Origin of the sequence: Rugamonas apoptosis, assembly GCF_014042355.1 — a bacterium.
Taxonomy (GTDB): Bacteria; Pseudomonadota; Gammaproteobacteria; order Burkholderiales; family Burkholderiaceae_D; genus Rugamonas; species Rugamonas apoptosis.
Map to the genome: position 1 here is coordinate 172,552 of NZ_JACEZU010000013.1, position 44,055 is coordinate 216,606.

A 44,055-nucleotide genomic window follows, 5' to 3' on the forward strand; every position below is an offset into this window, starting at 1 on the left:
GCAGTGCGGAATATCAGTTCATGTATTCCAGCCAGTTACGCTTTAATGAAGCCGTGACTTCGCTGTGCTTCGATCGCGCCCACCTCGGTCTGCCGGTGATTCAGAATGAGCGTACCGCCAGGGAATTTGTGCGCAATGCGCCGGCCAACATCGTGCTCAAGTATAAGAATGTCAACAGCCTGGCGGCACAGATCCGCAGGCAACTGCGATCGGCGCCCAGCTTCGAATGGCCGGAATTCGAGGCAGTCGCCAAATCGCTCGGCAAAACCCCTTCCACATTGCGCCGCCGCCTGGAACAGGAAGGGCAATCATTTCAGACCATCAAGGATCAATTGCGCAGGGACATGGCGATCGACTACCTATGCCATACCACCAGAAGCGTAGCGGACATAGCGGCCGAACTGGGCTTCGCCGAATCCAGCGCCTTTCATCGCGCTTTCAAAAGGTGGGCTGGGGCATCGCCTGGGGAATACCGATTGCTCGCGCATAAGAGCTGATGCTTCGAAAGGCCGGGCAAATTACTGTCCAAACAAAGCTGAGCTGGTCTGCAATCTGTACCGCCCCCCTGATGCCCTGCTGACGGTCGCCTTTTGCCTGGCCGTTAAGCCGTCGTCCGAAGCCGTCGAAAAAAATAACCTGAGCTGGTCCGGCGTCCACTGTACCACGTGGCGGTCACTCTTCGTGCCGGCGCAGATTTGAAAAAGAATTGACCTGTCTGGGCAATCTGGTTGTCCGCGGCAATTCAACGGATGCGCGCCGGCCCTGCCGTATTTCAGCAGGACTTAGTCAAAAATATGCTGCTTAATCAAAAGGTGCAATCATATGGACATCATTTCTGATTTTTTCAGTCGCCAGTGGTTCTTTTCCAGACTATCCGAAAACGAACGGGACATCTTGTTAAAGTCCTCATTTACCAAGGTAGTTGAAGCGGGAAGTTATATCTGCCAATTTGGAAGTAGAGCCGACATGTGGTACGGAGTGGTTTCCGGATTCGTAAAAGTCTCAGTTACTTCAAAAAGTGGCAAAGTGACTTCATATGTCGCCGTTGCTGCGGACGATTGGATCGGAGAGGGTTCCGTGCTAAAAGGCGGCGTTCGTCCCTATGATATCATTGCATTACGCGATTCAAAAATAGTATGTGTTCCACGCTCAGTTTTTGTCGATTTATATAATACCAATATTGATTTTTGTCACTTTCTAATCGAACGCATGAACCGACGCCTAGCGCATTTCATCGTTTCAATGCAAATTGATCGGCTGATTAACCCCGACGTAAAAGTTGCCCGCATCCTTGGCATGCTGACCCAAGATCTCGCCACGGACGGGCCTCAGAATTTAAGCCTGAATCAAACAGAACTAGCTCTACTTTGCGGTCTTTCACGGCCATTTACAAACCGCGTGGTAACGAAACTCACGAAGTTGGGCCTGATCACCCATGAGTATGGAAAAATTACCATACTGGACCGTGCAGGCCTGGAAGCTTTTGATGAGCCGGATTAATTATTAAGTTCGACGTCTGCCTGTACCGTATTGCCTCCGCGGCCAATCGTCTGCCTGATGGCGCTGGCGCCCCGGCATCGCCACTGGGCGTCCCCTCCCCCATGACACATCGTTGACAAGGTCCTGCACCAAGGCCGGCTCAGCTATCCCCGCAAAGTCTCGACATACGAATGCCGATCCCGATTCACAAGAGCGCCGCCGGACCTTGATGGAGGAATAACACGTTCGCGGTATCCGTTGGGCGGCGCGGCCACCGCGGGCCAAGCCATCCATGTTGGGCCGCAACATCGAAAGTTTTGGAAGACTGTTATTGGGAGCACAAAGTCGTCCATACCTTTCATCTATACTAAATTTCTGAAGGCCTTCAAACATCGCCAAGACTTAATAAGATCAGTCCAGTCATGGATCGCACAAGCGGCCATGACAAGTCCTGGCCGTCACTCTTAAAATCGCTAACTTTTTGAAAGATAACAGATGAGCATTGAAGAAAAAAATCACCATGAATTTTTTTGTGAAATTCACACTGACTGATATTGATAAAGCGCTGGACGTGCTGGGCGGCGATGTCGTCTGGACGCTGGTGGGAGAAGCCCGGCGGTTCCGCTACGCGGGCGCCAAGGATAAGATTGGTTTTACGGAACTGATAAATTACTTTCTCGGTGAGCTATCGGAATTTCTCTGGATTCCAAATATGATGACAGCGGAAGACGATCGCGTGGCGGTAGAGGCGGAGACCTTCGGCCAAATGGATGATGGAAAGAAATAGGATAATTTCTGCCATATTAGTTTCTTGGTATGAGACCGAGAAATTTAGAACGTACGGGAATTTATGGATCCCCTGGAAGTACTTGAATTTACCGGGGAAATTAAATTCCTAAACTGATGCGCGCGGTTTCATGCGCACATTCAGAACGGAAGCACGAAAGACACGACTAGGCTGGCGCCAACAAAATAGGCCGGAGCCCGTATCAATTCGCTTATAAATACAGCCGGCATGTCCTCGGTCCGGCATAAAAATTACATTAGGAGACGACAATGTACACTCTCACTACCCATCCCCACGCGGCTGCCGCGCTCGCCACGTTTACCGCTCTCGTGCTAGCTGGCTGCGGCGGCCGCGACCACTCCGCGACACAATCGTCGGCCCTTGCACAGACGCCTACCGTGACGGCCCAGCAAGCGTGCGAGACGCTCAAAGGGAAAACGATAGGCGGAGCATCGGTCGACGCTGCAACGATGGTTGATGCTACCGCTGCCAGTCCGACGTACTGCAAGGTGAGCGCCACCATTGCACCTGCACTTGTTCTGGAACTGGACATTCCCAACAACTGGAACGGAAAACTCTTGTACTCTGGTGGAGGTGGGTACGACGGGGTTATTTCGGGCTTCGTATTTAGCCCCGGTGTTCTTGCAGGAGGGTATGCGGTCGTACAGAGCAACGGCGGACACATCGGCTCGCCTTTCGATGCCTCGTTCGCTTTGGATCCGAATCTCGCATATTTGTTCGGGCCGGGTTCCGTACCAACGGTGACGGCCACGGCGAAGCAGATACTGCAGGCCACGTTTGGCAAAATCCCGGAACGATCGTATTTCGAAGGCTGTTCGAATGGCGGCCGAGAGGCATTAATGGCCGCACAACGTGAGCCGTCCCTTTTCGACGGGATCATCGCGCGGGCACCGGCATACGACTGGCCGGGATTTATGGGGGCATTCAACCGCAATGCCAAGGCCATCGCCGCCCCGGGCGCTGCCTTCACAAGTGCGAAGGTCGCGCTGCTCGCCAAGGCGGTACGCGACGCATGCGACGCGAAGGATGGCATCGCGGATGGGCTTGTGTCGAATCAGTCGGCCTGCAATTTCGATCCGAGTGTGTTGCGCTGCGCGGCCGGACAGGATACTGGCGACACCTGCCTGTCGGATGCTCAATTGGCAGTCGTCAATACCTGGACCACACCCGTGAGTTTCGGCAACGGCGCATACCAATACCAAGGATGGGCGCTGAGCGGAAATGAGGATGAACAGGTGGGGCCGCTCGGAGGAGCCTGGAACACTTGGCTCACGGGCAGCACCGGGAACGGCAGCGATTCAACGCAGTTCCTGCTCCAGGACACCACCGTCAAATACTATCTGGCGCGGGGCGCCAACGCAAATTCACTTGCCTACGATTGGGACTCGAACCAGCAAGGGTTGTTCACACTGGCGGCACTCAATAGTGCGACAAGTGCCGACCTGCGACCGTTCATGAGCAACGGCGGAAAATTGATCCTCTGGCATGGGACAAACGACATGGCTCTGAGCCACCGGGCAACGACGGCGTATTACGAAGGCGTGAAGACGGCAGTGGGTGGGCAGTCGGCGCTCGACAAATTTGTGCGCTACTACCAGGCACCCGGTGTCAATCATTGCACTGGCGGCCCAGGAGCCGACTCGGTGAACCTGGTCGCTGCGCTGGACAAATGGGTTACGCAAGGAACTGATCCTGGCCAACCGACAGCCTCCAAAATCGGTGTCGACGGCAGTGCCGCTTTCACGCGGCCATTGTGCCAGTATCCCCAATTCCCTCGCTATACGGGACCGGCAAACGACGTAACCGCGGCTAAGCTGGCAAGCAATTACACTTGCACTACGCCCTCGTGAAAGAAAGGGGCGAAGATGCACGCCGTTTGGCGTTGGGCTTGACCTCCAAAGAACGGCGTTGAGCTTCGACGGGTGACGCGTTGGGGAGGTCTTGCTAGGCTGCTGGAGTGCAAATTTTGTAGCAAACGCGACCTGATCTGACGGTTGCCCCGGTCTGTAGACTGCAATTGTCAGATTGAGTTGTTCAATGCGGTAGCTGTATTTGAAACGGCACACGCGTCGTATTTGGCTTGCGAGAGCAGCACCGCATCCATGTGCTGTTCAGCCCAATGCGCGAAGGTGTTGACCGTCTGAACCAAAGATTGACCGAGATCTGTCAGCACGTACTCCACGGTGACGGGGACGGTTGCATAGACACTGCGCGACAACAGACCATCGCGCTCAAGCTTCTTCAAGGTCTGTGACAAGACTTTCTGTGAGATTCCCTTGATGTCCCGGCGCAACTGGTTGAAGCGCACTGGCTCATTCTGGATCCGGGCAAGGATAAGCAGCGCCCACTTGTCAGCCAAGCGATCCAGCACTTGCCGGGCGGGGCATCGATCTTCATAGACGTTGTAGGAGGGGGGCATATTCAGGGCGTAAGCCTCAAGGGTGGTTACCGCAACGAAACTTGATAAGGAAATAGTGCCTTCTTGTGCCTGATTTTATCACTGATTACAATTACATACTAAGTTTCATTTAGTTACCACCAAAGGAGCTCTTCCAATGTCCAAAAAAATTCTCGTTCTCGGCGCCACCGGAAACGTCGGCCGCCCCCTCGTGCAAGCCTTGCTGCGCAAAGGCGAGCAGGTCAAGGCAACCGTGCAGGAAAGGCGGCGCTCTGACCTGATATCCCGCACTATCCAGACCGTGTAGAAATCCAGCCCGGTGAACGCCGCCAGCGACAGCTGGAATAGTGATCAGCCGGGCTTACCGTAGCCTCGCGACAAGTCGCTTGACCTCAACGTAAGACATTTGGAGGAATAATAATGAGCAAAGTATTTAATGAAGAACTGGCCGCGATTAAAGCGAATGCGGTCGCCTACTTGACCGCGTTCAATCGCGCCGACGTTGCCGCCGTGTTAGCAACATACGCTGATGACGGTGTGCTGATGGCGCCCGGGATGCCCGCGGCAGTGGGCAAGGACGAGCTCGCCATGGTTTATCCTGGCGTCTTCGCAACAGTTGGCTTCGATATGACCTATGAAATAAAGGAGGTTGTGCAAATCAGCGCCGACTGGGCCTTCGTCCGGAGCGCCACCGAGGGCACTGAAACCAACAAGGCGACCAGCGTCGTCATGCCAGCGGCCTACCAGGAGCTGTTCCTGCTACGTAAGTCAACTGCCGGAGCGTGGCAGACTGCACGATACTGCACGTCCAAAATTGGTCCTACGGTCTAAGTGGCATCCCGACGGGAACACCTTAACTAAAGGATTGTAAGCGTCCCTCCAACCTTCCGATTACCCACAATTCGCTTGTATACTTTCGGCAGTTCTGTTAACTTTTCCGAATGAGGAATTTGATCACGATCAGATGACAAGCCGGGGGACGCCCTGCGTTTCCTGCACCCGTCATCTGCCGGTTTTGGAAGATGGGCAGACATGGATGGACAAAGAGAATTCTGCCTGCGTTTTTCGCGACGAGCGGCTCAAAAAACGGTTCCGGCTGTTGCTTGAACCGCTCCTGCCCAGATGCCAAGCCAGAATTAGCGCTGACGGTTGCGGAAATAGCGATGCTTAACCGTATGATCAAGGACACCAAGAGATCGCGATCAGCGCTGCCGTTGTCGCGTTATCTGGAGAAGATCGCGCAGCTCGGGGCCTACCTCGCGCGCTCCAGCGACCCAGCTCCCGGCAATACCATCATGTGGCGGGGCATGCGCCGGCTGGCCGATATGCAGCCTGGATTCAATCTAGTTTCAGAAAGATATGGGTAATCGGAAGGTTGAGCAGACGCTTACAGAGCAAACGAACAGTGATCCGAATCATCGCCAAAGATGAATCAGTACCCACCGAAACGCCTCCCCACCACTGAACAATATCAACGCAGAAACGAAAAATCGCCGGCTAAGCGGCGATTTTTCTTGATACGATTTGCCGATTACGGCAGCAAACCCTTGATGTTCTGGAGGCGAGGATCGGAATCGAACCGACCTAGACGGCTTTGCAGGCCGCTTATGCCATTTAAAATCAAGCACTTACAAAATAACCGCCCAAATCACCGCTTGAACCAGTCAACCTGGCTCCGTTCCGCCAGTATTTCCAGCGTCATGGTCAGCATCCTGACGTAGAGCTGGCAGTAACGTTAACAAAGCAGGAAGTGCCATCTGCACGGTATCCCAAACCACCTCGAGATTGATGTCAAAATAGCCATGGGCAATACGGTTACGCATTCCTCGCATGCCACGCCACTGCACTTCTGGATGTGCCTTTGAAAATTCAGCGTAGCCATCCATCACCTTCGTGGCAGCTTCGCCGAGGATGATGACACTCATGATGACAGCTTGTTGGGTGCGCTTATCCTTTAAGAAGACGTCTTTTTCCATCCCCTCCACAAAGCTGCACGCATCGGCCGCGGCCTGCTGCATATGTTCGAGGTAATCGGGAAGCCGGCTCTCATTCATACCGGCAAGGCCTCAGCGAGCACGCTGGCCCGCAACCTCGGTGGCAGATCCGCTGGTGTGAGCAAATCAACAGGGATGCCAAGCAAGGCTTCCAGCTCGTCCTGCAGGCCGCCAAGATCGAACAACGTCACACCTGGCAGAGCATCCACCAGCAAGTCCAGGTCGCTGCCGTCCCTGTCCGTGCCTTGGAGCACCGACCCGAAAATACGGGGATTCTCGGTGCGGAAGCGACTTGCAGCTTCGCGCACGGCAAGCCGGTGCAGTTCTAGTGCAGTGGACGGTCGCATGGGTGTCGTCTCTTCAGAGTGCGTAGCGGTGGGTTTCGTAGCGCCTATTTTAGCGCAAGCTCTACGACGAGTCTGAAGCTATATGCGCCGCGCGGCCTACCATTGACCGCTAAATGCGCCAGCGAGGCGCACAGAATGGTCTGGCAGACGCTGGCAGTCTGTTCGGCGCCAGGAACCAGACGTGGGCGCCGGTGGCGAACGATGCGCCATCGCCAGGCGCCTGCCCGTCTTGCCGGCTCAGGTTGTCCCCATTCGCTATACTGCGCGGCTTTACATACCACGCCGATCGTGACGATATGCCTGATTTTGCTGCTGCTCGCCTTGCGGACGCTACTCCTTCCTCGTCCTCGCCGGCGTGCAGGCCGGCGGATCATCGCTCGCCCGGTCGCCGGGCGGAGCCGCCGCAAGCCGGCATGGGTCAGGCGGGAAATCATTCGACTGAAGGCACTGACTGGCTTCAGTTGCCATAAGCTCGCCCACACGTTCAATCGCATGTATGCCGTTGAACGCGAGGTCACGGTGGGCAAGACATGGGTGGCGCAAGTCGTGTGCGCCCATCGCTATGAGATCGCCGACTTACGGCGGCGTTACAAGCGCAGGGTGCCGCCGCCAGTTCGGAGCAACGCGACCTGGGGTCTCGACTACACAGGAAAGACCGATACGACGAATACGGTTTATCCCGTTATTGGCATCATCGACCATGGCAGCCGGCTGGCGCTGGCGCTACGTCCGTTGCGCCAGCGTACGGCGGTGGCGACATTGAAAGCGTTGTTGCTGACGGTGGAAACCTTCGGCACACCGGGCACCATCCGCACCGATAATGACGCCGTGTTCACTTCCCGGCTATTTCGATTTGGACTACGCTGGCTGGGCATCCGGCACCAGCCGTCCCAGCCAGGTTGTCCGTGGCAGAACGGCCGGGTAGAACGCCTGTTCGGCACGCTGAAGGAGAAACTCGATCAATTCGCCGTGCCCGATTTCCACGCGCTGGAGCGGGCGCTGGCGGAATTCCGCTTCTGGTACAACGCCGTGCGGCCCCATCAGCATCTGAACGGGTGGACGCCAAAGGAAGCCTGGCATGGCCGGGATCCATACGTGCGTGCGCCCAAGTCGGTGCGGCGGTTTCATGCCTGGGATGGCTTGCTGGAGGGGGTGCATTTACGCTGGTAATTGCTGGCCAGCGACGCCGTGCCCATTGCGACGGACTAATGTCCGGGAAAACGCACGTCCCAGTTGGGGAGTCGGTGCAAACTTGGACGAATTCAGACGGAAAATAGCAACTCAGCACAAGAAAAATCCCGCTGGATTGATTGCAAATCAATCCAGCGGGGCATTTTGAAATAAAAATCTAGTCGCCAACGGCTTAAAGATCGCTTGCGGACAAACGGACGGGGCACCTACGACTGAAGCCGAGTTGTGTATAAAGGCATGCCTAATGCGAGCTTTGGCCTATCGCGGCCGATGTCCGGGGCAGTATATTAGGCGTTATCACTACCGACTGCCCCAAGAGCTAATTTCTTTCTGAAGATCTGGGTCTTTCGCCAACTCATCAATTAAAAGTCGCACTACCGGATTTCTGTTTTTACGTTTCTTTAATGCAGATAACAGAAGTACGCGACTTTCGCCGTGTATGCGATCCTTTGCGAGAGCAACTAGTTCAGGCAATGTTTCGTCAGTGACTGTGACCGCAAGTGCACATGCCAAGCCATCCTTTGCTGCCAAGCGGAACTCTTTGGCGTCTCCAAAAACTTTCATACCCATCCCCGTTGGAGCCTTACGGTACTCGCCCAGTAAGATCGGCCATGCCTCTTGCACTGCCTGCTCAGGCACCGCCAAAGACCGTGCAATGCCCTCTTTTATAAGATCAGAGTATGGCAATTGCAGGTGGTGTAACAAAATAGGAATCGCTTCGGGGTAAGGTTCAGAAGTATTTACCAAATCCCAAACAGATTTGAGGTCCCAGCCGATACCTCGTAATTCTTTTAAAATAGGCTCTTCCTCGATCCGCATGCGAGCCAATCGATCCGTGCGCTCTTGCTCCTGAATTTGCTTTCGCTCTGCAAATACAGGGGATGCTTGCAATCTTGCCGCCAACTCAGCGGCCGTCATTGAAGGTTGTCGTTTCATAATTATTTCGGAATAACAGGTATCAAGTTAATTCGTCCGTCCATAATGAGCTGCTGCAACGGACCAGAAAGCTTAGTATCCGGCCGAGTATATAAATCAAAGCGCAGGCCATTAGATTCAGCATATTGCAAGTAATCGCGTAGCTGTGAAGTCGCGCTTAGGCTCTGCACGTTTTTCACTTCACTTAGTGCCTCTTGTGTCAGGCCATCTGGAATTCGCGTACGCCCATTGATGAGAATTGCCTCCTTCTCACCGATGTTATACAAGGCTCGAACAGCCGCTTCGCCCTCTCGCCCCAACTGTCCAGCAGTTTTCCTAGCAACACTTGTAAATGCCTGCTTCGGATTCCCGATCATATTTACGCCGAGACCGATCCAAAATGCTTGCCGTTCGCTAGCTCCCAATCCCCTAGCGCCACGCTCAGCGAGGTTGAGATTAACGAAGTCACCCATCGCCTGATCAGCGTAATTCGTAACCTTATGAGCATTCGACGTTACTATCGGGGTACCAAAAACTGGATCGGTCGTCTGCGTAGTGGTGAACGTATACTTCGTATCATTGTTTGCCGACCAATTCGCCCCGCCCTGCTTGGATTGCTGACCACGACTTGGGTTCCCGACCGTAGACTCGTCAACATCAAAAGTAGAAGTCGTTCCACCGCCAGTAGAAGTGGCGTTAGCGATACTATAGACCGTTACAAAGCCATCTGCCGCTCTTATCTGCGCGGCTAGCACATCCCTCGGTGTCTGCCGCTCAAAGCCTGTCGGATCGGTCAGGTTAGTCGGATTATTGACCACATAACTATAGCGATTGAAGTCTTGCCCGTTAACAGGATCTTTCACTATTGGATCGCCCGACAGGAACCGTGCCGTGGCCGGATCATACACCCGCCCATTCATGTGCACCAGATCGAGCTGGTCGAGCATCTCGTGGCCCGTGTAGCCCTTGTTGTCGAGCACCCCGTCCACGTTGTCGTCGCTGGAGCCGCCATCAGGCGTGCGGCGCTTGCCCCAGGAGTCGTAGGCCAGCATTTCCTTGAGCTCGCCACTAGGCCCCGTGATCGCCACCACGCTGCCCAGACGGTCGGCGTGGGTCCAGTCCAACTCCGTGGCCGCGCCCGTACGGTCGATCTCCACGCCCACGCCGAGCGGCCAGTAGGTCTTCACCGCCAGCATGCCGTCCGCCGCCTGTTCCGCTTCCTGCGCGCCGGCGTACGTCACCGTGCTCTGGCCCCTCGCGTCGCGCCGGACCTGGCGCGTGCGCTGGTGCTCCGGCCCGTAGGTGAAGGCGCTGCTGAACGCGCCCTTGGTGATGGTGTCGGGCATGTCGAAGCTGGTCCAGCTGATGCCCCGGCCACCACCCTGCTTCAGGTTGCCGTTGTCGTCGTACGCGAACGGCTGCCCACCCAGGCTGTGCAGCGCGTGCGGACGCACCGCGCCCTCGCCCTGGGGGCCGTAATCGTAGGCGCCCACGCCGGGCTTGCCGGTTAGGTTGCCCGCGTCGTCGTAGCCATAGATCTGCTCGGCCTGTCCCTTGCTCACCAACTGGCTGCTGTGCAGGCGGTTCAGGTCGTCGTACTTGAAGTTCTCCTCGAAACGAACGCTGTTCCATGCCTGCGTGCGGGTCGACACGTTGCCCAGCGCATCGTACTGGTAGCCTTCCACCAGCCGTGGCAGCAGCGCCGCCGTCTTGAGCAAGCTGTTGCGCAGCCAGCCCGTGTAGGGCGAATAGTCGCGCATCTGCACCAGGCCGTTACCCAGCGTGGCCTGCGTGATGCGCCCCGCCGCGTCTTGCGCGTCGGCCTGCCACAGCACCAGCGCGCCCCGTTCCAGCCGGGCCAGGTAGCCATAGCCGTTGTAGCGCAAGCCGTAACGCTTGAGGCTGGCCGGGTCGGTGCCGCGCTGGTCGCCGCGACTCACCAGACGGCCCCACGCATCGTAAGCCAGCGTACTGACGTAGTCGGCGTCGCTACGTTTCTCGCGCGTGGCCTGCGCGCGGCCCAGCTCGTCGTATTCGTGCAGGCGCTGGTAGCGCTTGTCCTGCGCCGTGCCGGCATACGCTTCGGCCAGGCGGCCCACACCGTGTGCGGCCGTGTCGTAGATCCAGTGGCTGCTCAAGCTCGGTTCCAGCCGCGCCGTCATGCGGCCCAGTGCGTCGTACTCGAAAGTCACCACCTGGCCTACCTTGCGCTGCTCGGGGCTGCTCTGACGCCACGTCTGGCCCAACGGGTCGACGTCGTAACGGATCTGCCCCAGGTCCGGATCGTTCAGTTCGGTCTTGCGGCCCAGCAGGTCGTAGCGCATGCGCACGACGTTGTGGTTCGGATCACTCGCACTGACCAGGTTGCCGAACGGGTCGTAGCTGAAACCGCTCGTATGCTGCAGCGCGTCCAGCACCCGCTCGGTGCGGCCCAGCACATCGCGCAGCTCCGTGCGCTGCTGACGCCGGGCGTTGCTGCGCACCGTCCTCAGGCCATGGTATTCAGTCAGGTCGCTCACCGTGGCGCCGCCCTCGTCCGGGCGCTCGGCTTTGGTCACCCGGCCCAGCGCGTCGTAGCCCAGCCGCTGCGCCAGGTAGGCCGTGTCGGTCGCGTAGTGCGACTGATCGGCCTCCCACAATCGTCCCAACCCATCGTAACGCCGGTCGGCCACGATGGCGCGGCCATCGAAACCGTAGCTCTTCGTGCGCAGCACGTGGCCGGCGCTGTCGCTGTAGCTGATGGTGGGCACCGCCGCGCGCTGGGCGCCGTTGTAGTGCTCGCTCACGCTGGTCGTCACGGTGCCGGCCGGGCCGCCGCAGGCGCAGGCGTTGCGGTACAGGCGCGTCTGGTTCTGGTCGGGGCGCGTCTCGGTCAGCACGCGGCCGTAGCCGTCCACCGTCCAGCGCGTCCACAACTGGTTCACGTCGGCCTGCCCCGTCTGCGCGCCGCTGCCGGCGTCATAGCTGCGCTGCTCCTGCTGGTTCAGCGCGTTATTCAGGCTTGCCGGGTAGCGGCCCTTGGGCTCGTAGTCGGTCCGCTCGGTCCGGCTCATGGTTGTATTCGACGCCGGGTCCATCCAGCTGATCACCCGGCTCTTGACCAGGCCAAAGCCATTGCGTTCGAAGCGGGTGGTGACGGCAAGCTTGGGGTCGTCCGGCTCCACCACTTCCGATAGCAAATAGCCCTTCTCCGGATCGTGGGTATAACTCTTGGTGCGGCTGAGCGCGCCGCCGGCCACGCTTTGGTCGGCCGCCACCACGCTGCGCTGCAACTGGCCGACCAGCCAGCGCGAAGTGTCGGCCGGGTAGTAGCTGTTGACGATCTGGTTCACGAAGGAAGCGCCGGGGTTGACCAGCGAACCGACCGAAGTCGTCTTGCTGTTCAACAGGTTGCCCCAGTCGTCGTACTGGATGTCGGTGCCAGTCGCGCCCGCTGTCGTCACGCTGCCCAGGTCACTGCCGTCGAGATCCTTGCGCACCACGGTGCTGCCCAGTATCGAGGGGAAGTCCGTGCTGACGCCGTTGGCCTGGCTGATGCGCTTGCTGCCCAGGCGGTTCTGCGTGTCCGACAACCCCCCCCCTTCGCCACTGACCACCGTGCTCGACGACAGCATGCCGCTGTATGGCCAATCCAGTCTGTAATGATCGGTGGTGACGATGCCCGTTTGTTCGTCAGTGGATTCAATCTGGGCGTAGCCGTGCGTGCCTCGGCCGGACAGGTCCGCGACCGCGTCAAGGTAACGGTAGCGTACGGTGCGCTCGGAGCTGACGCCATTACCGGCCCGCAGCCGGCTGACGACCTTGCCCGTGCTCCCGACTGCGTGCAGCGGATAGCTGAAACCGGCATGACCGCTCTGGCTAACGACACCGCTTGGCAAACCGTCGACGTACTCGACCGCCGAGGTCGAACCAAGGCCATTGGTCACGCTGACGATACGGTCCAGCGCCTGCTTGTCATAGGCGACATCGATAGGCGCGAACACTTCCCAACGACCATCTTCCTGCCAGGTTCCGCCGACGAATTTACCCGCATGGTAATAGACCAATTGCGGCCGTCCGGTGCCCAACAGATCCATGAAATACTCGTTATCGAGCGTGCCGGGCGCGGCCATGGTCGGCAGCGTCACGCCGCTCCAGTCAACACAGTTCATGTTGGCGTCGTTCGTGCCCTGGCCCTGGGTCGTATCATCCCCCATGATGCTGCACATCCTGGCCCTTCCGTTCCCCGTGGGCGAGAATATCGGCGATTGGATAACCAGGGACTCCACCAGTACCGTGGCTTGCCCATCGCCAACGAAGTTACCCACCGCGTGCGGCCTGACATACTGGCTGCCGCTGTATTTCTTGCGCACCGCGCAGTCCAGTGCCCGGCCCGTCGACAGGCACAGCGTCAGATCTGTCGGATTGATGCCGGCGGCAGTGGTCCAGTGGGGATCGCGACTGGTGTCAAAATAACCGAAGATCAAGCCGCTGTAACCGGAACCATTGAAGTCGGCCGAATTGCCGCCGCTGGATGGTAAATCGAAGGAATACTGGGCCAGACTTTGGCCGTTACCTGGCAACTGGGCAAACGCGGGATAGCGGTAATTCTGGAAGTCCTTGGGGCTACGTGCCGTTCCCGGCTTCGGGAAGCCGGTGACGGTCAGGGTAGGTACCAGATTGTCCCAAATATGGACCGGGTTTCCCTCCTCCTTGTCCGTGTATTTCGGGCTAGTCGCGCGCACATCGTAGGTCTTGCCCATGCCGGCAAAATCGACCATGGTCGTGAAAGCTGCATAGTTATAGGCGAAGCGCCAATTCATGTACTCCTCGCGCGCGCCCATGAGCGTGGGCGGTGGATTCGTATCGGTCACGCACCCGGAGGCGCTGCATAACAATGCCGAGCCTCCTGGCAGAATCGGGCCGTAGTGCGCCGAGCGGCCGTCGCCGTTGACATCGACAACGAACGGGGTTTTCTTAGTCTCGTTGGCGCCTGTGGCCGTCCAGCTTTGGCAAACGAAGGTAATGACGCTGCCGGGCGCACCGAGCGCTCCACTCCTGCCCAGGGGCGAAAGGCACATTTTCGCGGCGCCGCCTGTTTCGACCAGCAAGTCGGGCGCGCCGTCGCCATCGAAATCGCCGACGTCCAGCACGACGAAGTTTTCGCCCGTGTTGAGCTGATAGGTGTAATGACTAAAACCGCTACCCGTGTTGTGATAGTAGTTGTACGTCGAGCGCATCGTACCGGGTGGCAGTCCTGTCTGATTATTCGATTGTGGATCCGTCGGCGGCGCATCGGCGGCAGGCCGCTCGGGCGCAACACGTTTTTCCAATACATCGGTATAGCCGTGATTTTCAAAATCGGCAAACGTGAAATAATCCGCATAATTCCCGACCGAGGAATCATGCTTGGTCAGGAGCGGGGCACCAGCCCAGATGCCCTTGCTCTCGAAACCAGCGTGCTTACTCGGATCGGGTTTGCCCCAAGCAAACGTCGTGGCCGGCAACGGCTCCATCACGTTGCTCTGCGGATTGCGCGCGCTCACCTGCACGGCGTTCAGCAGGCTGCGTCCACTCGTTGGACTCTTTTCGTACGAGAGCGCGTAGTGTCGAACAACGGTCCCGCTCGCTGCCGCATTCGCGTCCAAGTTGTCGCCCACGTAGGTGTAGATGTCGCTCAGGCGGTGACGCAGGTCATTGCGCGCCTCATCGACATAGCGCGTCCACGCATCGTCCCTGCCTGTGAAAGTGAATACCACCGCCGCATGCGCCGGCAAGCCCGCGCCGCCATAGGTGATGGACTTGGGCAGATGCTCGCCAGTGACTTCGTCTTGGGCATAGCTATAGTTAACGAAATTGCCGAACCGGTCGACGACGCGGTCCAGCGCCCAGGACAGCGCGCCATTTTTCGCGGACGGCTGCGCGGCGACCGTGCCGCTGTTGACATGACCGACGATCGCCTTGACATAACTGGACGAGGTGCTGCCGAAGGTCAGCACGCGCCCATCCTTCGCTTCCAGAGTGAAGCTGCGCTTGCCATTGGTCCCGACCTGCGTCGTGATGCGGCTGAAACTATCGATTTCGGTGCGATATTCTGCGGATGGAGACCAGTAGTTATCGTCGTTGACGGGCAAGTTCACCAGAACCAGGCGCTGGCCGTCAAGGCACAGGCGGTCGGCATTATCAAATGCGATGCGATCGTTGACGCCATCCTGCGCCATGGTCTTACCGCAGCGATGGATGCTGGAGAACCCTTCCAGACTCCAACCCAGACCCAGCGGTCCGTTCACCGCATCACCGTTATAGTTCAGCGCCAACTTGGGTTGTATACCCGCCGTTCCTGGAGGAACGACCAGCTCAATGCTGTAGGTGGCGGCACCGGTGGCACTGACGCCTAAACTACCAGGCAAGGTGCCGGCCGTGTTGCCCAAGGGCGGCTGATCTCCTTGCAACACCACGGCGATAGGTGTGTCCGAGGAACCTGTCGAACCCGTACTGACGCTGACCGTGACATTACCAGACTGCGCCAACTGTACGCCGCTGCCGTCGTACGCCCTGGCAAGCACGACGTAGGAACCGGCCTGCACGTTGCGCCAGACGGCGGTCCAACTGTTGCCGTTGGCAACGCCATCGCCTATTAACTGGCCGTTAGCATAGAACTTTACGCTGGCCAGTTTGGCCACGTCGCCGCCCGCGGTGGCCGACAGGTTGACTTGGCCGCCGACCGACACGGTCGTGCCATCGGCCGGACTGCTCAGTGATATGGTTGTGGGAGAGGCCGCGAGGACGGTAACCAGGTTGGGCGGGGAATACAATGTCACATTTCCCTGGCGTACCCTTGCCTGCACCACGTACGGGGCCGCGCGGGCGAGCAATCCGGACTTGCTGGTGGAGTAGGCATTAACGGCACCGTCCGGATTACCATTGGTCCAGGCGTCATCCACGCCAAAAGCCACCTCATCGAACGGTCCAGAGCCGCCCGACACTTGCGCCCGCATGAACAAGGTGGAGCTGCTGATCTGGACGCCATTGGTCGGGGTTGTCATGGCAATGCGCAAACTCCCCGGCATGGTGCAGGTATTGTCGCCGCATGGCAACGTCGCCTTGGTGGTGCCGTTCGGTGCCGTGGCCATCACAAACAGCGTGCGGCCGCTGTACTGTGCCGTGTATGCGCTCAGGTCGACATTGAAGTGGTGCGCGCTGCCGGGCGTGCCGCACTGCGCCTGCACAGCGGCATTGTCGGGTTCAGTTGCCAATCCCGCCGTGCCAGAAATCAGCAACACGCCGCCGGTGCCCGGCGTCGGGCCGTCCAATAGAACCTGGTACGACAGCGCCTGGCTGACACCACTCTGACACCCCCATCCCACCAGTTGCGGCTTGTTGTTAGCATCGATGCGCACACCGCTGACCGCACCCAACAGCGTGCCGTCCGTCACGTTGACGACCACGGGCGCCGAGTCGGTCGCAATACCCTGGTCATCGATAGCGCGCAAGCGGTACCAATAAACGCCGGGCGGGCGCGCCAGCGTGTAATGGAAATCGACGCTGCTACCAGAGCCGGGCTGGGTCGTCAGCGGAACGGGCGAAAAATCGCCAGTGGTGTCGTTATCCTCGAACAGTTGCAGTTGCGTGATAGTGCGGCCGATTTCGGCGCCGTTGCCACTAAACGTCAGTTGGGCCGGCGCCGCAATGCTGGCACGCACGTTCGACGGCGTGACCGAGAGTTTTGCCCCCGGGCCCGCCCCGGTCATGACCTGTATAGTCTGAGGTGGCGTCACCAGATCGCCAAACCAATGCAGCCGCTCGACCACCATTTGCCACTGCAAAGTGTAGGCGCCCGCTTTGAGCGGTGCAGAGACGGGGAATGTGAAGGTGGCCTGCTGGCCGGGCGCGACCGGTCCCGCAAGATTCACGCGGCCCAGGTTGCGGAAGTTACGGTTGTCCTGCGGCCCTTGCGCACCCAGCCGGTATGGGTTGGCGCCGCCGGGCGTCCAGGTCGTGGTGCCATTGTTCAACATCACCACCGTCACCGTGTACGGCTGCCCTGCCCGCATCACGGAAGGCGCGGTCTGCGAAATGAATTTCGCGCCATCGCCCATTGCGCCCGGCACGACCTCGACGCGAACCTCGTTACTGCGCTTGGTCTGGCCGCCAGCGGTCGCCACCAACGCAAGCTTATGCACACCTGCCGACAGCGACCTGGTCTGGCTGTATGTGCCCCCATTCACGCTGTCGATCACACCATCGTTGTCGAGCAAATCGATACGGCTGATAACAACGCCGCCAACCGACGTCGCGCTACCGGCCACCGCCACCTGGGCCGTAGTGCCGGTGGAGACGACCGTAACGTTGGTGGCGGGCGTCGTCAAAGTCACCCCTGGCGGGGGAACATCGATGCTCACCTTGACCGCCGGCGAACTAGTCGCACTACTACCGTTGCTGTCGGTCACGCGCAACTGCAGCGAGTGCTGGCCGGGCGCCAGTTGCACCATGCCGCTGGCGCCATTGAAGGTCGCGGGAATTGGTGTGCCGCCGTCCAACACTTCCTGCGTACGTATGGTCGCGCCGCCGTTACCGGCCACCTGGACTGTGATCGGCAGTGCGTAGGAGTTGCCGGAACTGAGCAAAAACCGCGCATCATTCGCCGGCGAGACGATGGTCACAGTGGGCGGGGGAAGTACGGGGGTGTTGACCGTGATTGACGTGGGTGCGGGGGACTTATCGCCAAACCATGCAATCAATTCCTGCACCATCTGCCATTGATACTTGTAAGTGCCCGCCTGAGCCGGCGCCGTGATGGCGAATTTGAAAGTATATTCCTGTCCGGGGGCGACCGTATTACTGCCGAGTCCAACGCGGGTTATGCGCCAAGCGCCATTCTCATCAACCGAACCGAGCGAATAGGGGTTGCTCCCCTGCGCCGTCCAAGTGGTGGTGCCGGTATTTCTCATCGTGACCGCAACGTTGTAGGATTGCCCGGTCGCCATAGTTGTCGGCGGCGCGGACTGACGCACAAATTGCGCGCCATTGACTGGCACGGGTGCGCTGACGTCGACCGACGTCGGCGCGGTGCTCATATCGCCAAACCATGCTTCGCCATCCTGCACCATTTGCCAACGATAGTTATAGGTTCCCGCCCGCGCCGGCGCCGTGATGGTGAAACTGAAGGTATATTCCTGTCCAGGCGCGACCGTATTACCGCCCAGGCCAACCCGGCCCATGCCCCAAGCGCCATTGTCACCAACCGAACCGAGCGAATACGGTTTGCTCCCCTGCGCCGTCCAGGTGGTACCGCCCGTATTCTTCATGGTCACCGAGACGGTGTAGCTCTGTCCCGCCGTCATATTCGCGGGCGGCGACGACTGGCGTACCAATTGCGCTCCGTTGCCAGGTCCGGTCACAACAACAATATAGTGGGGTGAGTCGCCGCTACCGCCATCCGCGTCGATCGCCCTGATATAGAGTTCATGCCGGCCGATCGACAGATTGGCGGCCATGGTCGGGTTGCGAACTGCATTAACGGGATTTTCGTGATACTGGTCCCATTGAATCGTAAAATCTCGGGAGCTCAACGGCGTGGCAACGCCCTGCTCCATCAGGCTGACCGTCTTCACGGCTTCCCCCTCGCGATTCGCCTTGACTTGTACCGGAAATTCCACAGCCAACGTGCCGCCCGCCGGCGCCATCCCGCCCGCGGGCGGTGTCAGCGATATAAAATCCATGGCCCCATAAATGGTCGCGAGCGCAGGATATGCCGCGCCACCGAGCAAGAAGGTCAAAGCCAGGCGCCACAACAGTGTCATCCAACCGGCGGCGAATATGGTTCGGGGAGAGTCCTTGCGGATATGGTTCGTGGTCATGGGCAGGAAGGTCATATTTTGTGATATTTTCTACTTTTCCAAGCAGAAAGATTCATAAAATGATAACACTTAATTGCCAAATTGAAAATATTACTTGAATAAAATTGAACGTTTCTTCGATTTATGGCGCCTTGCCATGTACGGATGGGCTCAACATAGCCTTTGCCTCGAATGCGATAGTCACCAACTCACCCCGCTTTTTGGCCTTTCTATGCGTCAAATGGGCGCGAACAAACATACTCTGCGCCGACATCGCTTCCAAAAAGTCAGTCAACGCCTCTTCATTCCTTGCCTCGCCCCGCAACAGCACCTGCCCGCTTACCTTATCGGGGTGCAGCTCCAACAGTTCAATATCCGGATTGCCGATACTTTCCAAAGCAAGAAACAACGGCGTCCAGGAAAGCGCGCGCTCGGTCTGCAATGCCGCCCAGCGCTTCTGCTCTTCTTGCTCGGCGCGGGTGGGCGCTGCCGCCACCGGCGTAGCCGCTGCCAAGAGACGCAACCGCTGCGCTCGCTCGTCGGTTGCCGCCGCCTCGATGTACAGTCCATGGGCCTGCCAGGCCAACCACAGACTCGTCCCAAGCGTCACCACGCTCATGCCCATCATCGAACGCGCATGGCGATTGCGAGGCTTTAAATATGCAGACAGTTGATCCATGCGTCAGCACCATTCCTTCTCATCGAGCGCGAGCACATTGACATTTGGCAGGCACTGCTCAAACACGGCCGGGACGAACTCCATGTCCGCCGAGCGGGCAGACCACCACTCGGCACGGCCGATGACGTCGTGGCTGGCGCTAACGCGGCGCAACAGGCGCGCCATACTGCTCTTGGCGTCGCCGGTGACCGGCTGCACATCGTTCGTCAGCAGTTGCCCACGGTCATAAATCAGCGCCGTGATGCGCTGCATTTCCAACAATAGCAGCACAGTTGGCACGCGTGGATCAGCCCGACGCCGACGCCAGTATGCGGCCGCCGACATCGGCAGGATGCCGTCCAGCCGTACGCTGCGCAGTGCGGCAATCTCCAGCAACTGCTCCATCCACGGCCGCGGCAATGCATAGGCCAGACCAGCACCACGAAAGCGCCGGAATGTCGCCTGCATGATCCACCCCTCGTCAAGAGGCTGCCCTTGATGCTCAAAACAAGCCAGCGCGTATGCATTCAACTCGGCCGTTGACGACAATTGTTCCTGCCACGGCAACGCCGCCAGCGCAGCCACGCTGTCTGACACCAGTATCCGTAGTCTGGCATGCTTGCCGGCGCTCTTGGCGAAATCGCCCAGCATCGCATCGAGCGCGCGCAACAGATCATCCGCACCGGTCCACGACCGGCCGTCGGCGGGAAAATCCACGCGATGGCGGCCATGCTGCAACCAGCAAGCGCCTGGAAACAGCCCGGCGACGATCGTTTCAGGCCACAAACGTAACACGGTTCACCTCTTGCAAAGTCGTATGTCCCTCACGCACCAGTTCCAGCGCGACATCGCGCAGGAAGCGCGTTCCCTCTTTCCTTGCCTGTTCTTTCAATGCCCGGATCGAGGCGCGCGCGATGATCATTTCCCGAATTTCATCCGTCAGCCGCAACACTTCCGCCACCGCGCGCCGGCCTTTGTAGCCTGTATTGCGACATTGAGCGCAACCGCGTCCGGCGTGAAAGCGATAGCCTGCCGGATCGTGAATACCAGACTCCTCCAGCAGCCGGGCATCGACTTCGACCGGCTCATTGCAATGCGGGCAGTTTTGCCGCAGCAACCGCTGCGCCACCACGCCGGTCAGCGACGAAACGAAGTTGTACGGATCGACCCCCATGTGCATGAAGCGGCCGATCACATCAAAGGTGTTGTTGGCGTGGACGGAGGTAAATACCATATGCCCCGTCAATGCCGATTGCACAGCGATCTGCGCCGTCTCGGCATCGCGAATCTCACCCACCAGGATTTTATCGGGGTCATGCCGCAGGATGGAGCGCAGTCCCACAGCAAACGTCAAGCCCTTCTTCTCATTGACGGGAATCTGCAGCACCCCCGGCAGCTGGTACTCGACCGGGTCCTCAATGGTGATGAACTTGTCCTCGCCATGATTGATCTCCGTGAGCGCCGCGTACAAAGTGGTGGTCTTGCCGCTGCCAGTGGGGCCGGTGACGAGCATCATGCCATACGGTTCGGACGCCAGACGGCGCAACAGCTGGATGGTTCGACTGTCGAAACCGAGTGAATCGAGCGTCAGTCGCTGCACGCTATCTGTCAGCGTCTTCTTGTCGAGCACGCGCAACACCGCGTCTTCGCCATAGATGCTGGGCATGATCGAGACGCGGATATCGATGTCCCGCCCCTTGGCCGAGACGCGAAAACGTCCGTCCTGGGGAATGCGTTTCTCGCCGATATCGAGCTCGGCCAGCACCTTGATGCGGGCAATCGCCTGCTCCGCCAGCGCTAGGTTGCTAACGGAAGCGATCCGATTCAACACACCGTCAATGCGGAACTTGATCACCAGGCCTTGCGGCAAGGACTCCAGGTGGATGTCGCTCGCCTCGAAGCGCAGCGCGTCAAACACGGTGGAGTTGATCAGCCGCACCGCAGGGCTCGCCTCACCCTGGATCGAGCTCAATGTCAGATCAGCGCTGGCATCACGCGCCAGTTCGCTGACGGGTTCCACCCCAACGGCATCGGCCACGGCGCTGAACGTGGCTTCGTGGGCATCGAGGGTGGCTTGTATCTGCAACGGGTCGCCCAAATAGATCTCATGCGGCGCAAACTGGGCCAGCCAGGCACCGACTTGCGCATCCAGCGGCAAACCTACGATTGCGACCAAGCGCCCTACATCGTCCGTGCCAACGATGAGCAGGCGGGCCACCATGGCACCATAGCTGACGCGTTCAAACGCTGGCGCCATGTTCCGCGCGCCCTGCTCATCGAGCATCGGCATGGCCAGCGATTCCGCCACCGCGGCCAGCACGATGGTGCGGGGCTGCGCCTGCCTCTCGGCCAGCGCGCATAGCCAGGTCATGGGCGGTGACGCCGTACCCATGACCTCATTGATCATCTTTAAGTTCAACATAAATCGCCGTTCAAACAATATTTGCCAGGTCAAAGATCGGGCTGTAGAGCATCAGCACGATGGCCCCCACGATCACCCCTATCCCAAGCATCAGCGCGGGTTCGATGAAGCGACCGGCCGTGTCGATCCACGTCGCCGTTTCCTCGTCGTAAAAATCGGCGATGCGCTCCATCATCTCCTCCAAGTTGCCGGAGGACTCCCCCGCCACCAGCAACCGTTGCGCCACCTCGGTACTCAAATTACATTCGCTCATCACCAGCGACATCGCCTTGCCTTCGCTCACGGCCAATGCGGCGGCGGTCAAGTCGGCATGCATGGCTGCCGGCATGGACGCTTGCGTCATACGCATGGCGTTCAGCACGGTTACCCCGCTGCGCAGCAACATGCCCATGGTGCGATACAAACGCGCCAACTGAAGGATTTGCATCCGCTCGCCGAGCAGGGGAATGGTGAGCGCCTTGCGGTAAATGACGGCCCGCAGTGCCGGATGGCCGACCATTAGCGCCACTGCACCTGCCACCAGCAACAACACCGACCATGCCAGCGTGGCGTTGTTGCGCACAAAACCTCCCCACGCCTGGACAAAGCCGGCCGTGCCGTTACGGGTCTGCCCCGCGTCGTCATACACGGCGCTAAAACGCGGCAGCACGTACATCAACAGAAAGCTAATCACGAGGAAGCCAACACCAAGCAAGATGGCCGGGTACGTGGCCGCCGCCTTGAGCTTGCCGCGAATCTCGTCCACTTGCCGCTGATACAGCATGAAGCGGCGGATCGCCGCACGCACCGTGCCGGTGGTTTCGCTCGCCCTGACCATGGCGACATAAAGGGGCGGAAACACGGAGGGCAGCGCCGCCATGGCCGCCGACAACTGATACCCATGTTCCAGGCTCTGCAACAAAGTGTCATAGATGGCGCGATGCCGGCCGCGTCTGTCATTGCGACCCAATATGGCGATGGCATCGACCACGGTCTGCCCCGCCTCCAGCAGCGAATGCAACTGCTGGTTAAACACGGTCAGATTGAACGCCTTCTGGCCCGCCGGCCGTTTGAGCCCGGTACGTACCGCACGAAGGTCAAGCACGCGCACGCCCGAGGACGAGACAAAGCGGCGCGCCTCTTGCTCGCTCCCCGCCTCGACCTCGACAAAGTCGACGGCCATCGCCTTGGTGAGCACCTTCGCCCGATATTGCATTGCTAGTTATCCTTATTGCCAGTTGAACACATCAGCGTCTTCACCCGTACCACCGGGCAGACCATCGCGTCCAAATGAGTAGATTTCAAATTCGCGCTCATCGGCGCCAGAGGTTCTGTACCCATAAGCGTTTCCCCACGGGTCCAGCGGTATCGCCCGGTTCAAATACGGACCATGCCATAAACCCTCGTTGACCGGCGGCGCCACCAACGCCACCAACCCTTGTTCGGACGACGGGTAGTGCCCGACGTCGATACGGAACTGCACGACCGCCTTGTCGAACAAGTCGATTTGCTCGCGCGCGATCTGGCCTTTCGACTTGCCGAGTTGGACGAAATACTGGGCCCCCACAAATGCCGCCAACAAGCCGACGATAACGATCACCACCAGCAGTTCAAGCAAGGTGTAACCTCGAAGCGGCGCGGCCCGCCGGCCCCGGATCCGTTTGCACGCTACTATCATTTGCTGGCCAGGTACACAAAGCGCCAGCTCTGATAACTCGCGGCATTGGAAAAACCTGGCAGATCTGGAGGGAATCCGTCGCGCTTCAAAGGCTTCAACGTGGACAGCGAATAGACGCCGATCAAGTCGCCCGCTTCTGTCTTCACCAAGCCCCAATCCCTGCTACCGCTGATCGGGTCACGGTACAGGGCTCGCAACGGACGCCGGATAAGCGTGCCGCGTCCATCCAGTAGCAAGTCCTTCAGCTGCTTGGGGTAGACCTTCGCCGTACCTGGTGAGCCATCGTAATACGCCTGGATCGCGTGCCGGTACGCCTGCCCGACCCAGAGCAACTCGTCCTCCTTGGCACGACGTTCAGCCGTGAGCGTATTCCCCATCGCGCGCGCGGAAATGATGGCGACGATGGCGACCAAGAACATCACGATCACGTAACTGAATCCACGCTGTCGGATCATGATCACCAGTCCGTAAACATGGTGCCGTCGCGGGCCGGCCCAGGGGCGGTGCTATGCACGTCCGCCACCGCGCCCAAGGCTGGATCGTCCGGCGCACTCGGGTGCCAGCTGTGGGCACTCTGGGTGAACGGATCGACAGGCACACTGCGCAGATATTTTTCCTTGACGAGGTCGGCCAACTCGTTCGGATAAACATTCTTATCAGCGTAATAGTGGTCTATGGCGCTGCGCAATATATATAGATCCTCGCGCAACACATCTTCCTTGGTCCGGTCAAGATTGCCAAAATAGCGCGGCGCCGCCACCGCCACCATCATGCCAATGATGGCCAGCGTCACCAGCAATTCAATCATGGTGAATCCCTCGTTGCGGCGCATGCTCACCACTCCTTGTAGGGGATGCCGTTCATCCCGGTTTGCTTCGATTGGCTGTACACATCGAATACGTCGTCGCCTTTTTTGGGCGCGTCGTCGGACGAGGCGTAACTGCGCAGGCCCCAGGTGTTTGCAGCGGCGACGCTGGAGTCCGCGAAGAACGGATCACGCGGAATTCGACGCAGGAAATACAGCTTGCCGCCGCGCGGCCCCAAATCCGTCGCACCACTCGTCAGATCCGTCAACGTCTTGGGACAGCCGCTGTCAGCTGGAGCCTTGATGCGTCCCGTCGCAGCGGCATGCTGATACGCGTCGATCGCTTGCCGTATGTCGCGCAGCGCGATGCGCAAGGCACGCTCCTTTTCCCTGCGCACCGTGGTTTCGACAAACGGCACGGCGATCGACGCCAGCAGGCCCAGAATTGCTGCGGATACCAGCAATTCGATCAGACTGAAACCGGCGAGGCGCCTCGTCACCATACGCACAGTCGTCATGGTTCGAGCGTCAGCGTATGCGTGAGTGGCAAGCCCGGACGACCGATGGCCAGTTCACCACCAATCGGCGTAGCAGCGATGACGCTCACATTGATCGCGTTGGCGCCGTTCACAATCGGCTTGGGCTTGCACGTGAGCGTCAGCACGCGGCCCCTTCCTCGGGCGCTGCCCTCGCCCAAGCCCGCACCAACCGATACCCGGCCGCCTTGGGCGTCTATCGTGGCATTGAAGGTGCTTTTGCCCGCCCGGCTAAAGTAATCCCCTTCCTGGACGGTGAGTAACTCCAGTTCGGCAGGATTGAAGGCCAATTGCAGCGATGAGGCGCGCAACAGTTCGGGACTATCCATATCCAGACTCAAGGTCACCACCTCGCTCGGCTTGGCGATCGTTTTGCCGTCCCAGGCCAGTTTGGGCGCGTTGGCAGCGGTGGGTGGAGAGATGGCTGGCGTAGCTGCAGGGGTTGCGGCAGTTTTGCCAGCCTCAGCGCCGCTTGCCCCCTCCATGGCGCGCAACAACAGCGGCTTGTTACGGAGCGTAGATTCGGTGCCGGACCAGAACGATTCGGCCGCCACATTCTTGCGTTGAATGTTACGGATCAGATGCGGCGTGATCGACAACACAATCTCCGTCTTCTGCCGGTTGTCGCTCTGGCTGCCAAACAACCGACCCAATACAGGCAAGTCGCCCAACAGGGGAATACGATTGCCAGAGGAGCGGTCCTCGTCATTGATCAGGCCGGCCAACACTTGCGTCTCTCCATCCTTCAGGCGCAACGCGCTGCTGAAGTTACGGGTGCCGATCTGGTAGGCTTGCGAGCCATTATTGGTCTTGACCGACGATACCAGCGAGCTCACTTCCAGGCCCAGTTTGAGTCCGACTTCATCGCGCAAGTGAATGTCAGGTTCGACTTCTAGCTTCAAACCCACGTCCAGATACTGAATGTTCTCCGTGACAAAGGTGCCGGTCGACGTGGTAGTCACGACGGGTACTTTGTCACCGATCAGTATCTTTGCCTTTTCACGGTCGCGCACCCTGATGCGGGGATTGGCCAGCAATTTCGCATCGCCATCCGTCTTCTGCAAATTAACGGTGGCGCTCGGCGCGGTGATGCTCAGCTTATTTGAATTCAACGACGTCAAATCGCTCAATTTCATCGTCGATGTACCGGTGGCCGGCGTGCCAGTGCCGCTGCCGGTCCCCGTGCCACTGCCGGTCGTGATGACGCCCAGCGGCGTGATGGTCAACTGGTTGGTCCACTGGATCCCCATGTTCAGCAAACGAGCCCGGTTTATTTCCAGCACCTCCACGTCCAGCATAACCTCCGGCTCCTCCAGGTCTTGCAGCGCGATCAGCTTTTCGGCCAGCGCGATCGATTCAGGGCTCTCACGCAAGACCAGCATGTTGTATTTGTCATCGACGTAGACATCCTTGAGCTTGAGTACGGTCTTGAGCATGGTGGCCGCCTGCTTGGCCTCGACGTTGGCGAGATAAAAGGCCCGCACCATCAAGTCCTGGTATTCACGCAACTTGGCTGGCGTACTGGGATAAATCAGCACACTGCTGGCATTGAGGATTTTCTTTTCCAGCTGACTGGTCGACAAAATCACGTCGATCGCATCATCCAACGAGGTTTGCTTCAGGAATACCGTGGTGCGCTGGTCGCCTTTGACATCGCGGTCGAAAATAAAATTGATGCCCGTTGTACGCGACAATGCGTCAAAGATCATCTTCACGCTTGCGTCGCGAAACTCCAGGTTGATGGGCTTTTTGTAGACCGCTCCCAGGCTCGGGGCGACCAATATTTCCTTCGCTTGCGTCGCTTCAATTTCGCGACGCACGGCCAAGGCCTCCGGCTGCGCTGGTACGCTCTTGAGCGCTCGGCTTGCCAGCTCCGATGCCTGCGACAGGTCCCCCTGCTTCAGTGCTTCTCTTGCCGATGCGGCATCTCGAGCGGCACGCCCCGCCGCGGCGATGCTTGCCAGACCAGCCAGCGCGCGCGCGTTGTCATGGTCGTACTGGAGGATGGCCCGATATGCCCGTTCAGCCTCCGCGCTGTTATTCTGCGCCAGCGCCTCGCCTCCCGCTTCCAACAATTTGGCGGTGGACGTTTCGCGAGCGCGCAACCAGTCATTGCGATACACAACGTCACGCGGACTCAGTTCAGAAGCTCTGGCCAGACGCTCGATCGCCATGGGATAGTCGTGCTCATCAAGCGCTTGCATGCCCTCATGGTGCCGCAGGCTGGCCGAGCAGCCGACAAGAATGCCTAGCGCGACCATAGTCGCACCACGTCGCAGCATAAGAATGATTGTTTTGAATAACATGCGATGAAAGTTAGTTTTGTTGAGCAGGAAATACCAACGCCTGCCTGACACCCGTTGGGAGATGCTCGAATTCGACCTGGGCAGCGGTGACCGCAATCACCTTGTAGATGCCATCTAACGTCTCGCCAGGACGGGCGACATAGGCCTGTTCACCACGCGCCAGATAAATCATTTGCTCGGCATTGTCATTCATGCTGCCGACGAACCGATAAGGCAACTCGGGCGGCCCTGCCGGTGCCAGATCGATCGGTGCTACCGTCATCGGCGGGGCGCTGGACGATTGAATTGGAACGGACGCTGGCGCCTGCCACCCACGAGGTGCGAAAGGGTCGTCGCCTACCCCATCCTCGGTCTTCTCGGACGCGGCGCGATCAGCAAAGGATACGGCAGGCGCAGCTAGTGCCACACGCGACTTGACCGGCATGGCGGCGCTCACAGGACTCAACGGGTCGCCCGCCGGCATCCAGGCAGCCACCATTGTGGCGAGCAATGCTGTCGACAATATCCCCCAGCGAAAACGTGCGCGCCTATCCATGCCCATCCTTCCTGAAGAACGCAGAAAAGGCCAACTCGCACGTCAACGGCACCACCATGATGTCGGGACGGGTGCAACTGATCGCGTCGAGATCCACATGCGATAGCGTGGCGCCGATATTGTCGACAAAGCGACGGATCGCCGGATAGCTCGCACTCACGGTCATCGATACGCGGTAGCGAATGAATGGCTGATCCGCCCCCTCCTCCAGCACATACCCGACCTCGTCAACCGGCAAGCCGGCCGCCGTCGCGGCACGATTGAATTGCTGGGCCAGCGTCGCGCTCTCAAACCAAGGTAAGGCAAACGCGGCCGAGGACGCGGCAACGCTAGATGACACTGATTGCGCGTGTACACGATTCCGCGCGTGTTGCTGTGCCATCCGCTGCGTTGCCGACACAAGTACATGCGTGCCACGCAAATATGCAGCCATCGAAATGAGCAACAGAAAAGGCGCGACGCAAGCCGCAAGCAAAGTAAGGGGGGAAGCCCGGAAGCACCTTAAAAAATGGAAACGACAGTACGCATGAAAGGCCGGAATCATAGAGGGAAATAATCTCGTCCGGCAAGCTATCCGCTCCACAGTTCCGTCAACAGCAGTTGGAAGTTGGGGGCGCACAGCCGCAACAGAGTGAGAGTATGATTTTCTCGCAGTCAATGTTAATGATAATATAATATCACAATAGTCACTGTTGCCGTATAGATAGCTTGCTCTATTCGATTATCACAATCCGCGATGTGTTGCTCTTCAGTGCCACGCTATCGTTGACACGCCACGAAGTGTTGTGCGGAATCAACCCAACAACAATTTCGAATGGATAGGAAGCGCTTACGGAATTGAACGACAGAGATTATGGAATATCAAATCAAGGCTCACGGCCAACCTTGACACAAGCAATGTAACGGACCACGATGAATAAACAACCCGCCACAACGAGGCTGATCACCGAAAGATATCTACACGGGAAATAAAAAATCGCCGGCTAAGCGGCGATTTCTCTTGATACGATTTGCCGCACACGGCAGCAAACCCTTGATGTTTTGGAGGCGAGGATCGGAATCGAACCGACCTAGACGGCTTTGCAGGCCGTCTAACGGTTAATAAAATCAAAGACTTGCGAAAAAACCTCAATTTCGACCAAATAATGTCATTTTATTGGCATATTCTACCAGGTTTTTAAACAAATTTAGCAGCACATTTCAACATAATTTGGTCTTTTTCGCGCTCTGTGCCACATCGTCCATGAGGTCGTTCGACACGCGCCCTACGGCAGTCAATTCAGCGCCTGCACCATGCGCGACGTTCCTTCGGATGGCACTGAAGGCTATTGCTGGCTACGGCAAGGGAACCGCAACCGCCGCCCGATGGCCAAGCAATGTGGAACAACCACATGACGTCCAGCGAAGCAAAGTCCAGACGATTTGTGAAGCAAATGGCAGAATCCGCGTACTTGACCAAGTAAAGTCCAGACGATCGCCCTCATCGGCATTAGGTTTCAATGTGAACGCCCTTGGAAACGCAATTTTCAAGGCTTCAAATTGACCTGGATATTCCCCAGAGTTATATTTCGAGATCACCTGTGCGCGAAAGTCCCACACCAGGCAAATGGAGCCAAAATGTCGTGTTCCTCCACAGGTCACTTCCTAGCCTGTCACGAACCGCCATTGCGACCCAGTTTTGGCGGGCCCCGTCCCTTTATAAGCCCACCTTGCCGATTCATTCAGCGTGGGCACATTAGGCCGAAGACAAATTTGGCTTTTATACTGAGTTTAGTATCCCCCCCCCTATCTGAGCAGGTAATTCAACATTGTCGCCGTCAGGGCTACCGCTTCTTAATTGACTACGACGTGACCGAACCAACCAGTAGTTTTGTCGTCGCGCTTGCGTTCGGCTTCTTCAGCGCAGCGGACGCCTGGAGGTGGAGCGTCTGGTGCGGCCCGTGACGGCCGCACCCATCGCCGCGGCCCAGAACCGCATCGCCCCGCCGCCTTGATAGTTGTAAGGAAAGGTAACGGCGGCCATGGGAAATCGCCTTTGCCGCCCAGTGCGTTACACCTAACACATTGCGTTACAAAACTAACCGCCCGCACCCAACGTAAATGGGAAACTGCGCCGTTAATTTCACTACAGCATCTAACACGAGGAGAACGGCATGGCAATCAACAGCGTCAGCGGCAGCGAGGCAATCAGCTACACGCAGTTTTCGTCCACCAGCGCGGTGGCACCGCGCGGCCAGGACAGCGACGGCGATAACGACGGCAGTACGAGCAAGGTCAGGGGCGGTGGCGGCGGCCGCATCGCCAATGCGATCGCCCAGACACTGTCGCAGCTGGGCGGCACCTCCGCCGCCGCCGGCACCGCCGGCACCAGCACCGACACCAGCCAGGCCGAATCGGCCTTCGCGCAAAACTTGTTTGCGGCCCTGCACGCGCAATCGGGTGGCGCAGGCAATGCGCCCGGCGCCGCGCAAGGCGGCGAGCATCGTCACCACGGCGGTGGGGGCGGCAAGCTGGCGGCCGGCCTGCAAAACCTGGCGCAGCAGTTGTCGGCGTCGTCGTCGTCCACAGCGGGTACAGCGAGCAGCGGCGCCGGATCGCAGGCGCTGAGCGACTTGCAGACCAGTTTCGACAATCTGCTGGCGGCAAATGGCCAGTCCGGTTCGGGCGCCGCGCTGTCGCAGTTCCTGCAGTCGTTATCGCAGAACCTGCAGGGCGCGGCCAGCTCCGGGAACGTGGTCAGCACCAAGGCCTGAGGTTTGCATGGACACGGCGGTGCCGGCGCGCGCCCCATCGGCACCGGGCGCTAACGCCGACGCCGACCCCGACCCCGCCGGCCCCGCTGACTCCCAGTACTGACGTGTGCCCCGTCAGAGCAGGGCGCGGACGTTGGGCCGGTGGGCCAGCGCGTGCTGCACGATGGCCGTCACGCGCTCGCGCTCAGCGCCATGCAGCGGCTGGCGCGGGCGGCGCACGTTCTCGTTGCCCACCCCGGCCAGCGCCTCGACCAGCTTGAGGTTCTGCACCAGTTTATTGGACACGTCCAGGTACATCAACTGCATGAACCACTGGTACAGGGCCAGCGCCTCATCCCAGCGCCTGGCCTTCATCATCTTGTAGAGCGCCACCGTCTCCTTCGGGAAGGCCACCACCAGACCGGCCAGCAGGCCATCCGCGCCCATGTCCAGGCCTTCGAACGATTTACCTATGCTAAACGCCAATCCAATTCACCCGGTGACATCCTGTTTACATACCGTGTTCGACAAGCTGGGCCGGACGCCATTTCAGCAGGCGGTTCTCGATCGCGGTGAGCAGGTATTCGGCGGCCAGCGCCACCACGGCCAGCACGATCATCGCGGCGAATACGCCGGCCGCGTTGAAGGTACCCTGGGCAGTCGAAATGAGCAATCCTATGCCATGACGCGCGCCAAGAAACTCGCCCACCACCGCGCCCACCAAGGCAAAGCCAAAACTGACATGCAGGCTGGCCAAGATCCAGCTCAAGGCGGAAGGGAATACCACCGACCATGTCACCTGGCGCTTGTTCGCACCGAGGATGTACGCGTTGGCGATCAGGTTCTTGTCCGCCTCGCGCACGCCCTGGAACGCGTTGCCGAACACGACGAAGAACACCATCACGACCGCCAGTGCCACCTTGGAACCCATACCCAAGCCGAACATGATGATGAAAATCGAGCCCAGCACCACACGCGGGATGGCGTTGGCCACCTTGATATAGATGCTGAAGACATCTGCGGCGAGCTTGTTGCGGCCAAGGGCGATACCACAGGCGATACCCAGCACACTGCCAATCAGGAAGCCAAGCACGGTCTCTTCCATCGTGACCAACAGTTCGCGCCACAGCGGGCCTTGCGCGGTTCCCTCCCCTAACCAGGTGAGCAACTGCCCATAAATTGCAGAAGGCTGGGAAAAGAAGAAGGGATCGATCGCGCCGAACCGCACCGCGAGCTCCCAGCCAGCCAGCGTGGCGACCGCCACCGCGACGCGCAGGAACAGTACCCACCGCCGATGGTTCACCGCGCGCGCAATCGCCCGCAGCGCCTCGTCGCTCGGCACGGGCTGTCCAGCGGACAGATTAGTTACGACTGTATTCATCCTGGCCCATCCCCTTAAATCTGCACTTCGTCTTTGAGATCGGACCAAATCTTCCTGGACAGATCGATAAATTCCCCTGTGTACCGCGCCGTCGACACGTCGCGAGGGCGCGGCAAACCGATGTCATAACTGCATTTGACTGAACCGGGTCCCTTCGACAGCACCACCACCCGGTCACCGAGCGCGATGGCTTCCTCGATATCGTGCGTCACGAACACAACCGACGCCTTCTTCTCGGACCACAGGCCCAGCAGCTCATCCTGCATCAGCGCCCGCGTCTGCACGTCAAGGGCCGAAAATGGTTCGTCCATCAGCAGTATCTTCGGCTCGTTGATAAATGTCTGCGCCAGCGCCACCCGCTTGCGCATCCCGCCGGAAAGCTGATGGGGAAAATGGTGCTCGAAGCCGGCCAGTCCGACCCGGCGGACCCAATGCGCCGCCATCTCGCGCGCCTGGGCCGCCGGCTTGCCGCGATAAATGGGGCCAACGGCAACGTTGTCGAGCACATTCTTCCAGGGAAAGACGGCATCGGCCTGGAACACGAAACCGATGTCCGGATCGATCCCCGTCACCGGCTTGCCGAACACTTCGACCGTGCCGGTCGACGGTGGGTTCAGTCCTGTGATCATGCCTAGCGTCGTCGACTTGCCGCAGCCGGTGGGACCGACAATAACGCAAAAGTCTCCTTCATTCACCGTCAGGCTGAAGTCGCGCAACGCCAGCGTGACCTTGCCGGCCGGACTGATGAACTGGCGGCTGACGTTCTTGAGCTCAATGGCAACCCTGCGCATCATCTCGCCGCCTTCACGAATTCGGTGGTGTAGGTGTTGGCCAGGTTGATGCTCTTACCCTGCACCGCCTTATCGAACCCGTTCAGCACCTTTAGTACCGTGGCCGGGCCGCCCTCCGGCATCAGCCCATTTTCGGTGAACATGGCCTTGCTGCCCTCGAGGGCGTCGATATACTGCTGCTTGTTGGCCGCATAATAATCGACCGGCATCTTCTCGGTGATCTCGCGCGCGCTATGGCTATGTATATATCGCAGCGCCTTGGCGAACGCGCCCACGAGCTTCTGCACCTGCTCCTTGTGCGTGTTCACCCAGGCGCTGGGCATATACAGGCAGGCGGCCGGATAGGCGCCGCCCAGCGCCGCCTCCGTCCCCTTGGCCGTGCGCAGATCGACCAGGATAGATGCCCCGCCGCTCGATACCAGGCGCGACACGGTCGGTTCTGTCGTCATGCCGGCATCGATTTTCCCTTGCCCCATGGCGGCAATGAACGTGGAGCCGGCGCCCACCGGCAGGGTGGTAAATTCACTGCTCTTGATGCCGGCCTTGGCGGCGAGATACTGGGTCAGGAAATTGGTTGACGAACCCAGCCCCGTCACGCCCAGGGTCTTGCCACGAAAATCAGCGGGCGACTTGATATCCTTGGCCGCCGCCTTGGAAACCAGGATTACTTCGCCCGGCGCCTGGCTGAATTGCGACACCGATTCGACCATCTTGCCGCGCGCCTGCAAATCGATGGTGTGGTCGTAGAACCCGATCACGCCCTGCGCCGCACCGGACAACATCTCCGTTTCGGCATTGACACCGGCCGGTTCGCTCAGCAGCTCGATCTCCAGGCCAGTCTCCTTCAGATAGCCCAGCTGTTCCGCCAACTTGGCCGGCAGGTAGATCTGCTTCTCTATGCCGCCCACCATGATGGTGATTTTCTCGGATGCGTGCGCACCGGTTGCGGCCAGCAGCATGAGGGCGGCCAGCGACTTACGATAGTGGTACATATTGTCTCCATGATTATATTTTTTAGGGTACGTCTACGCCAGTATGCGCGACGTACCCTTTCAATTGGCTTTCACCGGCCCGCCGGCGACGCGGGCCGGCACCATGGATCAGAACTTGAAACGCATCCCCGTCGCCGCTTCGCTCTGCGACTTGAAGCCATTCGCCTGGGCGGCCAGATAGCCGCCATCCGTGGTCAGACGATCCAGCGCCAGATACAGCTCGGTGCGCTTGTCAAAGTGATAGAACACGGAACCATACAAGGTCTTGCGCTTGCCGGTGACACTGTGCGTCGCGTTGGCGGTGTTGGCGTAGGCGTTGAGCACGAAGCCACCGCCGTTGACGGCGGCGTTGTCGGCGTTCATGGTCTGCCAGCCGGCCTCGTAATCGAGCTTGCCACCCGGGGTGAACTTGGCCGACACGGTGTAGGCCTTGTCCTGGCGATCACCGATCAGGCTTGGCTGCTCCGCCCGGTAATGAATATAGCCGGCGTTCAGGCGCACCGGACCGACCTTGTAGTTGCCGCCGACAGAGTAAGAGGTGTGGGTAAAACCGTTGACATTGGCGGTATTGTAGAAGCCCGACAGATTGAACCGGCCGGCGTTATAGGCCAGGCCCAGCGACTTGGTCGATCCCGTGTCGAAGTCGCCAGGGATGCCGCCCAGCTGATAGCCGGCGCCAAGCACGAAGTCGCCGATCTTCTTCTTCCACACGATACCCTTGTCGTAGCGGGTGCCGGTGGCGCTGCCCGAATAGAAGATCAGCTGTTTGAAGTTGTTGTTGTTGCTATAACCGCCTTCCTCCAGGGTCACGCCGGCCGAGCCGTAAGGGTCGCCGTAGATCTTCGAGAATTCCCGCGCCACGGTGTTCTGGCGGCCCAGCGTCAGCTTGCCCAACGCATCGCTCTCGAGCCCCAGCCAGGCGTCGCGGTTAAACAGCACGCCCGGGGTGTCCATGCTGCCGGTCGGCAGTTCATACTCGCTTTCCAGCATGAAGATGGCTTTCAGGCCATCCGTGTCCTTCAGCGCATGCTGTCCCTCCAGGCCCCAGCGGTTGCCGCTGAAATAGGCCACCGACATGTCGTTCAAGGTATCGCCGGCCGCGTTGGCGTTGCTCTTATGGCTCAGACTCAGGTCGATCAGGCCATACAGGCGCACGAAGTCGCCGCCATCGCGGTATACCAGGCCCTCCCCGGCGGGCTGGGTGACGGTGGCCGTACGGGGCGCGGCGGGGGCCGCGCTGCTGCTGGCCGCGCTGGCCGCATTGGCCTGCTGGATCTTGGCCAGTGCCTCCTGCGCCTGCTGGGCCGCCAACATGGCGTCGGCCGCGGCCTTTTGCGCCTGAACCAGGGCCTGCTGCAGGTCCTGGGGAGTACCCGTCTGGGCATGGGCCTGGCCGGACATTGCCGCCAACAGGGCGGTTACCATCAGTGTTTTTTGCATCAGTATGTCTCCTTGTTATATTTGGTCGCTGATCAACGTGCCAGCGATGGCACGGCTCAACGCGATCCAATGTAGGACTCACATACCTACAATTTGCCTACAGCCAATTTCTTGTGGAAAAAATAGTACAGTGCCTGGATATCGGCCGCGATAGCCGCACACGGCCCGCAAAAATCCATTACGCTGGGCGCCATGAAACTATTGCTCGTAGAAGACAACCGGGAATTGTCAAGCTGGCTGACCCGCTTGCTTAAACAGTCCGCGTTCGCCGTGGAACAGGCGTTCAGTGGCGAAGAGGCCAGCCATTTGCTGATGACGCAGTGCTATGACGCCATCCTGCTCGACCTGACCCTGCCCGGCATGAATGGTCAGACGGTATTGAAGAACCTGCGCAGCAAACATAACGCGGTACCCGTACTCATCATCAGCGCCCAAAACACCCTGCAACATGTCGTCGAGAATCTCAATCTCGGCGCCGACGACTACCTGGCGAAGCCGTTCGACATCCTCGAACTGGAAGCGCGCCTGCGCTCCCTGTTGCGGCGCGCCAGCGGCACGGCCAACCCGGTGATCACCTGCGGCGACCTGCAGTACGACAGCAATACCAAACGCTTCAGCAGCTGCGTTGGGGAGCTGAACCTGACGCCGCGCGAACACGCGGTGCTCGAGGCGCTGATACGCCAGAGCGGAAAAACCGTGTCCAAGAAGAAGCTCGCCGATGACCTGTTCACACTCGATGATTCTGTCTCGCCGAAGGCACTGGAAGTGTACGTGCTGCGGTTGCGTAAGAAACTCGAACAATCAAGTGCCCAGATCATCACCCTGCGTGGGCTCGGTTACATGCTCAGCCATGTCACACCAGCCAGCTAGCCCGATGCGCAGCCTGAAGAGCCGCCTGGCCGTCTGGATCCTGCTGCCCACCATCGCCATCTCCGCGGCCGACCTGTTCTTCAGCTATCACCGTGCCGAACAGATCGCGGCGCTGGTGCAACAGCAACTGCTCATCGGTTCGGCGAAGATCATTTCCGAGCAGCTCTCAAGCGTGGACGGCGGCTATGAGATCAACGTGCCGCCGGCCGCATTTGAATTATTCGCCAACAAGTATCATGACCGGATATTCCTTTCCGTCCACACCAAGAGCGGCTTGCTGATCGCCGGCGACGGAGAGCTGCCCGCCTATTCCAGGCCCCTGCAAGTGGAGCAGGAAACGTTCTTCCAGTCCACGCTGCGCGGCGAACCGGTGCGTGTCATCGCCTACAAGCACGCTCTGCCCAGCACTACCTCAAGCGACTATGCCGTCACCCAGATCGCCCAGACCATGCATGGCCACGACGCGTTTCGCGACGATCTGCTGCGTCTGACCGTCCGGGAACACCTGACCCTGCTGTCCATCCTGATCGTGGGTCTGCTCATCGCATTGCGCTGGACGCTCAAGCCATTGATCGAATTCGGACAGCAACTGCGGCAACGCCAACCGGGTTCGCTGGAGCGGCTCGATGTGCACCAGGCACCGGCCGAACTGACACCGATCATCGTCGCGATGAACGACTACGCCAGCCGTCTCGATCGCACCTTGGGGGCCTACGAGCAGTTCGTCGCCAACACCGCCCATCACCTGCGCACCACCTTCGCCATCCTGACCTCGCAGATCAACTTCGGCAGGCGCAGCCCCGGACTCGATTCAACCCAGCAGGAAGTGCTGGATGCGCTGAACAAGGCTGTCATACACGGCAACAAAGTGATCAACCAGTTGCTCGTGCTGGCGACGGTTGAACAGGCTGGCCGCGAAAAAAACACGGCCAACGAGGTGGCGCTTGCTCCCATCTTGCTGCAGGTGATGGAGGAGCTGGCACCACTGGCGCAACAGAAGCACATCGAACTGGGCGTCGATACCCTGGATGAGGAAGCAACCGTGTGCGCGCAAACCTTCCTGCTGCGCGAAGTGGTGACGAACTTGCTGGACAATGCAATCCAGCATATTCCACCGGACGGTAGCATCACGGTGTCGTTGAACCGCGTTGGCACGACGGCAGTCATGTGTGTCGATGACAATGGCCCTGGCATTCCCATCGCAGAACGGGAAAAGGTATTTGAACGCTTCTACCGGCTAGACCGGAGCCGCGTCAACAGTTCCGGCCTGGGCCTGGCTATTGTGAGGGAAATTTGCCATGCCTTGCATGCCGACGTAACACTATCGACGACGGAAAATAACGCTGGTCTACGCGTGCAAGTAACCTTTCCGCTTGCTCAGGCTGAGGTCGCCCCAGAAAAAATCGAAACCTTGAACATCGCACATGCCGATGACGCCACCTAGTCCGCCGCCTTGCTCCATAGCGAACATGACACATCTATAGCCTCTCGACGTGCTTCCAGGGCGGACAATGGCGTTATTCATTACTCAATTTCGATAGTAGTCGCCTCGATGTTCACCGCTGTCACGATCGTGATTACCGTTGTGATAATTATCATCGCGATCCCTGCGTTCATGACTCCCGGCGCGGTCCCTCCCGTCGCCGTACAGTGGTGAAACGACGCAGCCACTCAAAACGATGGCAGCGGAACATAAAATAATGAGCGTCTTCATCATCGACTCCATGTTGGGAAAGTAACTCACTTATAACGTCAAGGCCATGCGTCAGTCTGTGCGGCAAGGCACCTTGCGGTGGCCAAGAAATTTCGGACACAACAATATGTTCACGTACTGCCATTTTGATCCGCTTGGATTCCATGGACACTTTGGGTCCGAGAATTCGGTCGGTTTCCCGTTCATAGGCGGCGGGCGACAGATTGCCCAATGCTGATTTGATACGCTTGCAGTTATCGAAGCCGACGATGTAGTCGACGATGTCGGCCTTGGCCTCGGCGTGGTTGGCATGTTGGCGTTGCCAGACGCGCTCCATCTTGAGGTTCAGGAAGAATCGTTCGGCCATTGCGTATCCCAGCAGTTCCCTTTACGCCTCATGCTGCAGACAAGACCGTTCTGTGACAGGAGAGCCTGGTATAACTCGCTGGCATATTGGGCGTGCTCTGAATGGACAATCAGGTCAGGCACTGGATGGCGCTGCTGGATGGCCATGTTCAACGCGTCGCAAGCTAGCTAGGCGGGCGTGCTCGGCGCCATGGCCCAGCCGACCACCTTGCGTGTAATGACCCAGCGAAATCTGCTCAACTTACGCGGCTAATGCAAAAGTCGCCGCCGGGGTTTGCATCCGGAGCGCCTGGTGCGGGCGCTTGTGGTTGTAAAACTGAATCCAGTCGCCGATCACACGGCTGTCCAGCGTTTTACCTCTTCGTCCATCTTCGTACTCACTGTCAATTTCCTCAATTATGACGTGAGCAGGAATTCACTGGGTCGTTACATGCGCGCGTATCGGTCCAGCACGACGGCAAAATACCGCCAGCCAGCACCAGTACGGATATACGTGAGGTCGGACACGTACCCCATGTTGGCGCGGACAGATTGAACTGTCGGTTCTGCACATTGGCGGCGATTGGCAAGTCGTGCTTGCGGTTGATCGTGTGCACGAATTTACGTTTCCAGACCAGATTCAACGCGGCCCGGCGCATCAAGCTGCGCACCTTTTAGCGCCCGATGCGAAAGCCGGCGTTGGCCATGGCGCTCACCAGCCGGCGGCGGCCGTAGCTTTGCTGGCTCGCTTGAAATTCGGCTTTCAGGTGCGCGCTGACCTTACACACCTTGGGCTTGGTCGAACGCCGGCGCGCATCGTAATAGCCGGATCGGCTGACGTCCAGAACGCGGCAGCTCTGTTGGACCGGACGGTCTCCTTTTGCAGTTGATAAACGAACCGATAAATCATTTCATTTCGCGGGCAAGGAAGGCCGATGCTTTTTTAGATGGTCACGTCCTGCCGCAATTGTTGACTTTCCAATTCGAATTGCCGAATGCGCTGCTGTTCGGCAGTCAGCGGCTTGCCGATGCCCGGCTGGCCGCTCTGCTCGGCACTGTATTGCGCCAGCCAGCGCCGGATGGCAGTTGGGCCAATGTCCATGCTTTCGTTGACGTTCTGGATGCTCAGCCTCTGCTCTTTGATCATCCTGACCACTTCCAGCTTCAGGCTCGGATCGAATGTTTTGCGTTTTCTTGTTGTCATGCTTCAACTCCTCAGACGGTGGATTTTCCACTTATTGAGGTGTCCGGGTAAATTAGACCACGGCATCCGAGCCGCTCAAAATTCCTCCCAATCATCGCGACCGGCGGCGTGTGCAGGTCCAGCGATTTTGACAGGTTTGGGCTTGACGAGAGCGGGTTGAGCTGCAGCCTTCAATTGTGGCGCCGGCGCTGAAGTACGCGCAGAAACGTTTGCAGGCTTTGCCGAAGCAACCTTTGTGACCTGGGCCAAATTGATCTTGAATGTACTGACCAAATTCGCCAGCGTGCCGGCCTGATCTTGCAAGGACGATGCGGCGGCGGCAGCTTCTTCCACCAGCGCTGCATTTTGTTGAGTAACCGTATCCATCTGGGTGATGGCTTGATTGATCTGCTCGATCCCGGAAGTCTGCTCCCGGCCAGCAATGGTGATTTCGCTGATGATGCCGGTGACCCGTTTAACGCTGGCCACCACCTCATCCATCGTCGCACCAGCCTGATTGACCAATTTGCTGCCTGCATCAACTTGCTCGACTGAATTGCTGATCAGCGTCTTGATTTCTTTCGCCGCAGCGGCTGAGCGCTGCGCCAGATTGCGTACCTCACTTGCCACCACAGCGAATCCACGCCCCTGTTCGCCCGCGCGCGCCGCCTCCACGGCGGCGTTCAGGGCCAGGATGTTGGTCTGGAAAGCGATGCCATCAATGACACCAATAATATCGACGATTTTTTTCGCGGACTCGTCGATCGAACCCATCGTGTGAATCACCTGGGATACCACCGCGCCACCCTTCAGCGCAACGTCAGACGCAGACTCCGCCAAATCATTGGCTTGTTGGGCATTGGCGGCGTTCTGTTTCACAGTACTGGTCAGTTCCTCCATTGAGGACGCGGTTTCTTCCAATGAGCTGGCCTGTTGCTCCGTGCGCGACGACAAATCCAGATTTCCACTGGCGATCTGCCCTGATGCGGTAGCGATAGTATCCGTACCAGTTCGGACCTGACCGACAATGAGCACCAGGCTGTCGTTCATCTCCTTCAACGCCTGCAATAATTGTCCGGTTTCATCCTTGGATGTCACGACGATGTTGTAAGTTAAATCGCCACCGGCGACTGTCTGAGCGATCTTCACTGCTTCCTTGAGGGAGGTAATCAGTCTTCTGGTCAGCATAAGTCCCATGCCAGCGACAACTGCGATAACCACTGAGGCAATGACGACGGCCATCCAGTTGGCGTGATTGAGCGTCGCAGCAGCATCCTCGGCGGCCTTCTTGCCGAGTTCAGAGTTATATTGGCGATGTGCCTCTATCGTTTCGCCAACCTTGACACTCACCGCTTGTTTTGCCAGCAACAAATCGCGTGCTTCATCCGCTTTGTCCTCATTCGCAAGTGCCATGATCTTTCCACGCAACGCGTCATACTCGGCCAAAGCGCTGCGGTCAGCAGTTAGCAGGGCTTTGTCGTCGTCATTGGATAGGTCTTCCTTTTCATATTTGTTAAGTGCATCAATGATTTTTGCATGCACCCCACCCATCGCCGTCACCATCTCGGATCGCTTGGACGCGTCTTTAAGTGCCATGTACTGCCAGACTTGTACACGCAATTGCGCCACAGCCATAAACGCCTCATCGAGAGCAAGAAGGCTCGGAACAGTATTGATGTTGGCATAGTTGGCGCCGTCATAGACCTTCGCCATTTGATAAATCCCCAGACCGGCAAGGCCTGCCATGCCAACCACCACTGCAAAGATAAGTGCGTATAAACGTTGTGCAATAGTCATTTTAGCCTCCACGCAATTACTCTCATAATTCGACGATGGCCGGCCTCGGCCTTCAGAGAAGACACTTACTTGACAACTGGGGCTGTGACAATATGTGATTATTCGTCTTGCTGCTAGGTTACACCTCGTCCACATGGATTGCCCGAGATTTTTCACATCATGTTGCACGAAGGATGCATCAGCGACATCGTAAATCAGACCCGATTTGGCTCAGCCACCGAGCTGGAATCAACGCTGCGAAACTACGTCAATCAGGAACCCAAGTGGTGCTTGTTGTCTCAGGCCCCAGCCAAGAAACTCATCAGATCGTAGAGCTCTTCCGAGCAACCTTCACCTTATACATTTCCCTGTCTGCGGCTTGCAACGCTGCCGAGGCAGAGCCAGGAGCCACCTTGAACGCCACATATCCAATGCTTGCAGATATGGAGAAACCTTCGGAAATCATCGCGCGCTCTATTTCAATAGAAAGCTGCTTCCGAACCTGAGCACAGTTTTCATCCGTGGTCTGGGGCATCAGAATTGCAAACTCATCCCCGCCCAATCTCGCAACGCAGTCAGTTTTTCTCGTGTTGGCCTGCAACGTCCGAGCCAATAAGACTAACGCTTGGTCTCCGGCATGATGTCCCTCAGTATCATTCAGTCTCTTAAAATCATTCAAATCGATAGCCAAGATTGAAAATACCCCTCCGTATCGGACTTGTCGCCTAAGTTCAGCATCAATGACAGATTGAAAACGGCGACGATTGTAGAGTCCCGTCAGCGCGTCGGTATCTGCAAGTTGGGCGATGGCAATGTAACTCGCCCTCAGCCTGCGAGACAGGACCACTGCCAGCGTTGACGAAGCGACAGCTAGCACGCCATCGATAATGAAAACGGTCTTAAAGTTCTGTTGCAAATAGACGGTTAGCAATTGCGCAATGATGGCGACAACAAAACCTAGCACTGGCATCCAAACCTGGGGGCAGTGATATGCAATGGCTGCCAACGGGAACACGTAAAGCACGTGCAGGCGGATATCGGTTGGGGTCACAATATCGACAATGCACAGGCCCAACATGACCACAATTGAAAGCGCCAGCACTGTACGTGCCCTAAAGCGCCCAAGGGGGACAGAAGATAAAAAGTGTGAGAAACGCATGTAGCCTATCTAGTGCTATTCATTAAAGGAGGGCTGGTTCTAAATGGCGATTCAAGCATGCCTCCCTGTTGGGAAACGAAACAGGTTGTTGACGTCCACCCCGCCCTCATCCTACGGCTGCCGCTTGCGCGGAGAGGACGGCGAGGATGTCAAGCCCAAGTAGACTTCCGGTTCGCCTAGCAGATCCTCGGATGGATGCGCGATGCTGCCGTTCCCCGACGATTGAACCGGCACAGGAGCGCGCTGTAACGTCTCCCCTGCGCGAGAATCCTACGAGCCAATAGCTCGTCCTTTAGAATATGTTGGCGCAGGAGCTCGGCGGCCGCGTGCCGCCCCCCCGAGCACCAGCGACAGCCTGGCGGCATAGCCATGTTGCTCCTCGACTCAGGCCCGCAATGCCTTGAGGTTGGCGCCGAAGAGGGAGAGCTTCCGAATGATCGCCCCCGTCCCTTTACACCAACATCAGAAAGCCGTCCGCGAAACAGGCCAGGCCGGCCAGGCCCACCGGGATGGAGGCCCACCAGATACGCCTGGCTTTCATCAGCCCCGCGATAGAATTGAGCAGGATCGACACTTGCAGGAAAATGACCGCGATGCCAAACGGCTTGCCGTGCTGCTTGGCGGCGTCGCGCTGCTGTTCAAGTTCATGTGCACGGTTCTGGATCTCCTGCTTTTCTTCGGCGTAGCGGCCGATGTCGGCACGGTATTCGGCCTCCTTCTTGGCATAGGCGGTGCTCGCAGGGTTGTCCTTGGGCAGCGCCATTGCCTGCAATTTCAATTGCTCCGCCTGCAATTGGTACAGGTGCTGCTTGGTGCTCTTGGCCTGGTAGAACGCCCATTGATCCGATGCCAGCGCTTGGTTAATTACGCTCTGGGTGGAATACCCGCCGCCCTTGAAGGTGGACAGGGTCGCACACACGGCCAAGACCACCGTCGATAACGCCATACGGTTCAACCACGGTTCCTTTACATCTTCTGCCATCAATGACACCTCATCAAAAAACGTTCATATTCCCGGAGCCGTCTGGCCAGAACGGCTCCTTTGGTGCGATGCGCCCTGGCTACCTGGACTGGCGCTGATATCCGCCATTACCGTTCCGCAGACTGGATGCATGTGTCTTACAATCACATGAAGTGGCACAACAGTCGACCTGCCAGGCGCTCCTGCGATGACATACCAATCTTTGCGAATCATGTACAGGAGCCAAGCGCTGATGCGTGCCCACCGAACGGACTGAAGTGCATTAAAGTGCAGCGTCGAGCTGGGCAAACCACAGATGCCACAGTGATCCCAGCGGACGCTGTCGAGCTGCCTTTGTCGGTCCCGTGGAACCGCGAACAGCACAAGCAAGCTACGCACCCGCAGGGCACCTCACCTCATTGCGAGACCGATACACCGCACATCTTCTCGTTACCTGGCATAGCGATTTCTCATTTCAAGCACAGCACCATCAATGCATCATCCCGACATGTGCTCTCCAGGGGAGCGCCAGCCAACTTCCCTTGGCCGTGTCCCTGCATTCCATCAAACTCGGCCAGCCAGGCGCGCCATGACGCTGACGACATGGTCGATCTGGGCCCGGGTATGGCCGGCGTTCATCATGAAGCGCAAGCGGGCCTGGCCCAGCGGCGCGGCCGGGAACTGGATCGCATCGACGTGGATGCCCTCCTTGCGCAGTTCCTGGGCGTGGCGCTGACACTGGGCCGCGTCGCCGATCAGCACCGGCACGATGGGGGTGGCCGTGGACAGGATCTGGTAGCCCAGTGGCGCCATGCGCTCGACGAAATAACGCTGGTTGTCCCACAGGCGCTGGCGGCGCTGCG

The 44,055-nt window shown here is 58.6% G+C and carries 39 protein-coding genes, 1 tRNA gene and 1 pseudogene (1 of these 41 only partly in view); 12 read left to right on the forward strand and 29 right to left on the reverse strand.

Annotated features, from left to right (window positions below):
• From H3H39_RS23175 to H3H39_RS23190, 4 genes are all read left to right on the forward strand, one after another.
• A protein-coding gene (locus tag H3H39_RS23175) for an AraC family transcriptional regulator (RefSeq protein ID WP_182156751.1) crosses the window boundary here: on the forward strand, positions 1–497 show its 3' portion. Its footprint begins 514 nt before the window's first position; 497 of the gene's 1,011 nt are visible here — the last part of the coding sequence; the start codon falls outside the window, past its left edge; the stop codon is at positions 495–497.
• A 325-nt stretch (positions 498–822) separates the two neighbouring features.
• Entirely contained in the window at positions 823–1,500 is a 678-nt protein-coding gene (locus tag H3H39_RS23180; RefSeq protein WP_182156752.1) for a Crp/Fnr family transcriptional regulator, read from the forward strand.
• Positions 1,501–1,981: 481 nt separating this feature from the next.
• Entirely contained in the window at positions 1,982–2,266 is a 285-nt protein-coding gene (locus tag H3H39_RS23185; RefSeq protein ID WP_182156753.1) for a nuclear transport factor 2-like protein, read from the forward strand.
• A gap of 269 nt (positions 2,267–2,535) precedes the next feature.
• Positions 2,536–4,137, forward strand: a complete 1,602-nt coding sequence (locus H3H39_RS23190) for a tannase/feruloyl esterase family alpha/beta hydrolase (RefSeq protein ID WP_182156754.1) — start codon at positions 2,536–2,538, stop codon at positions 4,135–4,137.
• A gap of 170 nt (positions 4,138–4,307) precedes the next feature.
• On the opposite strand, the gene H3H39_RS23195 is transcribed toward H3H39_RS23190, so the two are convergent.
• Positions 4,308–4,706: a winged helix-turn-helix transcriptional regulator gene (locus H3H39_RS23195; protein ID WP_182156755.1), complete on the reverse strand. Its 399-nt coding sequence runs from the start codon at positions 4,704–4,706 to the stop codon at positions 4,308–4,310.
• 136 nt (positions 4,707–4,842) lie between these two features.
• Here H3H39_RS23195 and H3H39_RS27675 point away from each other — a divergent pair, with 136 nt between their 5' ends.
• The 4 genes from H3H39_RS27675 to H3H39_RS23210 all read left to right on the forward strand — a co-directional run bounded on the left by H3H39_RS27675 (position 4,843) and on the right by H3H39_RS23210 (position 6,052).
• The gene (locus H3H39_RS27675; protein WP_220461643.1) at positions 4,843–4,992 is read left to right on the forward strand and encodes an NmrA family NAD(P)-binding protein; all 150 of its coding nucleotides are present in this window, start codon (positions 4,843–4,845) and stop codon (positions 4,990–4,992) included.
• Positions 4,993–5,105: 113 nt separating this feature from the next.
• Positions 5,106–5,516 carry a YybH family protein gene (locus tag H3H39_RS23205; protein ID WP_182156756.1) on the forward strand — a complete coding sequence of 137 codons (411 nt, stop codon included), beginning with the start codon at positions 5,106–5,108 and terminating at the stop codon, positions 5,514–5,516.
• 205 nt (positions 5,517–5,721) lie between these two features.
• On the forward strand, positions 5,722–5,856 hold the full coding sequence (locus H3H39_RS28550) for a hypothetical protein (RefSeq protein ID WP_375540453.1): 135 nt from the start codon (positions 5,722–5,724) through the stop codon (positions 5,854–5,856).
• Complete coding sequence (locus tag H3H39_RS23210) at positions 5,849–6,052, forward strand: hypothetical protein (RefSeq protein ID WP_182156757.1); 204 nt, start codon at positions 5,849–5,851, stop codon at positions 6,050–6,052. Before H3H39_RS28550 ends, H3H39_RS23210 begins: the two co-directional genes overlap by 8 nt.
• Positions 6,053–6,241: 189 nt before the next feature.
• On the opposite strand, the gene H3H39_RS23215 is transcribed toward H3H39_RS23210, so the two are convergent.
• The 3 genes from H3H39_RS23215 to H3H39_RS23225 all read right to left on the reverse strand — a co-directional run bounded on the left by H3H39_RS23215 (position 6,242) and on the right by H3H39_RS23225 (position 7,026).
• Positions 6,242–6,329: transfer RNA gene (locus tag H3H39_RS23215), tRNA-Ser, on the reverse strand.
• A 20-nt stretch (positions 6,330–6,349) separates the two neighbouring features.
• Complete coding sequence (locus tag H3H39_RS23220; RefSeq protein ID WP_182156758.1) at positions 6,350–6,739, reverse strand: HepT-like ribonuclease domain-containing protein; 390 nt, start codon at positions 6,737–6,739, stop codon at positions 6,350–6,352.
• Complete coding sequence (locus H3H39_RS23225; RefSeq protein WP_182156759.1) at positions 6,736–7,026, reverse strand: nucleotidyltransferase family protein; 291 nt, start codon at positions 7,024–7,026, stop codon at positions 6,736–6,738. The genes H3H39_RS23220 and H3H39_RS23225 overlap by 4 nt, the downstream gene beginning before the upstream one ends.
• Before the next feature lie 201 nt (positions 7,027–7,227).
• On the opposite strand from H3H39_RS23225, the gene H3H39_RS23230 reads away from it, so the two are divergent.
• Positions 7,228–8,196 carry an integrase core domain-containing protein gene (locus tag H3H39_RS23230; protein WP_182156760.1) on the forward strand — a complete coding sequence of 323 codons (969 nt, stop codon included), beginning with the start codon at positions 7,228–7,230 and terminating at the stop codon, positions 8,194–8,196.
• Between the two features lie 321 nt (positions 8,197–8,517).
• Here the strand turns inward: H3H39_RS23230 and H3H39_RS23235 are convergent, their stop codons facing one another.
• The 13 genes from H3H39_RS23235 to H3H39_RS23295 all read right to left on the reverse strand — a co-directional run bounded on the left by H3H39_RS23235 (position 8,518) and on the right by H3H39_RS23295 (position 28,251).
• Positions 8,518–9,153 (reverse strand): hypothetical protein, encoded by a 636-nt coding sequence (locus tag H3H39_RS23235; RefSeq protein ID WP_182156761.1) that lies wholly within the window; start codon positions 9,151–9,153, stop codon positions 8,518–8,520.
• A gap of 2 nt (positions 9,154–9,155) precedes the next feature.
• Positions 9,156–18,986 (reverse strand): NBR1-Ig-like domain-containing protein, encoded by a 9,831-nt coding sequence (locus H3H39_RS23240; RefSeq protein WP_182156762.1) that lies wholly within the window; start codon positions 18,984–18,986, stop codon positions 9,156–9,158.
• A 106-nt stretch (positions 18,987–19,092) separates the two neighbouring features.
• A complete protein-coding gene (locus tag H3H39_RS23245) occupies positions 19,093–19,629 on the reverse strand; it encodes a PilN family protein (protein WP_182156763.1) in 537 nt (178 codons plus the stop codon).
• A 3-nt stretch (positions 19,630–19,632) separates the two neighbouring features.
• A complete protein-coding gene (locus H3H39_RS23250) occupies positions 19,633–20,403 on the reverse strand; it encodes a hypothetical protein (RefSeq protein ID WP_182156764.1) in 771 nt (256 codons plus the stop codon).
• On the reverse strand, positions 20,384–22,030 hold the full coding sequence (locus H3H39_RS23255; protein WP_182156765.1) for a GspE/PulE family protein: 1,647 nt from the start codon (positions 22,028–22,030) through the stop codon (positions 20,384–20,386). Before H3H39_RS23255 ends, H3H39_RS23250 begins: the two co-directional genes overlap by 20 nt.
• 10 nt (positions 22,031–22,040) lie before the next feature.
• A complete protein-coding gene (locus H3H39_RS23260) occupies positions 22,041–23,225 on the reverse strand; it encodes a type II secretion system F family protein (RefSeq protein ID WP_182156766.1) in 1,185 nt (394 codons plus the stop codon).
• Between the two features lie 12 nt (positions 23,226–23,237).
• Positions 23,238–23,687, reverse strand: coding sequence for a type II secretion system major pseudopilin GspG (gene gspG, locus H3H39_RS23265; RefSeq protein ID WP_182156767.1), 450 nt, complete (start codon positions 23,685–23,687; stop codon positions 23,238–23,240).
• Positions 23,684–24,142: a type II secretion system protein gene (locus tag H3H39_RS23270; RefSeq protein ID WP_182156768.1), complete on the reverse strand. Its 459-nt coding sequence runs from the start codon at positions 24,140–24,142 to the stop codon at positions 23,684–23,686. The genes gspG and H3H39_RS23270 overlap by 4 nt, the downstream gene beginning before the upstream one ends.
• A gap of 2 nt (positions 24,143–24,144) precedes the next feature.
• Entirely contained in the window at positions 24,145–24,519 is a 375-nt protein-coding gene (locus H3H39_RS23275; RefSeq protein WP_182156769.1) for a type II secretion system protein, read from the reverse strand.
• Positions 24,520–24,521: 2 nt separating this feature from the next.
• On the reverse strand, positions 24,522–25,010 hold the full coding sequence (locus tag H3H39_RS23280) for a type II secretion system protein (RefSeq protein WP_220461644.1): 489 nt from the start codon (positions 25,008–25,010) through the stop codon (positions 24,522–24,524).
• Positions 25,007–27,289, reverse strand: a complete 2,283-nt coding sequence (locus tag H3H39_RS23285) for a secretin GspD/PilQ domain-containing protein (RefSeq protein WP_182156770.1) — start codon at positions 27,287–27,289, stop codon at positions 25,007–25,009. The genes H3H39_RS23280 and H3H39_RS23285 overlap by 4 nt, the downstream gene beginning before the upstream one ends.
• Before the next feature lie 55 nt (positions 27,290–27,344).
• The gene (locus H3H39_RS23290; protein ID WP_182156771.1) at positions 27,345–27,869 is read right to left on the reverse strand and encodes a hypothetical protein; all 525 of its coding nucleotides are present in this window, start codon (positions 27,867–27,869) and stop codon (positions 27,345–27,347) included.
• Positions 27,862–28,251: a hypothetical protein gene (locus H3H39_RS23295; RefSeq protein ID WP_182156772.1), complete on the reverse strand. Its 390-nt coding sequence runs from the start codon at positions 28,249–28,251 to the stop codon at positions 27,862–27,864. The genes H3H39_RS23290 and H3H39_RS23295 overlap by 8 nt, the downstream gene beginning before the upstream one ends.
• Before the next feature lie 1,771 nt (positions 28,252–30,022).
• Between H3H39_RS23295 and H3H39_RS23300 the strand changes: the two genes are divergently transcribed.
• Positions 30,023–30,622, forward strand: coding sequence for a hypothetical protein (locus tag H3H39_RS23300; RefSeq protein WP_182156773.1), 600 nt, complete (start codon positions 30,023–30,025; stop codon positions 30,620–30,622).
• 114 nt (positions 30,623–30,736) lie between these two features.
• Here H3H39_RS23300 and H3H39_RS23305 read toward each other — a convergent pair.
• From H3H39_RS23305 to H3H39_RS23325, 5 genes and pseudogenes are all read right to left on the reverse strand, one after another.
• Positions 30,737–31,066: pseudogene (locus H3H39_RS23305) on the reverse strand (dihydrodipicolinate synthase family protein); the annotation flags it as partial.
• Positions 31,067–31,112: 46 nt separating this feature from the next.
• Positions 31,113–31,982, reverse strand: a complete 870-nt coding sequence (locus H3H39_RS23310; RefSeq protein ID WP_182156774.1) for an ABC transporter permease — start codon at positions 31,980–31,982, stop codon at positions 31,113–31,115.
• 14 nt (positions 31,983–31,996) lie between these two features.
• Entirely contained in the window at positions 31,997–32,776 is a 780-nt protein-coding gene (locus H3H39_RS23315; protein ID WP_182156775.1) for an ABC transporter ATP-binding protein, read from the reverse strand.
• Positions 32,773–33,765 carry an ABC transporter substrate-binding protein gene (locus H3H39_RS23320; protein ID WP_182156776.1) on the reverse strand — a complete coding sequence of 331 codons (993 nt, stop codon included), beginning with the start codon at positions 33,763–33,765 and terminating at the stop codon, positions 32,773–32,775. The genes H3H39_RS23315 and H3H39_RS23320 overlap by 4 nt, the downstream gene beginning before the upstream one ends.
• A gap of 108 nt (positions 33,766–33,873) precedes the next feature.
• Positions 33,874–35,205 carry a porin gene (locus H3H39_RS23325; protein ID WP_229218203.1) on the reverse strand — a complete coding sequence of 444 codons (1,332 nt, stop codon included), beginning with the start codon at positions 35,203–35,205 and terminating at the stop codon, positions 33,874–33,876.
• Between the two features lie 192 nt (positions 35,206–35,397).
• Here H3H39_RS23325 and H3H39_RS23330 point away from each other — a divergent pair, with 192 nt between their 5' ends.
• Positions 35,398–36,075, forward strand: coding sequence for a response regulator (locus H3H39_RS23330; RefSeq protein WP_182156777.1), 678 nt, complete (start codon positions 35,398–35,400; stop codon positions 36,073–36,075).
• A gap of 4 nt (positions 36,076–36,079) precedes the next feature.
• Positions 36,080–37,519 carry a sensor histidine kinase gene (locus H3H39_RS23335; protein WP_182156778.1) on the forward strand — a complete coding sequence of 480 codons (1,440 nt, stop codon included), beginning with the start codon at positions 36,080–36,082 and terminating at the stop codon, positions 37,517–37,519.
• A 169-nt stretch (positions 37,520–37,688) separates the two neighbouring features.
• On the opposite strand, the gene H3H39_RS28555 is transcribed toward H3H39_RS23335, so the two are convergent.
• The 7 genes from H3H39_RS28555 to H3H39_RS23370 all read right to left on the reverse strand — a co-directional run.
• Positions 37,689–38,135, reverse strand: coding sequence for an IS3 family transposase (locus tag H3H39_RS28555; protein WP_182156779.1), 447 nt, complete (start codon positions 38,133–38,135; stop codon positions 37,689–37,691).
• A gap of 240 nt (positions 38,136–38,375) precedes the next feature.
• A complete protein-coding gene (locus H3H39_RS23345) occupies positions 38,376–38,471 on the reverse strand; it encodes an integrase core domain-containing protein (protein ID WP_311196969.1) in 96 nt (31 codons plus the stop codon).
• Positions 38,472–39,056: 585 nt separating this feature from the next.
• The gene (locus H3H39_RS23350; protein ID WP_182156780.1) at positions 39,057–39,317 is read right to left on the reverse strand and encodes a transposase; all 261 of its coding nucleotides are present in this window, start codon (positions 39,315–39,317) and stop codon (positions 39,057–39,059) included.
• A gap of 75 nt (positions 39,318–39,392) precedes the next feature.
• Positions 39,393–41,093, reverse strand: a complete 1,701-nt coding sequence (locus H3H39_RS23355) for a methyl-accepting chemotaxis protein (protein ID WP_182156781.1) — start codon at positions 41,091–41,093, stop codon at positions 39,393–39,395.
• 301 nt (positions 41,094–41,394) lie between these two features.
• Complete coding sequence (locus tag H3H39_RS23360) at positions 41,395–42,231, reverse strand: GGDEF domain-containing protein (protein ID WP_182156782.1); 837 nt, start codon at positions 42,229–42,231, stop codon at positions 41,395–41,397.
• Between the two features lie 451 nt (positions 42,232–42,682).
• On the reverse strand, positions 42,683–43,213 hold the full coding sequence (locus H3H39_RS23365) for a DUF4337 domain-containing protein (RefSeq protein ID WP_182156783.1): 531 nt from the start codon (positions 43,211–43,213) through the stop codon (positions 42,683–42,685).
• A gap of 543 nt (positions 43,214–43,756) precedes the next feature.
• On the reverse strand, positions 43,757–44,055 hold a 299-nt coding region (locus tag H3H39_RS23370; protein ID WP_182156784.1), incomplete at its 5' end, for an aminotransferase class I/II-fold pyridoxal phosphate-dependent enzyme.

Excerpts from the sequence above, each read along its gene's own strand:
- H3H39_RS23180 (WP_182156752.1), top strand. The coding sequence starts at position 823 with ATGGACATCATTTCTGATTTTTTCAGTCGCCAGTGGTTCTTTTCCAGA.
- H3H39_RS23190 (WP_182156754.1), top strand. The coding sequence starts at position 2,536 with ATGTACACTCTCACTACCCATCCCCACGCGGCTGCCGCGCTCGCCACG.
- H3H39_RS23195 (WP_182156755.1), bottom strand. The coding sequence starts at position 4,706 with ATGCCCCCCTCCTACAACGTCTATGAAGATCGATGCCCCGCCCGGCAA.
- H3H39_RS27675 (WP_220461643.1), top strand. The coding sequence starts at position 4,843 with ATGTCCAAAAAAATTCTCGTTCTCGGCGCCACCGGAAACGTCGGCCGC.
- H3H39_RS23205 (WP_182156756.1), top strand. The coding sequence starts at position 5,106 with ATGAGCAAAGTATTTAATGAAGAACTGGCCGCGATTAAAGCGAATGCG.
- H3H39_RS28550 (WP_375540453.1), top strand. The coding sequence starts at position 5,722 with ATGGACAAAGAGAATTCTGCCTGCGTTTTTCGCGACGAGCGGCTCAAA.
- H3H39_RS23210 (WP_182156757.1), top strand. The coding sequence starts at position 5,849 with ATGCTTAACCGTATGATCAAGGACACCAAGAGATCGCGATCAGCGCTG.
- H3H39_RS23220 (WP_182156758.1), bottom strand. The coding sequence starts at position 6,739 with ATGAATGAGAGCCGGCTTCCCGATTACCTCGAACATATGCAGCAGGCC.
- H3H39_RS23225 (WP_182156759.1), bottom strand. The coding sequence starts at position 7,026 with ATGCGACCGTCCACTGCACTAGAACTGCACCGGCTTGCCGTGCGCGAA.
- H3H39_RS23230 (WP_182156760.1), top strand. The coding sequence starts at position 7,228 with ATGCGCCATCGCCAGGCGCCTGCCCGTCTTGCCGGCTCAGGTTGTCCC.
- H3H39_RS23235 (WP_182156761.1), bottom strand. The coding sequence starts at position 9,153 with ATGAAACGACAACCTTCAATGACGGCCGCTGAGTTGGCGGCAAGATTG.
- H3H39_RS23240 (WP_182156762.1), bottom strand. The coding sequence starts at position 18,986 with ATGACCTTCCTGCCCATGACCACGAACCATATCCGCAAGGACTCTCCC.
- H3H39_RS23245 (WP_182156763.1), bottom strand. The coding sequence starts at position 19,629 with ATGGATCAACTGTCTGCATATTTAAAGCCTCGCAATCGCCATGCGCGT.
- H3H39_RS23255 (WP_182156765.1), bottom strand. The coding sequence starts at position 22,030 with ATGTTGAACTTAAAGATGATCAATGAGGTCATGGGTACGGCGTCACCG.
- H3H39_RS23260 (WP_182156766.1), bottom strand. The coding sequence starts at position 23,225 with ATGCAATATCGGGCGAAGGTGCTCACCAAGGCGATGGCCGTCGACTTT.
- gspG (WP_182156767.1), bottom strand. The coding sequence starts at position 23,687 with ATGATAGTAGCGTGCAAACGGATCCGGGGCCGGCGGGCCGCGCCGCTT.
- H3H39_RS23270 (WP_182156768.1), bottom strand. The coding sequence starts at position 24,142 with ATGATCCGACAGCGTGGATTCAGTTACGTGATCGTGATGTTCTTGGTC.
- H3H39_RS23275 (WP_182156769.1), bottom strand. The coding sequence starts at position 24,519 with ATGCGCCGCAACGAGGGATTCACCATGATTGAATTGCTGGTGACGCTG.
- H3H39_RS23280 (WP_220461644.1), bottom strand. The coding sequence starts at position 25,010 with ATGACGACTGTGCGTATGGTGACGAGGCGCCTCGCCGGTTTCAGTCTG.
- H3H39_RS23285 (WP_182156770.1), bottom strand. The coding sequence starts at position 27,289 with ATGGTCGCGCTAGGCATTCTTGTCGGCTGCTCGGCCAGCCTGCGGCAC.
- H3H39_RS23290 (WP_182156771.1), bottom strand. The coding sequence starts at position 27,869 with ATGGATAGGCGCGCACGTTTTCGCTGGGGGATATTGTCGACAGCATTG.
- H3H39_RS23295 (WP_182156772.1), bottom strand. The coding sequence starts at position 28,251 with ATGGCACAGCAACACGCGCGGAATCGTGTACACGCGCAATCAGTGTCA.
- H3H39_RS23300 (WP_182156773.1), top strand. The coding sequence starts at position 30,023 with ATGGCAATCAACAGCGTCAGCGGCAGCGAGGCAATCAGCTACACGCAG.
- H3H39_RS23310 (WP_182156774.1), bottom strand. The coding sequence starts at position 31,982 with ATGAATACAGTCGTAACTAATCTGTCCGCTGGACAGCCCGTGCCGAGC.
- H3H39_RS23315 (WP_182156775.1), bottom strand. The coding sequence starts at position 32,776 with ATGATGCGCAGGGTTGCCATTGAGCTCAAGAACGTCAGCCGCCAGTTC.
- H3H39_RS23320 (WP_182156776.1), bottom strand. The coding sequence starts at position 33,765 with ATGTACCACTATCGTAAGTCGCTGGCCGCCCTCATGCTGCTGGCCGCA.
- H3H39_RS23325 (WP_229218203.1), bottom strand. The coding sequence starts at position 35,205 with ATGCAAAAAACACTGATGGTAACCGCCCTGTTGGCGGCAATGTCCGGC.
- H3H39_RS23330 (WP_182156777.1), top strand. The coding sequence starts at position 35,398 with ATGAAACTATTGCTCGTAGAAGACAACCGGGAATTGTCAAGCTGGCTG.
- H3H39_RS23335 (WP_182156778.1), top strand. The coding sequence starts at position 36,080 with ATGCGCAGCCTGAAGAGCCGCCTGGCCGTCTGGATCCTGCTGCCCACC.
- H3H39_RS28555 (WP_182156779.1), bottom strand. The coding sequence starts at position 38,135 with ATGGCCGAACGATTCTTCCTGAACCTCAAGATGGAGCGCGTCTGGCAA.
- H3H39_RS23350 (WP_182156780.1), bottom strand. The coding sequence starts at position 39,317 with ATGACAACAAGAAAACGCAAAACATTCGATCCGAGCCTGAAGCTGGAA.
- H3H39_RS23355 (WP_182156781.1), bottom strand. The coding sequence starts at position 41,093 with ATGACTATTGCACAACGTTTATACGCACTTATCTTTGCAGTGGTGGTT.
- H3H39_RS23360 (WP_182156782.1), bottom strand. The coding sequence starts at position 42,231 with ATGCGTTTCTCACACTTTTTATCTTCTGTCCCCCTTGGGCGCTTTAGG.
- H3H39_RS23365 (WP_182156783.1), bottom strand. The coding sequence starts at position 43,213 with ATGGCAGAAGATGTAAAGGAACCGTGGTTGAACCGTATGGCGTTATCG.